Origin of the sequence: Rhodococcus globerulus, assembly GCF_019334125.1 — a bacterium.
Classification (GTDB): domain Bacteria; phylum Actinomycetota; class Actinomycetes; order Mycobacteriales; family Mycobacteriaceae; genus Rhodococcus_F; species Rhodococcus_F globerula.
Genome location: NZ_CP079698.1, coordinates 2,628,329 through 2,685,999 on the forward strand (window position 1 = coordinate 2,628,329; position 57,671 = coordinate 2,685,999).

At 58.7% G+C, this 57,671-nt stretch carries 39 protein-coding genes and 1 pseudogene (2 of these 40 running past the window's edge); 18 read left to right on the top strand and 22 right to left on the bottom strand.

The window, feature by feature from the left end; translation table 11 throughout:
• On the bottom strand, nt 1-12,830 hold the 5' portion of the coding sequence (locus KYT97_RS11930; protein ID WP_245006083.1) for a non-ribosomal peptide synthetase. It extends 3,160 nt beyond the left edge of the window; only the first 12,830 of its 15,990 coding nucleotides appear in the window; the start codon lies at nt 12,828-12,830; the stop codon falls past the left edge of the window.
• Between the two features lie 173 nt (nt 12,831-13,003).
• Here KYT97_RS11930 and KYT97_RS11935 point away from each other — a divergent pair, with 173 nt between their 5' ends.
• Together KYT97_RS11935 and rfbB are read left to right on the top strand one after the other, a co-directional pair.
• Nucleotides 13,004-14,854, top strand: a complete 1,851-nt coding sequence (locus tag KYT97_RS11935; protein WP_219112325.1) for a DUF4012 domain-containing protein — start codon at nt 13,004-13,006, stop codon at nt 14,852-14,854.
• A 169-nt stretch (nt 14,855-15,023) separates the two neighbouring features.
• Nucleotides 15,024-16,028 (top strand): dTDP-glucose 4,6-dehydratase, encoded by a 1,005-nt coding sequence (gene rfbB, locus KYT97_RS11940; protein ID WP_219112327.1) that lies wholly within the window; start codon nt 15,024-15,026, stop codon nt 16,026-16,028.
• A 730-nt stretch (nt 16,029-16,758) separates the two neighbouring features.
• Here rfbB and KYT97_RS11945 read toward each other — a convergent pair.
• The 9 genes from KYT97_RS11945 to KYT97_RS11985 all read right to left on the bottom strand — a co-directional run bounded on the left by KYT97_RS11945 (nt 16,759) and on the right by KYT97_RS11985 (nt 27,844).
• Nucleotides 16,759-17,370, bottom strand: coding sequence for a dTDP-4-dehydrorhamnose 3,5-epimerase family protein (locus tag KYT97_RS11945; protein ID WP_219112328.1), 612 nt, complete (start codon nt 17,368-17,370; stop codon nt 16,759-16,761).
• 1 nt (nt 17,371) lies between these two features.
• Nucleotides 17,372-18,244 carry a glucose-1-phosphate thymidylyltransferase RfbA gene (gene rfbA, locus KYT97_RS11950; RefSeq protein ID WP_219112330.1) on the bottom strand — a complete coding sequence of 291 codons (873 nt, stop codon included), beginning with the start codon at nt 18,242-18,244 and terminating at the stop codon, nt 17,372-17,374.
• A gap of 49 nt (nt 18,245-18,293) precedes the next feature.
• On the bottom strand, nt 18,294-19,391 hold the full coding sequence (locus KYT97_RS11955; protein ID WP_219112331.1) for a glycosyltransferase: 1,098 nt from the start codon (nt 19,389-19,391) through the stop codon (nt 18,294-18,296).
• A 43-nt stretch (nt 19,392-19,434) separates the two neighbouring features.
• A complete protein-coding gene (locus KYT97_RS11960; RefSeq protein ID WP_219112333.1) occupies nt 19,435-20,556 on the bottom strand; it encodes a glycosyltransferase in 1,122 nt (373 codons plus the stop codon).
• 2 nt (nt 20,557-20,558) lie between these two features.
• Nucleotides 20,559-21,710: a glycosyltransferase family protein gene (locus KYT97_RS11965; protein ID WP_219112334.1), complete on the bottom strand. Its 1,152-nt coding sequence runs from the start codon at nt 21,708-21,710 to the stop codon at nt 20,559-20,561.
• Between the two features lie 252 nt (nt 21,711-21,962).
• Entirely contained in the window at nt 21,963-23,492 is a 1,530-nt protein-coding gene (locus KYT97_RS11970) for a lipopolysaccharide biosynthesis protein (RefSeq protein ID WP_219112336.1), read from the bottom strand.
• A gap of 127 nt (nt 23,493-23,619) precedes the next feature.
• Nucleotides 23,620-24,822: a polysaccharide pyruvyl transferase family protein gene (locus tag KYT97_RS11975; RefSeq protein WP_219112337.1), complete on the bottom strand. Its 1,203-nt coding sequence runs from the start codon at nt 24,820-24,822 to the stop codon at nt 23,620-23,622.
• A 111-nt stretch (nt 24,823-24,933) separates the two neighbouring features.
• Nucleotides 24,934-26,253, bottom strand: coding sequence for a UDP-glucose dehydrogenase family protein (locus tag KYT97_RS11980; protein WP_219112339.1), 1,320 nt, complete (start codon nt 26,251-26,253; stop codon nt 24,934-24,936).
• A 100-nt stretch (nt 26,254-26,353) separates the two neighbouring features.
• The gene (locus KYT97_RS11985) at nt 26,354-27,844 is read right to left on the bottom strand and encodes a sugar transferase (protein ID WP_219112915.1); all 1,491 of its coding nucleotides are present in this window, start codon (nt 27,842-27,844) and stop codon (nt 26,354-26,356) included.
• Nucleotides 27,845-28,972: 1,128 nt separating this feature from the next.
• Between KYT97_RS11985 and KYT97_RS11990 the strand changes: the two genes are divergently transcribed.
• Nucleotides 28,973-30,454: a hypothetical protein gene (locus tag KYT97_RS11990; RefSeq protein WP_245006084.1), complete on the top strand. Its 1,482-nt coding sequence runs from the start codon at nt 28,973-28,975 to the stop codon at nt 30,452-30,454.
• Nucleotides 30,448-31,902, top strand: a complete 1,455-nt coding sequence (locus tag KYT97_RS11995) for a glycosyltransferase (protein WP_219112341.1) — start codon at nt 30,448-30,450, stop codon at nt 31,900-31,902. Before KYT97_RS11990 ends, KYT97_RS11995 begins: the two co-directional genes overlap by 7 nt.
• Nucleotides 31,903-31,967: 65 nt before the next feature.
• On the opposite strand, the gene KYT97_RS12000 is transcribed toward KYT97_RS11995, so the two are convergent.
• From KYT97_RS12000 to KYT97_RS12015, 4 genes are all read right to left on the bottom strand, one after another.
• Nucleotides 31,968-32,885, bottom strand: a complete 918-nt coding sequence (locus KYT97_RS12000) for a UTP--glucose-1-phosphate uridylyltransferase (RefSeq protein ID WP_095887964.1) — start codon at nt 32,883-32,885, stop codon at nt 31,968-31,970.
• 268 nt (nt 32,886-33,153) lie between these two features.
• Nucleotides 33,154-34,287 (bottom strand): cellulase family glycosylhydrolase, encoded by a 1,134-nt coding sequence (locus tag KYT97_RS12005; RefSeq protein WP_051730636.1) that lies wholly within the window; start codon nt 34,285-34,287, stop codon nt 33,154-33,156.
• Between the two features lie 83 nt (nt 34,288-34,370).
• Nucleotides 34,371-36,107, bottom strand: a complete 1,737-nt coding sequence (locus KYT97_RS12010; RefSeq protein ID WP_245006085.1) for an ABC transporter — start codon at nt 36,105-36,107, stop codon at nt 34,371-34,373.
• Nucleotides 36,104-38,068 carry a hypothetical protein gene (locus KYT97_RS12015; protein WP_219112343.1) on the bottom strand — a complete coding sequence of 655 codons (1,965 nt, stop codon included), beginning with the start codon at nt 38,066-38,068 and terminating at the stop codon, nt 36,104-36,106. The genes KYT97_RS12010 and KYT97_RS12015 overlap by 4 nt, the downstream gene beginning before the upstream one ends.
• Nucleotides 38,069-39,872: 1,804 nt before the next feature.
• Here KYT97_RS12015 and KYT97_RS12020 point away from each other — a divergent pair.
• A complete protein-coding gene (locus KYT97_RS12020) occupies nt 39,873-40,199 on the top strand; it encodes an SGNH/GDSL hydrolase family protein (protein ID WP_219112344.1) in 327 nt (108 codons plus the stop codon).
• Between the two features lie 18 nt (nt 40,200-40,217).
• Nucleotides 40,218-40,718: a hypothetical protein gene (locus KYT97_RS12025; protein WP_219112345.1), complete on the top strand. Its 501-nt coding sequence runs from the start codon at nt 40,218-40,220 to the stop codon at nt 40,716-40,718.
• Here the strand turns inward: KYT97_RS12025 and KYT97_RS12030 are convergent.
• On the bottom strand, nt 40,702-42,051 hold the full coding sequence (locus KYT97_RS12030; protein WP_219112347.1) for an O-antigen ligase family protein: 1,350 nt from the start codon (nt 42,049-42,051) through the stop codon (nt 40,702-40,704). The genes KYT97_RS12025 and KYT97_RS12030 overlap by 17 nt on opposite strands.
• A gap of 378 nt (nt 42,052-42,429) precedes the next feature.
• Here KYT97_RS12030 and KYT97_RS31170 point away from each other — a divergent pair, with 378 nt between their 5' ends.
• Both KYT97_RS31170 and KYT97_RS31260 read left to right on the top strand, forming a co-directional pair.
• Nucleotides 42,430-42,708, top strand: a complete 279-nt coding sequence (locus KYT97_RS31170; RefSeq protein WP_342393911.1) for a cyclic-phosphate processing receiver domain-containing protein — start codon at nt 42,430-42,432, stop codon at nt 42,706-42,708.
• A 27-nt stretch (nt 42,709-42,735) separates the two neighbouring features.
• Nucleotides 42,736-42,969: pseudogene (locus KYT97_RS31260) on the top strand (GntR family transcriptional regulator); the annotation flags it as partial.
• A 135-nt stretch (nt 42,970-43,104) separates the two neighbouring features.
• Here the strand turns inward: KYT97_RS31260 and KYT97_RS12040 are convergent.
• Nucleotides 43,105-43,917, bottom strand: a complete 813-nt coding sequence (locus KYT97_RS12040; protein ID WP_280639084.1) for a TIGR00266 family protein — start codon at nt 43,915-43,917, stop codon at nt 43,105-43,107.
• A gap of 1,083 nt (nt 43,918-45,000) precedes the next feature.
• Between KYT97_RS12040 and KYT97_RS12045 the strand changes: the two genes are divergently transcribed.
• Complete coding sequence (locus tag KYT97_RS12045) at nt 45,001-45,351, top strand: helix-turn-helix domain-containing protein (RefSeq protein ID WP_245006086.1); 351 nt, start codon at nt 45,001-45,003, stop codon at nt 45,349-45,351.
• A 192-nt stretch (nt 45,352-45,543) separates the two neighbouring features.
• On the opposite strand, the gene KYT97_RS12050 is transcribed toward KYT97_RS12045, so the two are convergent.
• The gene (locus KYT97_RS12050; RefSeq protein ID WP_219112353.1) at nt 45,544-46,557 is read right to left on the bottom strand and encodes a type I phosphomannose isomerase catalytic subunit; all 1,014 of its coding nucleotides are present in this window, start codon (nt 46,555-46,557) and stop codon (nt 45,544-45,546) included.
• 137 nt (nt 46,558-46,694) lie between these two features.
• Here KYT97_RS12050 and KYT97_RS31265 point away from each other — a divergent pair, with 137 nt between their 5' ends.
• From KYT97_RS31265 to KYT97_RS12065, 4 genes are all read left to right on the top strand, one after another.
• Complete coding sequence (locus KYT97_RS31265; RefSeq protein WP_425332406.1) at nt 46,695-47,051, top strand: ANTAR domain-containing protein; 357 nt, start codon at nt 46,695-46,697, stop codon at nt 47,049-47,051.
• A 64-nt stretch (nt 47,052-47,115) separates the two neighbouring features.
• Nucleotides 47,116-47,892 (top strand): GAF and ANTAR domain-containing protein, encoded by a 777-nt coding sequence (locus tag KYT97_RS12055; protein ID WP_219112355.1) that lies wholly within the window; start codon nt 47,116-47,118, stop codon nt 47,890-47,892.
• Nucleotides 47,893-48,051: 159 nt separating this feature from the next.
• A complete protein-coding gene (locus tag KYT97_RS12060) occupies nt 48,052-48,528 on the top strand; it encodes an ATP-binding protein (protein ID WP_051730638.1) in 477 nt (158 codons plus the stop codon).
• 289 nt (nt 48,529-48,817) lie between these two features.
• Nucleotides 48,818-49,021: a cold-shock protein gene (locus tag KYT97_RS12065; RefSeq protein WP_003943666.1), complete on the top strand. Its 204-nt coding sequence runs from the start codon at nt 48,818-48,820 to the stop codon at nt 49,019-49,021.
• A gap of 90 nt (nt 49,022-49,111) precedes the next feature.
• On the opposite strand, the gene KYT97_RS12070 is transcribed toward KYT97_RS12065, so the two are convergent.
• Nucleotides 49,112-49,759: a HemK2/MTQ2 family protein methyltransferase gene (locus tag KYT97_RS12070; RefSeq protein WP_219112357.1), complete on the bottom strand. Its 648-nt coding sequence runs from the start codon at nt 49,757-49,759 to the stop codon at nt 49,112-49,114.
• Nucleotides 49,760-50,043: 284 nt separating this feature from the next.
• Here KYT97_RS12070 and KYT97_RS12075 point away from each other — a divergent pair, with 284 nt between their 5' ends.
• From KYT97_RS12075 to KYT97_RS12090, 4 genes are read left to right on the top strand one after another with little or no spacing between them, the layout of a single operon-like run.
• Complete coding sequence (locus KYT97_RS12075; protein ID WP_095887966.1) at nt 50,044-50,742, top strand: glycosyltransferase family 2 protein; 699 nt, start codon at nt 50,044-50,046, stop codon at nt 50,740-50,742.
• Nucleotides 50,739-51,677: an acyl-CoA dehydrogenase family protein gene (locus tag KYT97_RS12080; protein ID WP_219112359.1), complete on the top strand. Its 939-nt coding sequence runs from the start codon at nt 50,739-50,741 to the stop codon at nt 51,675-51,677. Before KYT97_RS12075 ends, KYT97_RS12080 begins: the two co-directional genes overlap by 4 nt.
• A complete protein-coding gene (locus KYT97_RS12085) occupies nt 51,671-52,429 on the top strand; it encodes a PIG-L deacetylase family protein (RefSeq protein WP_219112360.1) in 759 nt (252 codons plus the stop codon). Before KYT97_RS12080 ends, KYT97_RS12085 begins: the two co-directional genes overlap by 7 nt.
• A complete protein-coding gene (locus tag KYT97_RS12090; protein ID WP_219112362.1) occupies nt 52,426-53,043 on the top strand; it encodes a class I SAM-dependent methyltransferase in 618 nt (205 codons plus the stop codon). Before KYT97_RS12085 ends, KYT97_RS12090 begins: the two co-directional genes overlap by 4 nt.
• Nucleotides 53,044-53,054: 11 nt before the next feature.
• Here the strand turns inward: KYT97_RS12090 and KYT97_RS12095 are convergent, their stop codons facing one another.
• Genes KYT97_RS12095 through KYT97_RS12110 form a run of 4 tightly spaced genes read right to left on the bottom strand, consistent with a single transcriptional unit; the run spans nt 53,055 to nt 56,435 of the window.
• A complete protein-coding gene (locus KYT97_RS12095) occupies nt 53,055-53,933 on the bottom strand; it encodes a DMT family transporter (protein ID WP_219112364.1) in 879 nt (292 codons plus the stop codon).
• A gap of 20 nt (nt 53,934-53,953) precedes the next feature.
• Entirely contained in the window at nt 53,954-54,148 is a 195-nt protein-coding gene (tatA, locus tag KYT97_RS12100) for a Sec-independent protein translocase subunit TatA (protein ID WP_033235751.1), read from the bottom strand.
• Nucleotides 54,148-54,819, bottom strand: a complete 672-nt coding sequence (locus tag KYT97_RS12105; protein WP_045064246.1) for a Rid family hydrolase — start codon at nt 54,817-54,819, stop codon at nt 54,148-54,150. The genes tatA and KYT97_RS12105 overlap by 1 nt, the downstream gene beginning before the upstream one ends.
• Before the next feature lie 35 nt (nt 54,820-54,854).
• Entirely contained in the window at nt 54,855-56,435 is a 1,581-nt protein-coding gene (locus KYT97_RS12110) for a flavin monoamine oxidase family protein (RefSeq protein WP_033235753.1), read from the bottom strand.
• Nucleotides 56,436-56,672: 237 nt separating this feature from the next.
• Between KYT97_RS12110 and KYT97_RS12115 the strand changes: the two genes are divergently transcribed.
• Nucleotides 56,673-57,671 carry the 5' portion of an APC family permease gene (locus KYT97_RS12115; RefSeq protein WP_219112366.1) on the top strand. Its footprint extends 507 nt past the window's final position, so the window shows 999 of its 1,506 coding nt (coding positions 1-999); its start codon is at nt 56,673-56,675; the stop codon falls past the right edge of the window.

The following is a 57,671-nucleotide window of genomic DNA, read 5'->3' on the forward strand; positions in this document are numbered from 1 at the left end:
GTCGGAGCAGCGGGCCGCGGGTGGTCTGTCGGCAGCGGCAAAACACCGTCGACACCGCGAAGAACTGTTGTCCAGTAGTCCAATTGGCGGTGAGCGAGTGAGGTCGGATCGTTCTTGTCACCGAGCACGCCGCGCATCCAGATGCTGTAGTCCTGGTAGTCGACGGGCAGCGGGCGCCAATCCGGTTGATGCCCCGCACCTCTCGCAGACAGTGCGGCGGCAAAATCCGTGAGCACGATGCCCGTCGAACCGCCGTCGAGCGCAATATGGTGCACCACAACAACCAAGGCCCGGGCGCCGGAGCCGTCAACGGTCAACTGCACGCGCATCGGCGGTTGGTGTTCCAACTGGAATGGCGCGGACGCAAAGAGCGCTGCGCCATCGTACAGATCGCCGACAAGCACGGGATCAAGATCGATTGCCGCGACATCCGCGACTACTTGGTGTGGCCCGACGGAATCAGCGGGAAAGACGGTGCGCAAAATACTGTGCCGGGCAACCACATCCGATATGGCTTCCGCCAAAGCGTCTGCCTCGATGTCCGGTCCGATGGCGACCGCGAATACCAAGTTGTATGCCGACGACGCCGGACCGAGCTGCGAGCTCAACCACATACGCTGCTGCGCGGGAGCCAACGGCACCCGGCTTTCGGCGGCACGACTGGTGAGCGGTGGCCGGACCACAACGTCTTCGGCCGCATCGATCCAGCAAGCCAACGCACGCGGCGACGGATTCTCGAAAACCGCACCAACGGATACGTCGCGCCCGAACACCGAAGCCAGTCGACCCGCGACCACCGTGGCAGACAGTGAATCTCCACCGGATTCGAAGAAGTTGTGGCTCACACCCACAGTGCTGCCCGCGTGGTGCGACATCACTGCCGTCACCAATTCTTCTGTGGCAGTGAGCGGCCAGGCGTGAGGTGTGGATTCGCCGAGGTGCGCGTGCAGTGCGCTCACATCCACCTTGCCGTTGCGGGTGAGCGGCAACGCATCGAGAATGACGATGCGTCCCGGCACGAGGTACCCGGGTAGCTGCGTCGCCAGTTCATGTCGGAGCGCGTCTTCGCTGGTTTCCGCGCCAACGACAAATGCGGTGATCACGTCGCCAATCAGGAGCACGGACACAGCACTCACTCCGGGGAGCAACCGCGCCGCAGTCTCGATCTCGGCCGGTTCGACACGCACACCACGCACTTTGACCTGGCGGTCCGCCCGACCGACGAATCCCATTGCACCGCTCGCTGTTCGGTGTACCAGGTCCCCGGTGCGGTAGCGTCGCCGCCCGCCCGCTGCCGCCACAAAGGATGTAGCCGTTGCGGCGGGATCGCCGAGATATCCCATCGCGAGACCGGGACCATTGACGTACAACTCCCCCACCCCGCCAAACGGGACGGGGCGCAGAGCGGCGTCGAGCACTTCGGCTCCGGTGCCGGTGATAGGTTCACCAATTCCGGTGTCCGAATCGATATCCGCAAGAGTTGCCACGACGCTGGTTTCCGTGGGGCCGTAGGCGTTGAGCATCTGCGCGCCGGTACTCCAGGCGTGTGCGGTCGCGGACGAGAGCACGTCGCCGCCCACGGCAACCACGTCGAGCAGCGGCAGTGCGGCCGGGTCCATCGTGTCGAGCACACCCGGGGTGGACAGTAGGTGTGTGATGCGGTGTTCTGCCACGAACTTTTCGAGGTCCCGGCCACCGTAAACGTCGGGTGGCGCCACAACCAATGCTGCTCCGCTGCCGAAGGCAAGCAACATCTCGAGCAGAGCGGCATCGAAGCTCGGGTTGTAGCCCTGCAGGACAACCGAATCCGGTGTGACGCGGTATCTCGCCACAGCTTCGTCCGTGAGCGGGCCGAGCCCGCGGTGGGTTACCGCAACTGCTTTGGGGTTACCGGTCGACCCGGAGGTATGGATGACATACGCCACGGCGTCCGGATTCTGCGTGCCGGGAACAGGGCTGACCGAGTGCAACACCGACCGCAACCGACGCAGACGGGCGTCGGGGAAATCAGGGTCGATCGGCGCAAAAGCAGCGCCGGTCTTGGTTATCGCCCACAGACGGATGACGTAGTCGATCGATCGCACCGCGCTGATCTCGATCACCGCGCCCGGACCGGCACCGGCAGCCACCAGCTCACGTGCCAATTCGTTCGACGCGTCGTCGAGTTCTCGATACGTGAGCATCACTGTGCCGTCGCGCAGTGCAACGTTGTCGGGAAACGCCGCTGCTGTACGGGTGAAGATCTCACTCAGAGTCCGGGACGAATCAACGGGTGCTGCCACCCAGTTGGGTGCTGAGATCGTTGATGCTTCCGACGCCACCACCGAGGGGTTGGCCAGCGCGCGATGCACAACGTCGACAAACAGGTCGGCCACCGATTGTGCAGTCGCGGCGTCGAAGAACTCTCGCGCGTACACAACCAGCCCGTCCGTGTGGCCGTCCGGCCGCTCGGTCAGCGATACCTGCATCTCGAACTTGGCTGCGCCTGTCTCGATTTCGGTAGCACTGACGGCCAGGCCGGCGATGTCGACGTCAGGAATGGTGAAGTTCTGCAGTGCCAACGCAACCTGCGGCATCCGGCCACCGAGCATCGAGGTCAGAGCTTCCACGGGCACATCGCTGTGCTCGAAGGCCGCAAGATCGCGCTCACGAACCTGTTCCACGAGTTGGAGCATCGTCGTGTCGCGATGAATCTGTGCCCGCAGCGGGACAGTGTCGACAAACATTCCGATCAGATTGTCGAGGGCCGGTGATCGGCGGCCGTCCACCGCGGTTGCGATCACCACGTCCGAGCTGCCACTCAACCTCGAGAGAACTGCTGCCAGTGCGGCGTGAAAGACCATGAAGGGTGTTGACTGGGCCCGGCCGGCCAAGTCCGCGATCGCCGACGTGGTGTGGGCGTCCAGGGAGAACTCCACACGATCTGCTGTCCACGGCGTAGACACGAGACGGCGATCCGGCGTCAGCGGCGCCACCGAGGTGACGTCCGCGAGTTCCGTCTGCCAGTGAGATACCGATTCGGTTTCCGAAGCCTGTTCCCACACTGCATAATCCGCGTACTGAACCGGCAGCGGCTGCCACTGCGGAGCCGAACCCGCGCGCCGGGACGAATAGGCAGCAAGCACGTCGTGAACGATCGGCACCAGCGAGCCACCGTCTGCGGCAATGTGGTGCACGTTTACCGCGAGCACATGATGCTCGGGCGCGAGTGTGAACAGTGCGGCGCGAATGGGGAGCTGAGTGCTCACGTCGAACCCTTGGGATGCAAAGGCATGCAGATCGGCATCCAGTGAGTCTTCGGTGGCAGAACGGGATTCGAGAGTCAGTTCCGCATCGGCCAGAATCTGCTGTACCGGTGGCCGCTGCGGGTAGACGGTTCGCAGGACCTCGTGCCGGTTCAGCACGTCACCGAGGGCGAGTTGCAAAGCCGCACCGTCGAGCTCACCGCGTAGGTCAACGGCAACCGGCAGGTTGTACGCGCTGCTGGCGGCGTCGAGAGTATTGAGCACCCACATACGTTGCTGATTGCGTGAGAGCGGAATTTCTACCGGACGGGGACCGGCAACTATGTCCGCGACACCGTGATCGGAATCCGGTTCTTGTTCCAGCGCCGCAGCAAGTTCCGCGACGGTCGGGTGTGCAAACAGCAGTCTCAGCGAGATGTTCCGTGCCAGGGTGTTTCCTACCTGCGACGTCACTCGGGTAGCGAGTAGCGAGTTTCCGCCATGATCGAAGAAGTGTGTGCCACGGCCGATGTGGTCGGTTCCGAGCACGCTGGCGAATACGTCGGCCACAGCACGCTCGGTGGCGGTGCGCGGAGGTTCGAAGGGCAAGGCGGAAACGCGGGGTGTCGGCAATGCGCGCACGTCGAGCTTGCCGTTCACCACGGGCGGATCGCCGTGGAAAACCACAACGGCACCCGGGACCATGTACGACGGGAGCGCATCGGCAAGCCTGCGGCGCAGGTCGTCACCGTCAAGCTGCGCACCACGTTTCGGGCGCACATACGTCACCAGCATCGGAGTGTCTGCGGTGCTGGTGCGCAGAACCGTTGCGCAGAAGTCGACTTCCGTGATCGCTGCGATGGCGGCCTCGATCTCGGCAGGCTCGATCCGCACACCGTTGACTTTCAACTGCGCGTCGTTGCGGCCCAGGTAGTGCAGCCGGTGGCCACTACCGGTGTTCTTCCACATCACCAGATCGCCGGTGCGGTACATCCTGGCGCCGCCTGCGGTGGCAACAAAGCGTTCGGCCGTCCATTCGGGGTGACCGGCGTATCCACGCGCAAGCGCAGCACCCGCAAGGTAGAGCTCGCCCGCGACGCCAGGTGGAACCGGCTCGAGGAAGTTGTCGAGAACAAAGGCGTCGACGCCGGCTACGGGATACCCGATCGGGATGTCGCGGCCGTTTGCGATAAGCGGTTCTGTCGCAACGGTGTACATGGTTGCCTCGGCCGGACCGTAGCCGTTCACTACGCGCCGTCCCGGTGACCATCGTTCGACAATGTCGGCGGTCAGGCGCTCACCACCGAGCATCACCATCTCGAGGTGCGGCAGATCGTTGTCCTCGACCGTCGCCATCACTGTCGGTGTGATGCACAGGTGCGTGATCTGTTCGCGGCGAAGCAGGTCGGTGAGCGCGGGACCGGCAAACTCGGCATCCGACGCGAGCACCAGCGTTGCGCCGCTCGAGCCGGCGATCAACACCTCCAGGAGCGTCATGTCGAACCCCGGTGCGCCGCGGTGAAGTACGCGCGAATCAGTGCTCGCGCGGTAACGCGCTGCCAGATCGGCGTCGAGCGCTCCCAGTCCCTCGTGAGTGACCACCACAGCTTTGGGCGCGCCTGAGGTACCCGAGGTGAACACGACGTAGGCGGCGCCGCCGCTGGGGATCGTCTCTGTCGCTGCGGCACCAAGATCTGGGGAAAGCACCGCGCTGAGCGCATCAAGGGTGCGCGACGCCGGTTGAGCGGGGTCGATCAAGGCGGGCGCCGCACCGGTCTTGGCGATGGCCCACAACCGGACGATGGAATCGACAGTGCGATCCGCCGTCCACGGGATCACCCGTTCGGGACCCGCACCGTCGGCGCGCAAGTCTGCCGCGGCAACGTCGGAGCGGCGATCGAGTTCGCGATAGGTCAGGCTATCGCCGTTGCCGGTTACTGCCAGCGCGTCCGGTGCGGTGCGCACGCCACGGGTGAGCATCGACGCCAATGTGGTTGTCGCGCTGGTGTCGACCCCGCTGGCCGGAACCAACGCTGCCCGCTCGCCCGAGTCCAGAAGATCGATCCGTCCGAGAATCACCGACGGATCAGCGGCTACCTGCTCGAGCAAGCGCACGTACCGTTCCGCGAACCGCGTGACTGTGTCTGCGTCGAATAGATCTGCGTTGTAGGCAAATTCCAGGCGCATCGGGTGATCGTCGGCAGCGTCCGTCACATTGAGCTGGAGATCGAAGTTGGCGTGTTCGAACTCGGCGACCATCGGGGTGAGAGTCAGACCCGGAAGTTCCCAGCTGGTCGGCCGCGGCGCCTGGAAGGACAGCGCGATCTGGAACAGCGGATGGTGCGACGGTGACCTGGCGGGATTCAGCTGTTCGACGAGCGTCTCGAAAGGCATGTCCGCGTGGGTGTATGCGGCCAGGTCCTGCTGGTGAACGTGGCCCAACAGCTCCGCGAAGGACGCGGTTCGATCGATCGTGGTTCGCAGAACCAACGTGCCCGCGAACATTCCCACCAGATCGTCCAGCTTGGGATCGGAGCGGCCGGCCACCACTGTTCCGATCGGCACATCGGCGCTGGCGCTGTACCGCGAGACGAGTGCGGCCAGCGCGGCATGCATCACCATGAACGTGGTGGCGTTGTGTGATCGCGCCAGAGTGTCGAGCAGCCCGCGCAAGGAATCACCGAGCTCGACCTGATGGGATCGGCCCAGGCCCGACGGCGTCAGCGGCCGTGGATGATCCAGCGGCAACGTCACCTGATCTGGCAAACCGGCCAGGTTCTCCAGCCAGTATTCGGCGACATGATCGGGTACTCCCGAATCGCGCTGCCACACGCTGTAATCGGTGTACCGAATCGGCAACGGCTGCCAGGACGGCGCGACGCCTTTCGCGTGGGCGGTGTATGCGGTGACGGTGTCTCGAATCAACGCGTCCATCGACCACGCGTCCGCAGCAATGTGGTGGATCACCAGTGCCAGAACGTGAGAGCCCTCGTCGAGGCAGAACAGTTCGCCGCGAACCGGTGGATCGACCGTGACGTCGAATCTTGATCCCACCAACTCGGCAACCCGGTCCATGACCGATTCAGAGCCGATTGTCACGGGTTCGAGTGCGGGAGTGACCAGTTCGGCCTCGAGCACCACCTGACGCACACCGTCGACTCCCACTGGGTAGATCGTCCGGAGCGTCGCGTGCCGCTCTACGACGTCAACCGCGGCTTTGCGCAGCGTCTTGGCGTCGACGTTTCCGTCGAGGCGCAGAATCACGGGAATGTTGTATCCGGCTGCGGTGGTGTCGAACTGGTTGAGAATCCACATGCGGTGCTGAGCCGGCGAGAGGATCAGTTCTGCATCACTGCCGGCAGGTTCGAGAGCGATGCGTCGACGGCCACTGCCGATCCGGGCGCTGATACCTGCGGCCAATTCGCTGACGGTGGGGCGCTCGAACACCTCGCGCACATCGATGTCGGTGTCGAAGACCGCGCTCAACCGGGTAGACAGACGGGTCGCTATAAGAGAGTTTCCGCCCTGGTCGAAAAAACTCCGTGTGACGTCCACGGTTTCGAGGTGCAGGAGTTCGGCGAATACTGATGCGACGGTTTCTTCCATCGGGTCGCGCGGTGGCCGCCCGTGGGTGGGGCGCGAGGCAGGCTCAGGCAATCCTGCTCGGTCGAGTTTGCCGTGCGCGGTGATCGGCAGTGCGGGCAGCGGCACAATCAGCGTGGGCACCAGATGAGCAGGCAGCTGATTCCGCAGATCCGATACAACGGCGTCCGCATCGTCGATGTCTGGCGCGATGTAGGCCACCAGCGCCGGTCCGGTGGGCAGCTCACGCAGAACTACTGCGGCCGCGCTGATCTCGGATCGACGCAACAGCGCCGCTTCGATCTCGCCCGGCTCGATGCGATAGCCGCGCAGCTCTACCTGACTGTCGGCCCGACCGATGTATCGCAGCGCGCCCCGGTACATCCGAACCCTGTCGCCGCTGCGGTACATCACCGATCCGGCAACGGAGGGTTCGGGAACAAACCTGGTTGCGCTCAGTGCGGGCTTACCGAAGTATCCGGCCGAGACCTGCGGGCCGGCAACATACAGTTCGCCGACGGTACCTTCCGGCACCGGCCGCAACGAGCTGTCCAATACATACGTACGGAGTCCGGGAAGCGTCGTGCCGATGACCGAATCGTCTTCACCGGCGCCCGAAAGATCGAATGCTGTGACGTGCACCGTGGTTTCGGTGATACCGAACATGTTCACGGCGCGAATCTCGCGATGGCTGTCGAGCCAGCCGCGAACCGAGCCCACATCCAGTGCTTCCCCGCCGAAGATCAACAGCCGCACCGACAGTTCGGTGGACTGCGTGATCGCGGCAAGCGCCTGGAACGCCGACGGAGTCTGATTGAGAACAGTGACTCCTTCGTCTACCAGCAACTGCGCAAACTGCGGAGTGGACCGGGCGACATAGGCGTCGACGGGAACCAACCGTCCACCGGTTGTCAACGCTCCCCACATCTCCCAGACCGAGAAGTCAAATGCGCCGGAGTGGAACATCGTCCACACGTCGCCTGCGCCTACATCGAGAATCTTCTCGGTTGCCGCCAGCAACGCGATGACGTTGGCATGTGACACCACAACGCCTTTGGGGGTGCCGGTGGAGCCGGAGGTGTAGATCAGATACGCGTCTTGTGCAGGCACCACCGCGCGGCGTCGGGCAAGGTCGGGATCACCCACTGCCGCAACGTCGATCAGTTCGTGGCCGAAGTTCGTCAGGCGTGGTACCGCAGATTCGGCGCAGAGCACGTGTGTCGGTGCGGCGTCGCCGAGTAGATACTCGACCCGCGCGTCGGGATAGTCGAGGTCGAGGGGAACGTACACACCGCCGGAGCGAACTACGGCCAGCACCGCAATCACGAACTCCGGAGAGCGCGGCAGCGCAACGGCAACCCGGTCTCCTACCCGAACACCGCGCTCGATCAAAGCGCCGGCCAGCACTGCAGACCGATGTTCGAGCTCGGAGTACGTGAGACTATCTCCGCCGACGCCTACAGCAACCTCATCACCGCGGGTAACCACCTGTGCCAGAAACAGTTCGGCCAATGAGTGTGCCGAGCCAGCAGGCGCCGCCGCAACTGGCGTCAGTGCATCATGTTCGTCGGCGCTCAGGACGTCGACGCCGCGAAGCGTGATATCCGGCGTGGCCGTGACGGCTTCGCAGATTCGCAGCAGCCGGTCCATCCAGCCGGACACGGTCTCCGCGTCGACGATATCGGCAGCGTAGGTGAGTGACCCAGCGATTCCTCCGGGCGAGCCGTCAGGAAGGCGTTCTTCACGGACGGCCATTTCGATGTCGAACCGAGCGTGATCGGGGGTGCGACCCACACCATGTGCCGTTGCCGAGCCGAGTGCCATATCGGCCTCCGTGCCAAACGCGTCGAGAGCTAGCACAACACGGAACAACGGATTCCGGTTCAGTCCGCGGTTGGGTGCAACCCGATCGACCACCCAATCGAACGGCACATCCGCGTGTGACATTGCGGCGAGATCGACATCGCGAACCTGTTCGAGGAAGGCGGCAAAGGTGTCCCCCGGCTTGGTTGCCGTTCGCAGTGCCACCGTGCCGGCAAACATGCCAACTGTGGAATCGAACGCCGGGTGTGCGCGTCCGGACGTGGGAGTCCCGATCGCAAAATCCTCTGCGCCGGTGATCTTGTGGAGCAGGATTGCGAGCACTGCGTGCAGCGCCATGAACGTGGTGGCGTTGTGCTCGCGGGCAATCGCCGTCAGCTGTACGTGAAGATCTGCCGGGATGTCGAACGCGATAGTGGCAGCGGGCGGCTCCGTGCCGATGACCCGTCGCCTGTCGGTGGGCAGATCCAATTGCGTCGGCAGCGACCCAAGCGTGTTCTCCCAGGACGCAAGTTGGTCATGAGCAAGGCTTCCCGGCTGATCGGGGTCACCGAGCGCTGCTCGCTGCCACACCGAATAGTCGCGGTAATCCAGCGCTTGCGCCGGCCAGTTCGGCTGTGCGCCGCGAACGCGATAGTCATACGCCCGGACCAGGTCACCTACCACCGCACCGAACGAGAGTCCGTCTACAGCAATGTGATGAGCAACGACGGTCAAGCGGTGGTCGTGTTCGCCGAACGACGCCAAGACCAAGCGCAGTGGCAGTTCGGCGGCGACGTCGAATCCGCGCCTGGCTGCATCTGCGGCCGCGGCGGCGTACTCGTCTGCGCCCACCTGCAGCAGGCTTGTCGTGGATTCCGACAGGACCTGCACTGCTGTGCCTGCAGCTCCGATCGGATACGTCGTCCGCAAGACGCGATGCCGCTGTTGGATGTCGGCAAACGCCAGCTCGAGCGCGTCGATGTCGAGCACTCCGCCGAGCGTCACCTCGAAAGAGACATTGTAGGCAGAAGATTCCGGGGCGAGACGCGAGAGCAGCCAGATACGTTGTTGCGCCAGTGACGGTTCCACCACGACATCGGCGGGGACCACAACAGGTTCCGGCAACGCCGATCCTGCGGCCGTTCGGCGAAGGTGCTGCGCGAGTCCCGTCGGTGTCGAGGCCTCGAACACGTCGCGGACACCTACGCGAATGCGAAGGGCCTCGGACAGCCTGTTCGCGACATACACCGCGGCAAGCGAGTTACCACCGGAGGCAAAGAAATCGGCATCCGTACCCAGCGATGCAACCCCGAGCACATCTGCCATCACGGCGGCAACAAGAGCTTCGTGGTGATCGACCGGTTGCAGCGCGACGTCCGCTTCGCGATGCGGCGCGGGTAGGGCATCACGGTCGATCTTGCCGTTTACGGTGGTCGGCCAGGTAGAGACCACGGTGACCGAGGACGGCATCATCGCAGCGGGTAGAACATTCGCCAGATGCTCAGTGACAAACGACGTCTCGGTGACAATCGGCGTGTCGGTGGACTCAGGCCCCTCATCGGCCGTGAGTACAACGTACGCAGCGATTTCGCCGTCGCGAGCGACAGCCAGCGCCGACGCCACACCTGAGACGGACGTCAGTGCCGCTTCCACCTCACCGAGTTCGACCCGGACACCACGAATCTTGACCTGATGGTCTGCGCGCCCGACAAATTCGAGCTGGCGCTCTGCCGTCCACCGCACGAGGTCGCCGGTTCGGTACATGCGACTCGACGGGTCTCCGTACGGCGCCGCAACAAACTTCTCAGCAGTGAGGCCCGCGCGACGCACGTATCCGCGTGCCAGTCCGGGGCCCATCACATACAGTTCGCCGGTTGCTCCAATTGCGCACGGCTGCAGACGTGCATCCAGCACAACGGCGGAGACGCCGTCGATGGGCCGGCCGATCGGTGCTCGCTGCGCCGGGTCCAGCGGTTCGCTCATAAACGCGGTCACACTCGCTTCGGTGGGACCGTACGAGTTGACGACGCCGACGTACGGCGACCACCGCTCGATCAGATCCGGCGATGGCGACTCGCCGCCGACGTTGAGCATGCGCAGGTCCGGCAAGCCACTCGGATCCATCGACGACGCCACCGCCGGCGTGGACAGGAAGTGCGTCACGCGTTCTGCGCGTAGGTAGTCGGCGAGATCAGCACCGCCGATCAAGCCGGGAGGCACCACTACCGCGGTTGCGCCGGTCCCCTGTGCAAGTAGGAGTTCCAGCACCGCAACGTCGAAAGCGGGTGAAACAAAGTGAGCGACCCGGGCCGACGCGTCGACAACAAGATTCCTGGCGTGGGCGCGCAGCAGCGAAGTCGCAGCGCGGTGTGTAACCGCAACACCTTTCGGCTGCCCGGTGGAGCCTGATGTGTAAACGATGTAGGCGACGTCATCGATCGCCGCAGCGCGCAGTACAGGTGTTTCGTGTAGATCGGCATCGTCGTAGTGGTCGGTGTTGATGTCCACGTGCGTGATTCCCGCAGGCGCCGACCACGATCGCGGCGCAACGACGACGCTCACGCCCGCGTCCGCCAACATGAATTCGATACGTTCGGCCGGGTAATCCGGATCTACGAACATGAAGGCTGCGCCTGATCGAATGACCGCGTGGAAAGCGATCACCGACCCCGCCGAACGCGCTGCGATGATCGCCACCACGTCACCGGCACCAACGCTACGATCAATCAGCTTGTTACACAGGAAGGCTGATCGAGAGCGGAACTCACCATAGGTGATCGTAGCGCCGCCCGCGCGGACAGCCGGCGTTCCGGCGCCGCCGGATCCCTCGGACAGAACTGCGTCGAGAGTCTGCGGCGAGATGGCCGGTAATCCCCTGCTGGGCACCAGCATCGCGTAATCATCGGCAGTCAGTACACCAAGCCTGCCCACTGGAAGATCCGCCGGCGCGTCGACAAGTTCGGTCAGAACCTGCACAAACTGCTGGTGGTGAAGCTCGAGGTCTTGCTCGCTGTAAACACCTGGGTTCGCCTCGAATCCCAACCGAATATCAGCGCCCGCAACCGCTGGGTAGATGCTGAAGAACAGATCGTCGATCGGGCCGGACGTGAGTACGTGAAATTCTCCGACAACGTCGCCGAGGCGAATAGTGTTGTGGAACATCATGATGTTCACGGCGGGCCCAGCCGAATCACGGGTTCCACCGCGGCTGCCGGGGCCGGCCATATCTTCGTAACGGAATCGTTGATGGCGCAGGGCGCCGGTCAACTGCGTCGAGAGCTGATTCACGAGTTGGGCCGCTGTCAATTCCGGATAAACAGACACGCGCATCGGGACGATGTTGGCGAGCATTCCGCCGGAGCGTCGCATCGCGGCCGTCGTTCGTCCTGAAATGGGAAGGCTCAGAGTAACTTCGGTAACTCCGGCCATGCGGGCCAGGTACACGGCGTAGGCGCCGGCGATAACCGGAACCTCGCTGGTTTCCCACAGTTTCGCAACTGTGGTGATACGCGTGGCGAGATCTGCGTCCATGGTGCGGGTGAGCATGCGTTGCGGCATCGACGGTGCGGCACGCCGTTCGGTCAACCGCACGGGTTCTGGCATGCCATCAACCAGCTGAGCCCAATATTGCCGGTCTGTTTCGAATCGGGAAGACGAACGATACGACGCATCCAACTGGTACAGCTCGTGCAATCCGAGCGCGCGTAAGGGCGGCACCTCAGTGTTTTCCACCAAATGTGTGTAACGCTCCGCAACTCGATTCATAAGCGTCATTGCGCCGTGTCCGTCGAGCACCAAATGGTGGGCGTGCGAATACCAGAAGTAATGATTTTCTGATACATGCAACAAAGTCGCGGTAATTAGCCGATCGACCGACATATCTATCGGGCGTGAATAGCTTTGTGTCATCCACTGACGTGCTGCTTCGATCGGATTCTTGCTGCCGCGTAGGTCGACATAGCCAAGCGCGTCGGGAATTGAAAGATCAACAACCTGGTGGGGTGCTGCATCCGTCTCGACCAGGCGGACCAGCGCAGATTCGATCTCGCGGCACCCACGATCCGTTGCTTCGATCAAAGCGGACACGTCGATGAGTCCCCGAAGTTCCACGTACTGGGCAACAACAAAAGGGGTTGAAGGATTGACTTGTTGCGCCAGCCACAGCGCCTGTTGGGCACGAGACAGCGGGAAAGAGTTCAAACCCGATACCTCCACCTTCATCAGCCCCGAATTATGTATTGGAAACGCCGGCTGATCAGGTCCATCTAATTACGCGCACAACAAGAACGGCCAGGCTGAAGTTTACGGTGCGACGCCCCCTCCCACCACTTCAGGGTCAATTCTGACACACCGCGGTAACCTCTGACGACCCCGAAAGTCAGGAGTAATTAGCAATGTCCAGCACCACATCGGGACCAAGGTCCGATGACGAATCCGAAGCAATAGATTCAACATCCACATCTACTACTCGGATTCGACGCCGCAGCCGCGTCAAGCCGTCAAATCGACGACGCAACATCGTTGCCGGATCCAGCGCATTTGTGCTGGTTGCCGTCGCTTTTGCAGCGTGGATGGGCTACTCCGCCATCGCGACAAAGGGTAATCTCGAATCGGCTCGAGATCACGCGCAGTCCACCAAGACGGCACTCCTCGCTGGCGACACGGAGGCCGCCGAGCGGTCTGCAGCCGATGCCGACAAATATGCGAGTTTGGCATATTCAGAGACGCAATCCTTCCCTTGGAGCATCGCGTCAGCAATCCCGGTCCTCGGCAGCCCCTTCGAAACAACGAAACAGATGACAGATGTGGTCCATGGATTGACCAACGACGTCCTCTTGCCTGCGGTCGATGCTGGAACCGCGCTTGCTCCTGGTGAATTGATTCAGTCGGGGGGCCAGATTGCACTCGAACCGTTGCGGGAAGCGGCACCAGTCCTCGAACAGACAGCAGCCTCCGCGGCGGAATTGTCGACCCGAGCGGCGGCCGTCCCGGAAGCCAACTTCATAGGCGCAGTTAACGATGCGCGCACCTCGTTAGTGGATCAAACTACTGAGCTGACTAACCTTCTGGAGAACACGGCGCTCGCGGCACGGCTCGCACCGACGATGCTCGGAGCCGACGGACCGCGCAATTACTTCATCGGATTCCAGACAAACGCCGAGGCACGCGGTACAGGCGGACTGCTGGGCGGCTACGGAATTGTCCGAGTCAACGACGGGGCCGCGCGAGTCGACACCTTGGGTCGCAACTCCGAGTTGGGAGTGGACAACAGTCCAATAGACCTAGGTCCTGACTTTGCCAACCTGTACGGAATGAGCCGTCCCACCACCGATTTCCGCAACAGCAACCTCAGTTCACACTTTCCCTACGCTGCGCAAATCTGGCAGTCGCTGTGGAAGCAGGAGTCAAACGGTGAGGTAGTCGACGGCGCTATCGCCGTCGATCCAATTGCGTTGAGCTACATACTCAAAGTTGTGGGACCGGTCACAATGCCCGACGGCGAAAAGGTTACAGCCGACAACGTTGTGGAACTCACCGAGTCAACGGCATATATCCGTTTTGCCGATGACAACAACGCGCGCAAGCAGTACCTGCAGACCGTCGCCGCGGTTGTGGTCGACAAGATGACCGGCAATATCAGCTCTGCCAGTGCACTTCTCGACGCTTTGGGTCGCGGTGTCTCCGAAGGACGCATCGCAGTGTGGAGTTCCCATCCCGATGAGCAGGAACTACTTGCCACAACACCTTTGGGGCACACCGTCCCCACGGATGAAGCACCTTTTGCGGCTGTGGTGATCAACAACCAGGCCGGCAACAAGCTCGACTACTACCTGACGCGCTCGATCACCTATTCCGCTGACAGCTGCGAGGGCGACACCCGGAGTTCGAAGGTGACCGTCAGCCTCACCAATAATACTCCGGCAGGTGATCTTCCGGACTACGTGGACGGCATCGTAGCGAACCCCCGAAACCTCCCTCAGGGCACCAACATGGCTGCTATTTCACTGCTTGCAACCCAAGGAGCGAAATTGGAAAACGTTGCAGTGGGCGGAAAGATCGCCTTCTCCGCGACAGGACAGGAACTTGGTCACCCTGTTTTCATGACTTTAGCCGAGATTCCGAAGGGCCAAACGGTGGATATTGTTTTCAACCTCAAGGAACCCACTGCGGCCGGCGCGGCACGAGTTCCCGTGCAGCCGTTGGTCGATGACCCGACCATCACAATCGACGTACCTACTTGCTAAATCAATGGATTTGACGGGCCGCGCAACCTACATGAGGCGGTGGCCCGTCAATCGCATTATGTGGAATTCATGCTGAAATCAGCTCTCGCAGAACCGAATCGAACGAGAGAATTGAAGGATCCGAGCTTCGGTCGTACGAAATTCAGACCATCCGGTAGAGTCAACACCTATGAAACTGCTTGTGACCGGGGGGGCCGGATTCATCGGCTCAAACTTTGTCCTGTCGACCGTCGCTCAACGCCCCGAAGTAGAGGTAACCGTACTTGACGCCCTCACCTACGCAGGCAACCGCGCGTCGCTGAATTCAGTTGCCGACAGGATAGACTTCGTCCACGGTGACATCGCTGATAGACCACTCGTTGACCGACTCGTCGGTGAGTCCGATCTCGTGGTCCACTTTGCCGCCGAATCGCACAACGACAACAGTCTGAATGATCCGTGGCCGTTCGTTCACACCAACGTCATTGGCACCACGACGCTGCTGCAAGCGGTTCGCGACCATGATGTGCGATACCACCATATCTCCACCGACGAAGTGTATGGCGATCTCGAACTCGATGACCCAGCCCGCTTTACAGAATCAACTCCGTATAACCCATCGAGCCCTTACTCGTCGACCAAAGCATCCAGTGATCTTCTGGTTCGAGCGTGGGCCCGGTCATTCGGGGTGCGGGCCACAATCTCGAACTGCTCCAACAACTACGGCCCGTTTCAGCACGTAGAGAAGTTCATTCCAAGACAGATCACCAATCTCCTCAGTGGTAAGCGCCCAAAACTCTATGGAGCAGGCCAGAATGTTCGCGACTGGATTCACGTTGACGACCACAACCATGCCGTGTGGACAATTATCGAAAAAGGTGTCTTGGGTGAGACCTACCTGATTGGCGCGGATGGCGAAAAGAACAACCGCGAGGTACTTGAGGAAATCCTCAAGGAGACCGGGAATCCTTCGGATGCTTTCGATTTCGTCACAGACCGCCCCGGCCACGATCTACGGTATGCGATCGACTCGACAAAGCTCCGGACCGAATTAGGTTGGACACCGCAGTACGTGGACTTCCGCAGCGGTTTGAAAGCGACGATCGACTGGTATCAAGAGAACGAGCAATGGTGGCGTCCACAAAAGGATGCAACGGAAAGTAGCTACGCTCTTACCGAGTCAGTAGTCTCCTAGGTGCTCATCTATTTATTCCTTCAATAGAGCTACTCGCCATGGGGTCCCGCGTCACGATATGCCTAACAAGGTGACCAGCCAATCCTTTACATAAAGGCCCAAAATGGAGGAACGGCTACTGCGCAGTCAGCACATTCACCACAATCTATTTTGGTGAAACGGACTGCCAACGTTGGCAGAATGCAATTACGCTGCCAGCAGCCATGAGGACGCGGCGTCGATTCATAAGATGTCCCAATGAATCGACGCCGCAAGTACCACATTTCCTGACGTGCGCGCCTGGTTCCGCGATAAGGTTCGGACCCTACTGCAATTCCGTGAGAACATTCAGGAATTTGTCGATAAAGAGCTTCCTCCCCGGACATGAATTATCACGGCGAACAGCAAATTAACGTCGCTAACTCCCTCCGGACCGCACAATTCTGCGACCTCGGCCTTCAATCCAGCACAGTGGAGGCCCTATCTATCCGTGTTTTTCCACATTGCTTGCTGGCATTCTCAATTGCAAATTAATACCGGCCTTCGTGGGCAACCGCGGGAATCATCCATCCTCCAGATGATCAAGTTTCGGGAACAAAAACCAAACCGACAACGAACTTCCACCGTCAATGTCAGCTTTACACGCGAACACTCTCAGCTTTACACACGAATCAGTCTGAAATGCCAGACCTGCTGAAACGCCGTCTCCGAATGCGTGCGACTAACGAGTTCTCTGAAAGCCGGCGTCGACTTATCCGACTGGGGAACCTGTGTACCGATTGTCGAATCTCGGCAAAAATCCAGCCTTGAGCGCATGAGCGAGCGTAGGCGCGGATTTGTCCTTATCTGAGAGCTGGTAGCTCAGGGCACTCCCATCTCGGGCATGGGTGGGCCAGTCGATTGCCAGCTCAGCATCTAGCGGATTCAGATCCCGATCGAGTGAGGGGGTGTATTCGATCGAGCACAGGTACATCACGGTCGAATTGTCTTCGAGCGACAGGATTGCATGCCCAAGCCCTTCACTCAAATACACCGCACGACGGTCTACGTCATCGATCAGCACGCTGTCCCACTGGCCGAATGTCGGGGATCCAACACGTAAGTCGACGATGACGTCGAGAAACGCACCCTTCGTGCAGGTGACATATTTTGCCTGCCCGGGTGGTGTGTCAGTGAAGTGAATCCCTCGTAGAACCCCAGCAGCGGAGACCGAGCAGTTCGCCTGCTGTAAGTCCAACGGACGTCCGGTCACCTCCTGAAAGGCAGAGGACTTGAACCATTCGAAGAAGACGCCGCGGTCATCGCCGAACTGACGGGGGGTGTACTCCCACGCGCCGGCAATCTTCAGCTCGCGAAAACTCATACTATTCACTATTCCCATCGAGGAGGTCGAGGAGGTACTGGCCGTACCCGGACTTGATCAGCTTCTCGGCTCGTTCGCGGAGCTCGTCGTCACTGATGAAACCGCGACGCCAGGAAACTTCCTCGGGTGCACCAATTTTCAGGCCCTGTCGCTGTTCGATGGTGCGCACGTAGTTAGAGGCATCAAGCAAGGAATCAAAGGTGCCAGTATCGAGCCAGGCGGTACCACGAGGCAGAACCTCGACCTGAAGCCGACCCGCCTCGAGGTAATGACGATTGACGTCGGTGATCTCGTACTCGCCACGCTCCGACGGTTGCAAGTCTCGGGCAATGGAAATGACATCGTTGTCGTAGAAGTACATCCCAGGGACCGCAAAGTTCGACTTTGGCACCTTCGGCTTCTCCTCGAGCGAGATAGCCTTACCTACAGCGTCGAATTCGATGACGCCGTACGCGGAGGGGTCCGATACCTGGTACGCAAAGACAGCTCCGCCAGCGATGTCGCCAAAACGGTTCAACTGCGCGCCCAGGCCCGGGCCGTAGAAGATGTTGTCGCCCAGGACAAGTGCTGCTCCCTCGTTGCCGATGTGGTCGGCACCCAGAACAAAGGCCTGCGCGAGTCCGTTTGGCTCCTGCTGAACGCGGTAGGTGAGGTTGATGCCGAACTGCGAGCCGTCGCCGAGCAGTCGCTCGAACTGATCCGCATCTTGTGGCGTCGTTATAATCAGGATATCGCGGATGTTCGCGAGGATCAGTGTCGACAGCGGGTAGTAGATCATAGGCTTGTCGTAGACAGGCACGAGCTGCTTACTGATACCCATCGTGATCGGATGAAGACGCGAACCCGTGCCCCCAGCTAGAATAATTCCCCGCATCGTCAACCTCTCAATCGTTTGTAGGAACCTAATCTAAAACTAAGATCGCCTAAGAGATAGCCTCTTTTAGCAAATCTTGATACCCGAGACAAACAGACTCCCAACTATAATATTTTGCAGCTCGCACCTTCGCCGCTGAACCCAATCTGGCCTGCAGTGTTTTGTCCGAGATAAGGGATCTGATTGAGTCCGTGATTTGTTCACTGTTGGGGGCAGCGAAAAGTGCACAGTCACCAAGCACTTCCCTATTGAATATCGTGTCGCGCGCGACGATTGGCGCGCCACAAGCCATCGCTTGAACCAAGGCGGGGTTCGTGCCGCCCACGCTGTGCCCATGAAAATATGCACCGGCATGCTGCCACAACGAGAACAGCAACCGATCATCGCTGACATGTCCATACCAATGAACACGATCGTTCGATCTCTGCAGTGATTCCGCTCGTTCATCAAATTCACCACCGTAGCCACTGCTGCCCACAATAACCACATCTACTTCATTCGCTAAGTTCTCCGCAGCATCAAAGAATTCTTCTACAGTATTTTCCGGAACGAACCTAGCGACCATCAGTACGTAGCGACCGGAATTAAGTCCATCAGGTGTCGGTAGTGGACCGGGGTCTTCGCCGCCGTAGGGAATCACTGTTCCGCTTCGCCCGAAGGAGGCTTCCCACCGACCGGCAATACCTTCTGCATCGTAGAGGAGATGGTCTGCGAATCTGGCGGTCAAAGACGCACCCATCCTAAACGCTGCCTTCGCTGACTTACCCCATTTCGCACGCTCCCATTCAATTCCATCAACGTTGACCACTGACGGGATTCCACGCGCTTTCAGCATCGGCAACCAATAGCCATTGGCCACATTCATAACAAGCGCCACGTCAGGCTTATTCTTGGCCGCAGAGATAGTCGAGGACAGACCGAACGACAACGTACTCAGCGACTTCGATTCAAGACCCCATGTGAGCACTGACTTGACGTCCAAGTCTCGCGCAGGGTCATCGGGCTTTACCGCGCCCCCCCTACCGTAGACGGTGACATCCCAGCCTTCTGAAACAAGGTACGGAGCCAATCGACGTACCAAAGTCTCAAAACCGCCATAATAACTCGGGTATCCCCTCGTCCCGATAATTGCTACCGACCTGCTCATCAGTTCCACTTTTCTCGAATTTTCGTTCTAAACTGGTTAGTTTTCATCTAATGGCGTCCAAGGAGCCAAGCAACTGAATCGCCTTGTCCTCCCAGGTATGCTCACTCGGTATGACTCCCGTTTTTCGAATAACCCGGTCTCCGTAGTCCGCGCACTGCCTCAACCAATCTGTATGTTCGCTCGAAGGTAGGACACAGACATGATCGAGACCTCGATCGCCCGCACCAATAAGTGGGGTCGACAGTACGGGCAGGTGAGCAGCCCTATACTCGTAAGTTTTAATGATGTCACCCCCAATCTCAAATTTCCCGACCCGATGCGGAACCCAGCCAATATCAAAACTAGTCAACAGATTCGGAACATCACGGTAGTGAACGTCACCGAGCAATTCAATGTTGTTCATCGACTTCAGCGGCGCAAGATATTCTCGGTCCAAAATCGGACCGGCGAAAATGAATCTAAAGCCCGGCAGAGACGATGCTGCTTCGATCACAAGATCGAGATCCACTCGCCTTCCGATCTTGCCGACATAACCGACCGTCGTCTTCCCCTCAGCCTTCGAATGTGTGATAAATCGATCTGGATCGCAGCCATTGGTCATTAGTACAGCATCAGAACGGCCGAATCGCTTAGCAAGCGCCAGAGTGCCCTCCGAGTTGGCAGTGACAATTGTCGCTTCTCCCAGAGATCTTCTATATGCTTCCTCCACAGAAGCCGCGATAGACTCAAATGCGTAGTGAATTGACCAGTCGTCGAGCAAGTCAACCACAACTCGACGACGCGAATTGAAAATCTCTGAACCAACATTTGACAGGCTTACCATCGGATTCCAGACAATCGCCGGCGTCGTGGGCGTGCCAGGCAAATTGGGGTACGAATTAAGTGACTGCAACCACCAAGATCGACGGTCTCGAAGGTTAGGGAAACGCCAAGAATAGCTATCGAACGCTTCGGTGTTGGCTGCTGATTGTGATGTTCCGGTACGCACAAGCGGTCGAAGAACCTGGGGTTCGGGGCGAGAAACGACAGCCACCGGACCCTCGGACTCTTTAAGCCGGCCGAACCACTCGATGAAATGGCCATCGCGAGTTCTATAACCCTCGCTAAGTAGCTTTTGTTGACCATGCATGGGGAAAGCGAGCACTGAAACAGATCGGTCGGTCACAACTAACCTTTCACCGACGAGAGGACGCTATCGCGCGACTCGTCGAATAGACGTTGCAGATTCTTTCCGGCAGAGACAGGCGTCAATTCAGACTCGTAGATCAGCCTAGCCTCACGCCCCAGACCACTCTTGTAAGCAGCCTTTACTAAGTTCACTAGGTCATCTACAGACGCATCGGATGGCAATTCTAGAAAAGACGACATCGCGTACTCGCGAACCGCACTCGTTCCCGTTGCCACTATAGCTACACCTGCCCTCATCGCATCGACAAGCTTTGCGGGGAACTGCATCTGCGCCGATTGATGAAGACTTGTTATTGCGATGACCGCCACGTCGATTTCTGCGTACGCTTTATCTAATGGTGTTGAAGGCGAGATCTCAGTCCAATTCACGTCAGCCACCAAGCGGTCTTCTAGGCCACAGTTTTCAAACGTGAAAAGATGTAACTCAGGATGGGAACGAATGGCTTCGAGGACGAGACTTCCACCCTTGTGAGCTCTTAGCGTTCCGTATACCCCGAATTTAATGGAACCCGAAACGCCAGGTTTAACGACAGAGTTCACCAAGTTATTGGGTGCAATACCCGTTGAATCCAATCTGACATGTGGAATCCGCGCGGAGGGGCCGCGGTTACTAGGGAACGCTGCCGCGACTGAATTACTGGCAAACGTAAAGCCATCTGCTAGATCAATTATCTTGCGTTGTGATCTTCGAATTACCCAAGGAAGCATGGATCTATTACGTAAAAGTCTAATCCGATTAAGTACCGTAGACTTAAAGAACTCATGAGCGAGGCCGGCATCATCATCATCGAAATCCGCAATCACTATATTTCCCGGATATCGGTCCTTGAGGTAGGCCACAACGCGTGCTAGCGGCGAAATCCCTTTGCATACCCACACTAAAGTCGTGTCCGCGGAGGCTGACATAACCGCGTCTATCTCACGTTTCCAATGCCGACCGATTCTATTAACGTCAAGGTCAAATTGACTTGCGCCCGGCCACAGCCTGCCGCTACCAAAAGCACAAACTTGGACTTCACCCAGTTCTTGCGCCACCAGAGCCATCGACAATGCCCGACCCAGCGCATTCGACGAAATATCATGGGACAAGACTATTGTCCTGATTGTATCCGGCCGACCGTTTACAGCCATTACGCGTTCCTCTTTTGATTGGAAGTCACTTCGGATTCACCCATGCAAACTTTTACCGACGCACCGATGAAAAGAAAAATTCATTTCTAATTCCAACGGCGACAATTCCCCTTCGCGGCTGACTCAAATAGACGCACCCGAGAACTACTGGGAAGGAAAAAACAACCGCTGGCGTCCCCAACATCCAAAAATTGTGAGGGTCATTGCTTGTCTTCCCCTTTACTGCACTGTCGGATTCCCTGACCATGATGCTCAAATTGCACCTCCTGAATCCGAATCGCTGACCGCTCCATTATTTAGACTGCGACGTTTCCGGAGTTTGAGGGCTGTTTCAAACTCACTTCCAATTGAACTTCGATGACAGGCCCAAAGAACAAGAACTGCACTCAATAAACACAGAATTAGTCCAGTTAGCAACGTTATGTACGGTCCAAAATTCGTGATCCAACCCAGCACTAGGTACGCGACGACCACCCAGAATGCGCAATGTAAGCCTGGTAACACGGCAGCCATTTGTCGTCGGTACGATAAACCAATTGTTCGCTTTTGTATTCGCATAATCAAAGGAGTTAGAATGAACCCAGCAGTCGTGTAGCAAACGGCAACGCCGTTAATTCCCCACTGCAGCCCGAATACAATGGCGGAAACCTGGACAGATGCGGCAAGCATACTGAATTTCAGTAAAATGTCAGTCCTGTCGATACCCATCAGGACTGGGGAATTCAATGTTGTTATTGTTTGCCTTGCACCCGCTATTGCGAATATGGCTAGAGTCAGAGCGGCTGAAGACCAGTCTGCTCCGAGCACGGCCTGAACCAAATCTTGCGCTGAAACTGCAATAAATGCCATGCTGGGTAACATTACGGATGATGTAATCAAGATAACTCGCCCAACAAGTCCATCGACCGGTTTGTTTTGATTGTGATATCTAGCGGTGACCGGAAACAATACTCGTGACACGATTTGCCCTACAAGCTGAACTGGAGTAGTCACCAGTCGGTAAGCGACCGAGTAATATGATAATTCAACCGGGCCTAGATAGCGGCCGACAAGTATATTGTCTACATTCTGCACACCATAAGAGAGAAGATTGCTAATTAGTACACGGCCGCCGTACATAAAGGAGCCACTGAGAAGGTTAAGTCGAAAATTCGGAAGTGGTGGCTTCACCGAGAGTATTAACCCTAAAGCCACACATGCATCAACAGCAATGACCTGATAGACAAACGACCAGTAGTTTCCCGTGGCCATTATGCTGATAATCAGTACGATTCCGCCAATGATCGACGATACCACATCGATTATTGCCTGAATTTTGAAGTTGACGGATCTCGCCAGAATAGCCCTCGGTGCAATTGACAGAGCTTTAAGTGGAAGGGCAACTGCGAACAAACATAGAACTGGTTCGAGCGCAGGAACCCCGAGTGCCCGTCCGGCGATCGGCGCCAGGGCAACAGTCAATAGTGCAATCGCGATTGCACTAAGAATATTCAAGGTCGTTGCGGCGCCGACAAAATTCCTGGTTATTTCTTTTTTGCTGATCAGTGGCGAGGTAAGGCCCTGATCCAACAGCAACGTGGCGAAAGCCGTATAAACGCCGGCAAGCGCAACAATCGCATAACTCTCGGGCCCCAGAATGCGAGCTAACAATATCGATGAAACTACAAGAAAGAACTGGCGCGTCAGAATTCCAATTGCATTCCAGAATACGCCTTTCTTTGCTACGTTAGATCCGTTAGATCCGTTAGATCCAGCTAAGTCAGCAACGCTATCCCGATTCATGAGAAAGGGCTCGATACTTGCACAGTATATAGTAAATTCTGTGCACAAAGATCTGATTGCTTATCATTAAGTTTGTCGCGATGATCGTCTCGAAATTCTTCAAATTGAACGATGCGCAAAATGCCAATCATCTTTTGATCTCAATTCGGCGTACCCTCGCTCCAACGCGCCCCGGTATCTGCTCCATAATATTCGACGCTGCTACTACCCGTGAGGGATACGGGATGTACCGAATGGCATCGCTCGTCACAGCACTTGGGCCGCTCAATACCGATGTGATTGATTGCCAATGCTCGCGGATATTAGTTCTACATCCTTCAATATTGACCGAATTCTTGAATATGTTGCTTTCCTGTTCCGCCGCGTTCGAACTGGAAATAACCTCCTCTAAGACCAAATCCCAGGAAGGAATTATTCTTCGTCGGGCAAATAGTTGACCAAGAAGACCGTCAAATTTGTGTTGCTGAGAATCGTCAGCGACGATGATAGCGGGGACCCCATACGAACACGCAGTGATAAATCCGTGCAGTGACGAACCCACGTATAAACTTGCACTGGCGATGATTTGTGCAACTTCTGTGACTGTTTCCGGATCTGCAGTGACACTGTGGTCCGTAGTCATATGAGAGGAGATAGACTTTGCGAGGTGATTGTCGCCATGACAAGCACCGATTCCGATCAAGTGCACCCTTAACTCAAGTGCATCAGATAATTTGTCTAACGTACTTGCGATCTGGGCAAGGTCACTCGAAGCGTATCGATCATTAACGTGAACTGCAATTTCTCTGGTATTACCCTTTTGAACCTTGGAGCCTAGCGCGTCGCGCAAGAGCAAAGCTGTGTCAGGGACTACTCGTGCCATTGATTTATTATCAGATAGATTCTGCAAACTCTGATTATCTCGTACTGACGCATACTGCGCCTGTCGAAATACCATTTGCATGATCGATCCAGTCAGAAGTCCCGTCTGCTTAGGGATACCGGGACTGTTGATAATTAGTGGGGCGTTATTTTGTGCAGCGACCTTTGCTGCGCCAGCCCATAGGCTTGCGTAGGCCGTCCGATGAACTGATTTGTAATCAGGCAGTGGCGTTCGACGTGCATGAAGAATGTTACCGCCAGCGACGATTACGGCATCGACTTTTCGCTGCTCATCTCGGAACTGCTTCACGCTAACGCTCGGCGGTACATCCTTGTAAGCTTGCCCTCCCACTGGTGAGACGTGGATTACTTCTGTAAATATCGGTCCGAGTTCATGGTCAACAATAATCGGAAAGAGGGAATCTCCATAGTTCTTTACGTCGAAGGTGCCGAAGCTAGCCAGTATCATTTTAGTCCCTCTCCTGAATTCCGATATCAGATGCCCGTGCCCCGGACTGACTCGCGCAGATCCAGTGCTCAAACCTCAAGCGCTAGCTTCTGTGTTGCGTCGGGTCGCAGATTACGGCCTACCAAGCCCGCGATAGGTCCAACCAGAGGCTCGCCAGAGCTTGGGGTCAAGACAGTTCCGCCCGTCTATCAGTGCTTTCGTCCGAACGACACCGGCAAGGTCTGATGGCTTGAGTGCCCTGAATTCTTTCCATTCTGTAAGTACCAACACCACATCGGCACCCTCACATGCTTCGAGCGCCGAGCTCGCGTAGCCAAGTGTGGGGAACAGTGCTCGTGAGTTGTCCATCGCTTTGGGGTCGTACACATTCACTGTCGCCCCCTGAAGCTGGATCTGGCCTGCAACGTTCAAAGCGGGCGAATCGCGGACGTCATCAGAATCAGGCTTGAAAGCAGCACCCAGGACTGCGACCCTGGCACCTAGGAGAGACCCACACGCTTCCCTAGCTAGTTCCACCATGCGCGTGCGACGCCGCATATTGATGTTGTCAACCTCGCGCAAGAATGTGAGAGCTTGATCAGCGCCGAGTTCACCGGCCCGAGCCATGAACGCCCGAATATCCTTCGGAAGACACCCGCCACCGAATCCAATGCCAGCATTGAGAAACTTACGGCCGATGCGCTCGTCGTGACCAATCGCGTCGGCTAGCACTGTGACATCTGCCCCTGCTGCTTCACAAACCTCAGCGATCGCGTTGATGAAAGAAATCTTGGTCGCCAAAAACGCATTCGCGGAGGCTTTGACCAGTTCTGCAGTAGCCAAATCAGTCACGACGAATGGGATCTTTTCCTCAAGCAAATCTGTATAGACCTCGCGCGCTACATCTTCGGCACGCCCCGGCCGCGTACGATCGACGCCCAGGACTAACCTGTCCGGGTGCAACGTGTCTTTGACTGCATATCCTTCTCGCAGAAACTCTGGATTCCACGCGACCTCAACACCGTCGCCTGCAGGCGCCAACGCACGCGCAGTGGCACCAAGTCGTGCAGCGGTGCCTACCGGCACCGTTGACTTACCGAGGATAACCGCGGGCTTTGTCAGCAGTGGTGCCAAAGTCTCGACCACAGCGTCCACATACTTCATGTCAGCGGCAAACTCACCCTTCTTCTGGGGCGTGCCGACACCAAGAAAATGAACATCGGCAAAATCTGCAGCCTCGGCGTAAGACGACGTGAAGCGCAGACGGCCAGCCGCTATATTGCGCTGCAGGATCTCTTCGAGACCGGGCTCCCAGAATGGGACCTCGCCTGCCTCAAGCTTCTTCAACTTCAGTTCGTCGACATCGACTCCGAGTACCTCATGGCCCAACTCAGCCATACACGCCGCATGCGTGGCCCCCAGATAGCCCGTACCGAAGACAGTGATTCGCATGCTCTCGCATTTCCTTTACGGTCAGCCAACAAAGAGTCGGCAAGATCTAAGAAGAGATTTCTTTGGGACAGCAGATTCCGCCTGGTCTTGGACGCCCAAATCAGTACGCACCATCGCTGGCAACTACCGCTTTCAGTGTCTTGGCGACAATCAGGACATCGCCCATCATCGACCAGTTGTCGACGTAGGAAAGATCGAGTCGCACAGTGTCTTCCCACGAGAGATCGGAGCGACCACTCACCTGCCACAGTCCTGTAATTCCGGGTTTGACGAGAAGACGCCGGCTCACTGTGCCGTCGTATGCCTCCACCTCGCGCCGCAGCGGAGGCCGGGGTCCAACAACGCTCATCTCACGTCGCAAAACATTCAGGAACTGCGGCAGTTCGTCGATGGAGAATTTCCGCATGAAGCGTCCCACCGCCGTGACCCGTGGGTCGTCACGCATCTTGAACAGAACGCCCGCACCCTCGTTGTTCTTCATCAGAGCGTCAACTTGCTTGTCTGCATTCTGAACCATCGAACGGAACTTAAGCATCGGGAATGGTTTACCGTCCAAACCCATTCGCTCCGACTTGTACAGGGCGGGACCAGGGCTGGTCAGTTTCACAGCCAGCGCCGCGGCGAGCAGCACCGGACTGATGAGGATCAAAATCATTGCGGCAAAGACGATGTCGAACGTTGTCTTCGTAAACTTCTGCGCGCTGTGATAGCGCGGCCGTTCGACATGGATCAACGGAAGTCCTGCAACGGGCCGCATCGAAAGCCTGGGGCCCGAGACATCTAGAATGCCCGGCGAGACAACAAGATCTACCCGCTTGGACTCGAGATCCCATGCAAGCTTGCGCATTCCGTCCAATCCCAGATGCTCGGTGGCGGTGACGGCGACGGTATCTGCACCGACCACATCAAGGGCACGGGTGACGTCGTGTTCGTCACCCAAAACCGGGATGCGCCTGCCTCCGACCATTATCGCATCGTTCATGTCGCTGTTGTGGCCTGGAGCGCAAACACCTACCACCCTGAATCCGTCAGCTGATCCACGCTCGAAGTTCTCTGCCAGGTTTACAACTGCGTGACGATTTCCCACAACGAGGACCGAGGTTCTGAATTCACCCCGTGCACGTCGACGGGCAATGATTCGGCGCCAGAACCAACGGTTGGCCATCAATGCGGTCATGCCGACTGGAAAAGCAAATGCCAGATAGAGCCGTGCGATGTCGATCTGTAGAAGCAGGCTGCCTATCGCGATCAAGCCGAAGAGCCGCACCGTGCTGACAAAGATCCGCCGATACTCTTCCGGTCCGCTCCCGATCACTCGGATCGACCTAGTCCGGAAGATGCTGAGCGTTGCAATCCACGCGACGATCAATACGAATGAGACGGCGGTGTAGCTGTAGTTTCCAACGCCACTGGTGCTTACCCCACCCGAATCTGCACCGAAACGGAACCACTGAGCAAGAAAGACCGCTGCGACAATGATAGCCGCGTCACTGACGGCCAACCGTCGAACGTAAGCCGCTTGCCATCGATGTCGCGAGGACACCTCCGACTGAGCGTCAGGCGCCACCGGTTGAACTTCCGGCACCACCACACGAGGGCTCGTGCGAGACCCTTCGCTTTCGTTGAGCGCTGTCACCGTGTCAGCTCTCCTTCCTGGTCAGGAAATTTCCGAATCAACTACTCTTCTGTAAAGTGCTCGAAACAATCCGAAATTGCCTGACCACCAGACCCGACTCGAGCAAGCGCCCCGCACATCGGTTTCACACTGTTTGATCGCATTCCGCGGCTGTCCGTTACGTACCATGCGGGATCTATTTCACCACCACCCCGCAGTTGGATCAAATTTACCAACAGCGCAGGTCGACAGCGGTGACTAACCTCAATCGCCCACTCCGCCCAAAACGGCAGATTGCCGAGCGCCCTTTTTCGTCTGTCAAGTCGTTCTTTTGCCCAACCGGCACATTTCCACTACCGATAGCAACTCCTTAGCAAATACCAGATCTTGCCCGCCTTGCCTACGTAGCAGCAGTGCGCCGACTAGTTGCCAGCCACACAAACAGCGGAGATACTCGCAGATCAAAGCCTTATCCGTCGAACAAACTGTAATCGCGACTGCACGAACGGAATACAGACCAAATCACCCGAGAAGTTTGCGACCTTTGTCCCGTTTCAGTTTTTGACCATTCGCGGGCGATAACTACGGCTATCCAGAAGCGAATGAACCGATAGCGCGAAGCCCAAACCGTGCGACACCGAAGATTCCTGCTGGACGATTGTCCACTTACGGTCGATATTATTTTGCTCACACGGGTGTCAAATCTCACGATGTGAAATGGCAGCGAATTCAAACCGATTTGTCGGCCCGCTGCCGGCAGTCACACCTACGTCCCACCAAGCCGCGAGATCGGACAAATCGCCTTTTATCGATACTCCAAGTTGGGGATACTGACCGAAAGTAACCACCATTCGGGACTTACGTCCCTAATGATGCATGCATTCGATAAGGGCGAATACACATCCGAGATATACATTCCGCTGTCGCGCTTGGACGCGGACTACAGCGTGTACAAACCTGATGTGAGGCAACAACCGGCCGGTGAAACGCCCATATCGTCCGATTCGTGCGTCGCACAAAATCGCGTAAGGTCAAAATTCGGACATACACCCGAAGACTCCCCAACGAGGTCCGCAATCCGGTTCGTTGACCAGTCACGCTCGAATGGGACTACACACCTTGAAGATCAGCACTATCCGCGCTGAGTCGGGAATTGTTCCGCGGCTCACGGTCCGTTGGTTGATGATCGCAGCAGCCACAATATTTGCGTTCTGGCCAACGTGGAACAACCTGTGGCGCAGCACAGTCGATGGCACCGCGATTGGGTTTGTATTTGTACTGCCCCTGCTGTGTGTTGTTGCGGCTGTGGGTACAGACCTCAGGCGGGGTCCCGAACTCCCGATCCATGATCGGGAAACGGACAAGATCGTTGGCGGCATCGGCTTACTCGTCGCGCTTGGTATGCAGGCTTTGCTGATGCCGCGATTCGGGGACAACTACGAGCTGATGCACATCGATGCGTTGGCGGCTTGGGTCTTTGTCTGGGGCGCAGCAGTTCTCATGTTCGGACTTCGCCCCGTCAATCGGTACTGGTTGATCTGGCTGACGCCCATGGTTTTGAGCCCGCTTTTCTACCGAACGTTGGCAATCGAATTGGGCGGTACTCGGTTCGACTACAGCGTCATCATGGTTGTTGTCGCCTCCACGGCCACCACCATTGCCGTCAGTCGAAACTGGCGACGAGGTTTGGTTGCCTTCTTGATCTCCATCGCCCTCGGCACTGCCTTGGTGTACTACTTGTCGAACCAGTTTCCGACGGTTCCGCTATTTCTGGTTCAACTATTTCCTGCAGTCGGAACTGCGCTGCTGGTCGGCGCTATCTTCTATCTGTATCAACGCCGCGGCAAGTCGCTAAAACCTTTCGATCGTCCGCTCCGCAAGCCGTCAACCAAAACCAGCGACTGGACCATCCTCTTCGTATTCGGCGTTGCAATACTGATCGCCCTCACACCGCTCCCCAATGCCGACGACATTCCGATTTCCCAAGGCCCGCCGGCCACTGCGGATCCTCGGTTGGTGGTGCCGGCGGGGTGGAGCCAAATCTCCACTGAAGAGTTCGATTGGCCGCAGCGGTACTTCGGGTCTACATCCACGCTGACGCGACAAACAATTCGCGCCGATACGCCAAATCCTGCGTGGGACGCTCTCATGCGCCAGCGCACTGTACAAATGGATGTTCTGCAGGTCCGTCGTGCAGCTACCCTCTCTGTTTACCCGAGCAGTGCAACGTACGAGTTGCAGAACGCGCGGGTCAGCCCCACTGTGCAGGTCGAACTGACGCGCGGTGTCGTGGCCGAGATGTACACCATCGTCGACGACGCCCTCCTTCTCACTTGGAGCAATCTCAACTTCATCTGGACCCGTGGCGACGGTGCCGCACAACGCGTCAGTCTCATCACCGTCGACAACCACGAACCGGACGCCTATTTCCCGGAGCCGAGTCCGTCGATGGCCTCGAATGGCGGCAATAGTCTCGCTCTGCTCTTGCGAGGGAAAAGCTCAACCGAGGACAACGAATCACAGTACAAAGAGCTCGGGATGCTTGAGGCATTGGGACGACACATCGTGGAGGCTCAACAATGGTGAATACCGATCTCCTGGTGCACGGAGACAAAGCCTCCGACGCATTCAAAGCTGCTGCCCTCCATGACGCAGTGAATGGTCTGCGTGAGCGCAAGCCGATTTCCTCTGCCTCGGTGGCGTTCTACCCCTGGCAGCGCAATGTCCTGTTCGCGCTTCTCGCGGTCGCAATCTTGTGCCTGATCTTTTTCCTCACTCCCAGTCTGATCACCCTCACTCTGCTGTGCACGCTCGGGTATGTCTGGACGATGGTTGATCGGCTCATCCTCTTCATGCGGGGCCTGGACGCATCGGCCATTATGACGATCAGTGACGAGGTGGCACTTGCCCTTACCGATGACGAACTGCCGCTCTATACGATCCTGGTGCCCGCCTACAACGAACCAGAGGTTGTCGGTGATCTGATCGCAGCTATGCGTGCCATCGACTACCCGAAGGAAAAACTCCAAGTTCTCCTCCTTCTCGAGGAAGACGACATGATCACCATCGAAGCCGCTGAATTGGCCGGCGTCGACAAAGTAGTCAGCATCTTGAAAGTCCCAGCGGCGGATCCACGCACCAAACCGAAGGCCTGTAACTACGGACTTCATTTTTCCACGGGCGAGATCATCACGATCTACGACGCTGAGGACTCGCCAGATCCACTTCAATTGCGCCGAGTAGTAGCAACTTTCGCTCAGTTGCCGGCAAATACCGCATGTGTCCAGGCAAAACTCGCCTTTCACAACGGCACACAAAATCTGCTGACGGCATGGTTCACCGCTGACTACGCCCTGTGGTTCAACTTCATCTTGCCCGGCCTCATGCGGAGCAACTCCCCTATTCCTCTGGGTGGGACATCAAATCACCTGCGACGCAGCGTGCTTGACGACATTGGCGCTTGGGACCCGTTCAACGTCACGGAGGATGCTGACCTCGGTGTGCGGATCGCTGAAAGCGGCTACCGCACTGCCGTCCTCAATTCGACAACACTCGAAGAGGCGAACAGCGACACCATAAACTGGATCCGTCAGCGATCCCGTTGGTACAAGGGCTACTTGCAGACTTGGCTAGTTCACATGCGCCAGCCGGTGAAGCTGTGGCGCGGGATCGGGACCGTCGGGTTCTTGCGATTCACCATCCTGATGGCGGGAACCCCCGTGGTTGCCGCTCTGAACACGATCTTCTGGCTTCTGAGCCTGGGCTGGATACTCGGTCAACCCGCGATAATCCAACAGATTTTCCCCAGCTACGTGTACTTCCCGGCCCTCGCGTCACTCGTCTTTGGAAACGCCGCTGTGATGTACATGAATCTTGTTGCGTGTCGCGAGACGCGGAATGCCGCCCTGTTGATTGCGTGCCTGACAGCGCCACTGTATTGGGTACTGATGAGCATCGCCGCGATCAAGGGCACCTACCAATTGATTATGAACCCGTCCTACTGGGAGAAGACGTTTCATGGTCTGAGCAACTGATTCTTCCGACCGCACGCACACAAACAACTCCGCCCGGGACGATGTCCCGGGCGAAGTTGTTTATCTCAGTAGGTAAGTTGCGGGTCTGGTTGGCGAAGACGCTCCTCCAGCCAGATTCGCAATTCCGGGCCGTATTCTTCGCGCCCCAGTGCATGGTCAAGTGAGGCTCGTAGGAATCCGCCCGGGTTTCCGAGATCGTGACGCGATCCCCGGTGCACCACGACGTGGACGGGATGCCCCTCACTGATCATCAAGGCAATCGCGTCGGTCAACTGCAACTCACCGCCCTTACCCGGTTTGATGGAGCGCAGGGCGTCAAAGATCTTGCGATCCAATAGATACCGGCCAACAGCAGCTAAAGTTGAGGGCGCACTGTGCGTATCCGGCTTCTCCACCATGCCAACGACCTTGAGAACGTCAGGGTTGTCGGAGTCTGGCTCCACGTCAAAAATTCCGTATGCACTGACTTCATGTCGCGGCACGTCGAATGCGCAGAGAACAGATCCTCCGCGCTCATCCCTGACCCTCGACATGGCCTCGAGCACCCCACCGGGATGCACTAGATCGTCCGGAAGCAGAACCGCGATGGCGTCCTCGTCGGCGCCGAGAACCGATTCCGCCAGGCCGACGGCGTGCCCCAAACCGAGAGGAGACTCCTGAACAACAGGTTCCACCGAGATCAACCCCGGCGCCTTTCGGACCCGCTCCAGGAGATGATGTTTTCCCGCATCCTGCAATCTGTTTTCGAGCACAACATCTTCCAGGAAATGCGCCATGACACCCGCTTTTCCGGGCGCCGTGACGATAACCAAACGTTCCACTCCCGCAGCAGCAGCCTCACTGGCGACCAATTCAATCCCCGGTGTATCTACCACCGGCAGAAGCTCTTTGGGAACCGTTTTGGTGGCCGGCAAGAAACGAGTGCCAAGCCCAGCTGCCGGCACCACCGCAGTCTTGATCGAGGATGATCGCACTGTAGTCATCATTTACCTTTCCTGATGCAGACTCATTCATCTACACGCCACTGATGTTTCATCTACACACCACTGATGCCGCGCGGATCTCTTCGATGAGTGCCTATCGGATTCTGAGCTGCACGTTGCAAACTACTGCGAAACATACGTCAGTTTTGCAATACATTACACCGGCTCCGCTTCATGAAGGAAGCTACACAATTCCCCAAAAAGCCGCCGAAAGAACTAGTGCCCCTGGGACCTTAGTCCCAGGGGCACTATTAGAATTCGGAGCTTCTCAGCCCCATTCGGCTTCAGCCGCGACAACTCCATATAGCGGGTCGTCGTAACCGATATCCATGGTGCATTCCGTCGGACGAGGATCCGGCACAAAGGCCCACAGCAACGCCCCGGCGGTGCCGGCTGTCTTCTGACCCGCAATCTTGTCGCCGATGTGTGTCGCCCGAGTTGCGAGAGGCTCACAGCTACCGGCCAATTCACCGATTTCGGCCACCAACAGCGGTTTTCCTGCCGCAGTGGCCTGGGTAATGCGACGCGCCAGTCCATTCCACTGGTCACCGGGAAGAGCAACACCATCAGCGCCGTAATCGTGGTACTGAACAACGTCGACGTAGGGCGACTCGCTGACGTACTGGTAATCGTCACCGCCGGTGCCACATTGGCCGCCGCCGAGAAGCCCAGCCGTAATCAAGGTCTTGGGATCGAGCGCCCGCACTTCTGCACCAGCCGCGTCGTAGAACGAGCGCAGAATCTGCGCTGTGTCGGACGGGCACGTCCTGGTCCACCAATTGCACGCCGTGTCGGTGCATAGGCTCGGTTCAGGTTCTCCCACCAATTCCCACGCCGCCAGCGACGGAGAGTCTTTCCACCTGGCAACTGCTATATGCATCCAGTCCTGAAAGCTGATCAGCGACTTCGCAGCGTTGGCGTCGAAGTCTTTCCAACCATCTACGTACCAGCTACGTTCCTTGAAATTTTCGTCTTCGCACGCTCCGTCCTGCGGCGAGAGGACGGGCAGGATCATCTGGTTGTGATCCTCAGCTGCGGCGAACACCGCGTCCATAGGTCCAAAATCCAGCTCACCCGTGAACTTGTTGATCGCCAAAGCCTGAAACAGATTGAAACGCGTCAGAGACTTTGCCGGCAGCGATCCAAAATAGTCGTCGAGATCGACCATCGCACCGCAACCCCAGTTCACCCCCCAATCTGTGGCGAGCTGATAGGCATTGAATCCTGTTGGCCACCAATCTTGTCCGTCGAGCTTCAATCCATCGACGGTGGCGGTAACGCGGGCTCCCGGTTGCGGGGCCGCATCCACCGTGCGTGCGGCCACGCCACTCACGGTGAGAACGGTAGCGGCACTGACAAGAACTGCGGCCACTCGACGCCACACAGACGTTGGAGGTTTCATTTTATTCACTCTCGGAGACATGTTTACCCATCGCTCGAACGCAGCATCCCCCCGCGTCCAAAGTGTCCCATAAATCCGGAGTTTTAGCCTCCCTCTTGCTTATTGCCCGTCAGCCGATACAGCCGCCAGTTTGGCGGTACCGTTCCCCCATCGTTCTCCACTTCGATGACCAACGCACCAATTCCACCGGAGCCTGTTTCGTACATGGTCGGATACCGTCGATTAACGGCGTCAGCCACTCCGCGCTCCTCGTTGGGAACGGTCAATATGTACTCAACTCCGGACTCCGACGGATTATTCAATATCTTCACGAAATCGGTGTCGGAGGTAATCACAAACTGTTTCGGATTATCAGACGCAGTGATGACACCGAAGGCCAAGACCGTATCGGTCAGCACCGATCCATCAGGCAGATCGAGGTCGTCGAGATAGTCGGCAATCCTGCGTTCTGCTCCGAAGGTCCGCAGAATCGCCTGTTCGGCGGCATCCTGGCGGCCTGGGATGACGACACTCGCAAGCGAGTGTTCCAAGGACGCCAGTCGCGGACTTCCCATTGCGACAAAGGTGACCGCAGTTGACCCGAGCAGTAGTACCAGCGCAACAACGAGCATGATCGACGGACCGGAGTATTTCGGCTGATCCCGGACCAACTCGGGACTGGCGGCACGCCCAGGCCTACGCGACACAACGGGCAGCTCGCGTGGTGAGATCAACACTGCCAACACAAAACACAGCGGGACGACAGCAAGATAGAAGCGCAGAAACGGAAACGTCGAGCCCATCATGTAGAGCAGGGTCTGTGCGCCGAGCACTGAGCCGAACAGCACAATCGGAACGATTACTTCGGGATCGCGCCGCCGCCACGCCAAGACAATTGCCGCGGCCGCTAGCACCGGGAACGCCGGCCCGAGTACCGCTATCTCCGTCAGCGAGAACATCATCCGGGTCAGCGGTGTATCGGCAGCTCCACCGGCCTGCTCGATAATCGCACTGTTGCCGTACACCGACGAAAACTGTTGAAACGCTTGCCCTGTGATCAACCAGCTCGAGGCAGACCAGGCAAGAAATGCGATGAGCCCCGGAAGCAACACAACGGTCGCGTCAATCGCAGCTGCCCACGACCGATGAAACTTATCGTCGGTGTCAGTCTTCGGAAATCTCAACCAACTGACCACGAACACGAGCACCACCGCAACGAACATAGGCGCAAGGGCGTCGTACCGGGTCAGATAGGCCAGTGCGAGCGCCAAACCGGCTGCGATCAGCTCATGCGCGTCGTCGTTGCGCATCCATCTGATGAGGCGGCGAACAGCCCAGATGACGAAGAAGAGATACAGCGCCTCACTCATGCCGTTGGCCGCGTACATGAGAATCATGGGATTGAGAGCAAACAACACAGTGACCACGATCGTCACCCATCGAGCGCACCCACGATCACGTGCAATACCTCGAATCTGCATGACCGCTCCGGCCATGAAAAGCGCCGACGTCACAGATGCAGTGATGTTCCAGCGCAACAACTCCGGAAACCAGTTCCCCAACAGACCCAGCGGAATCTGTGCAACTGCGGTTAATGGAGTGAAGACGAACCCGATTGCTGCAAAGTGCGGATCGCGACTCCACAACATTGCAGATACTGCAGCAACCCGACTCATTGCATCGGTGAAGATGAATTTGATCTCCGCGTTCAGCCACACGCCAAGGACGATGTACACCACGGCCACCGCGGTATAGACCCCCCACGGCAGTCGTTGACGTTCTTCCTCAATGGGACCAGCAGCGTCCAGCGTTCGTGATTCCGCTGGTGCGGCGACAATCATTGTGAACGGCGCCTGAAGAACAGCACGCCACCCACAGAAATAACTACCAGTGCTGCGGTGCCTGCTGCGATCAAACCGATTGTGGTGGAGCTGATGCCGCTATCGTCGTCGCTGGTTTTCGCCCCACTTACCGGTGCAAGTTTGACGCTGATGTCGAATGGATCGACGTCGCGAGGAGCAACAAGGACATCACCAGCCAGCCTTCCGAACCGTGCCGGATCACCTTCCAGCCAGTTCAGCATTTTGTCGACATCTACTGCGTCACCGTTAGAGGTAACAACAACGATTTCGTGGTTTGGAACCACCGCAACCTGCATGCTGCCGTATGGCGCATTGAACTGAAGACCGCGCAACCGCAGCAAGCCTTGATCGGCGGTTTCCATCGGCAGGTCGAGATCCACGCCATCCGGGAGCTTTCCGTCTGCAGCGACCAGCACCGCCGGCAACGGACTGGAAGCCGCATCGACAAACGACTGAACTCGCGGCTGCAACGGCAAGTAGCTCAGCCGCTGCATCTGAACCAGAACACGTTGCGCCCGAACAGTATCGGCAAAATCTCCGCGCGTGGTCCCCACTTCTACGATCGGCAGCATCGACTGTGGCAATGACTGGAAGCCCCCGGGATTTGCCGGTTCAGCGACGTTTGAGCTGATCGTGCTTTCCGGATCAATCGTCAGCGTCGATCCGTTGCTGCTCCCACATTGAAAATCGCCGGACACATCCAGCGCTGCCGTCACGTTCATCTCCCGCGTCACCAACTCGTCAGGGATCGTGAATTCGATGTCGAAGCGACCACTGTTATCCACTGCCCGACTGTCGAGACGCTGATCCCCCACGCTGAACGACAACTGAGCGCTTCGTGTACTCGGCATCGGAACATAGGTACCGATCATGCGCACGGTCACGTTCTTCATTGCTCGGCCCAATTGAGACTGGGTGAACGGCACCTCAACCTGGACGTGCTCGAGCCCTGACGACGTCAAAGAACCGAGTCGTAAGTCGCCGACAGGAACAACGTCGCGAGAGATTTCCGCGACGGCCTTGGCCGATGCCGTCAGTGCCTGGCTTGCGGCCCAGAAACCATTGAAGTTTGCCGCGAGCAGATTAACCTGCGGGACAAGCGATCTGTCGTCACCGGCCAAACGCAGGACAGGGTATCCACTGGGTCCGGCGACGAGGTCAATTCCGCCCTCACCCTCGGCACCAACCAGAATGTTCCGCTCGAACAGACCGGGAACGCTGCCTGGGAGCGACTGCCCGGCAGGTAGCTCGGCGAGAACCACTGCGTCTGGTTGACTGCCATAGCGATTCACAATCGATGTGCTGAGAAGCAGTGCGGCGGTCTGTTGTGCCTGTGACGTATTGTTCGCGAGATAGATCGTGGCTTTACGCAGAATCGGCGGAAAGAAGTTCGAGACCGTCGACGGCTGCGCTTCGGTGCCGTCGTAGACGATCGACGTGTTTCGCAGCGCGAGTGGTTGGTAGTTGCTTCTGTCGTAGCAACGATCGTCGACGGGAACGAGATGCCCGATCATCGAAACGGCGATGCTTCGATCGATAACATTCAGACCGGCAAGCGGTATCGAAATCGGCAGTCCTTGGCCAACTTGAGCAGCATCAAATTCCACCCGCGAGACTGGGCGGCCATCAGCACTCACTTCGATCCACCCTCGGCTGAAATCGATAGGTGCCGTGACGGTCCCGATGAGAGCAGTTGCAGTGAGGCCGTCGGGTACCGGTAGCGAAACAGTCAGCGGCTCGTCATTCGCCGCGAACACTACATCAGTTCCCCGGCCAAGCTCCTTGAGAGAGATCGCGCCGACGTTCGCCGCGGCATTGGACTCAGCAGCATTCTCGACCACCTGTGCCCCGGCAATTGTGTTGGACGCAAAGACCATGCAGATAGCAACCGCCGTCGTCATCATCAGATTGCCTCGCAGCCCGGTGAAACTGGGGACCATCTACAACTCTCCTCGGGATCGATCTCACGAAACATGAACGATGCTTCAAGGCAGAAGAGTTACGACCGTCCCACCCCAACGATCACATGATCGGATTAATTTCAACAAACAGACCATAACCGCCAATTGGTACGGTGGCTAATTATCCCGGACAATGAGATTTACCTAACTGCGCCGACTAGGCGCTAGGTCACGAAGGGATATGCCAAACGTCCCAGCAACCTGGACGGCATGTAGATTCACAGCGAGTTCACTGACGCTGCACAGGAATTGCGTTATTGCTATCCTTTCGCAATCCCTCGATACCAATCCCGACTGGCACCAGACGCTACAATCGTCACCTTGGCCCGAGCACAACTCCGCCCCGAATTCATGGCCGCGACTTACAGTCCAAGACAACTATCAAGAGCTTGCCTATACCTCGTATATGCGTCAGTTCCGATTCGAGCGCACGGCACAACGCGCCAGTCTCGCAATCGCACGCCTTCTTCGCGTTACACGACCGCCCAGATGTCGGAATTCACTAAAAATGTTCGGGCACCGCACTATTCGACTAGCTCACGATCCAAGGGCAAGCGAAGTGGCCACGCTTCGGAGAGGCAAGGCACTCTTCACCTTCGAGACTTCAACCGCCGCGTAGCCAGAGGCAATTCCGCCCCACACTGTGTCGAGTTCTCGATTCGATACTCTCGAACACAAACTCTCGTACAAGTGTCCAAGTAGCGACTTACGACGCATCCGCGAAAGGCTTGTGGCTCAATCAGTTTCCAGATAGCCGATAACCGTTGCATTGCCTTGCAGCGCTCGGATCCGCCGCCTCGCGTTCAGTATCGTCCTCAGTTACCTTGCAGCCAGAGCGGATTCACTACATTCCATGGCGTACCGACTGCAACAACATGCATCATGATCACGAGTGAAGTGACGCAATCCACCTTCGCCCGCCTGCCCAACCACGCAGTGCGCACCAAGGACGAACTCACTGTTCAATACGCTAGGACGGTTTGCGCGGCACATCGCCTGTGCAGCTATTGCGCCTAGTGGCGCTGATCAGACTCGCTCACTGCGAGGCCGTTGTGTTCTGCCAATTCGGCGTGATTGATGGCACGACCGAGCCAAACCGCTAGAAACGCGCCAGCTGTAATCCATCCAGCGACAATTTCGGTAATCCACCACATACCCGCAAGTGTGGCATGAGTTGGACAGAAGCAATGGTATTTGGTCCCGTTTTATGCAGGAGGAAGGTTCCCGGTTATCATACGATCCTCTCCGGGATGCCCACATTTTCGAATCGGGATCGCACCACTTCGAGTAGAGGTGTGTCTCAAGTAATCGCTGAACGATAAGGCGCGGATCGACTCAAAAGCCCGAGCAACCACCTTGGCGACGAGCAAGGGCACAACGCTGGTCGACGGCTGGGGATCTGGACAGTCAGGTGCGCACATCTTGCGCGCTTGGGATCTCGCCATTTGAAGACGGGCGGCTTTGTCACGATCCCGGCATCGGGGACAATCGTGGTCTCGTCATCGAACATGTCATCGCTGACCTATGCGTCGGTTAGCTACCACGGGCATTTCGCTGGCCACCCGGAACGCCCCGGAGTCTTGTCGAAGACCAACGCTGGCCGCTGGATACACATTCACCCCGGACGCAACCGGGACAGCTTTCTCGCTGGCAGTCGGCACAGAGTTCATTCCGACATACTCGATCTACCGCTACAGCCCACTGGTGGGGAACTTCTGCAAAAACAACAAGGCAATTCAGTGGACGATTGACGCTGCGAATTTCTTGCGGTCCTATGGTCATCATGGGGCACTATGCGGATGTTGGCGCAGGACCCGACGTGGTCGCGAAGATCAAGAAGTACAACGCCGCGATAAAGGCGGCACTGGGATGGCGGTACGTCGATCTGCATTCGGTATTCTCGCCGAATGGCTCACTTCTGCCCGAATATGTGGCGAGCGACGGGTTGCATCTCAACACTGCCGGAAACAACCTGTTGGACACCATCATCAAGGCGGCTATCGCGTCGATGAACTGGTTCCCAGGTAGGCCGAATCTGGCTGCCTCGCTGGTGGCTTCGTTCCGGGGTGACGACATTGCCGGTACCGAGGGCGCTGCGGTGAACACGTGAGTGAGTCGTGCGGGGTCCGTGGCTGGACTCACGTTCACGCCGACACCGATCACGCCGGATCTGCACGTCAACGGATTTCAGGGGCACAAGACAGTGGTCTTCGATTCGGCCACCACGAAATCAATGTCGAACGTCTGCGGATTCCCTCGCGCTGACCGCAGCGACCCGCGTGACGATCTTCAGTTCCTGTCCACCACCGGCACAGGGCAGAACATCATCTCGGGCCATTCAACGACGTATCACCGCATCTACACATCAACCAGCGCGACTGTGATGAACGCGTCGGGGCTCTCTTCGAACGAGCTGGACACTGGCGTGTTCGGCGCGATCGGCGACTGTTTGATTGTGGCGGCTCGCTTCGCAGGGGCAGATGGTTCGCTCGCCACCAATGGCACTACGGCAGTGGGACAGTTGACAGCGTCGGCTCAGCCACGGCTTCGGTTGGGCGTCAACGCGAGTGACACCTCCGACCGGGCGAACGCCGAGATTGCCGCTGTTGACGTTACGGAAGGCCCATAGCGACGACGAGGTCACCGCCGCCGTGGACGCTATGGTTGCGAGCCTTCTTCTTATCTGATTTCGCCTGGCGCTTCTCGATCAACCCAAGGCCGAGGAGCACCATCGCGAAGTAGGTAATCGGCAGCATGTCGATTGACGAGATGGTGAGACCCATTCCGATGATGACCATCGCGGATACGGCACCTAGTCGGGCCTGGTCCGAGGTGCGGTCAATGCGACGGACCACAGCACCAACAAGCCCTGCAATGAGAAGTAGCCCGATAAGCCCGCCCTCGACAGCGAACTTCAACAACATGTTGTGTGGAGTGACGTGGACGCCGCCAACAAACGCATCGCTCATCGTGTCGCCGGCAGATCCAGCGCCCCACCCATAGAAGATCGAGTCATTGAATAGCGTGAATGCTTCTTCCCACGAGGGGATGCGATCGAGGAATCGATTGTCTGTGGAGAACTCGCTGATGGATCCCACAGTGCCGAGCACTGCCTCGTCACCGCTCCATACGAGGGCGACATACCCGACGAGCGCGATCATTCCGGCCCAGGCGAATCGCCTCGTCACTACCTTCAAGTGCGGTGCCATCAGCAAGGCAACGAGGATCATCAGGCCGAGCGTGACGTAAGCGCTACGGACGTAGGTGAAGTACATGCACACCATGCCGAGCGTGCCCACGATGATCGCGGTTCGGCGATGCAGATTCCAACGAACAATCGCCCAGCCGACCAGTAGTAGGCCAGCGGCTGCGGCGTGGAACGGTCCAGCATAGATCCCCTGCAACCGGTCCTGGCCCTCGTAGACGGCGGTGTAGCGCCCGGCAGCTCGGAGAATCGAAGACGAGAGTGCGGGGAAGAAGAAGTTTGACGCAATGGAAACAGCTACGGCGGCAGCCGTAAATCGGATGATGAGAATTTCCAGCTTCGGAATCCACTGAGGGCGCATGGCACAGCCGAGTGCGAGGCCAGCGAAAGCCAGCACGGTTTTACGGAATCCGAGTAGCGCAGTGTTGAAGTCGGGAACGTTCGGATGGAACATCAGCAGCGCCCAGAATCCGATGACTGCGGCAGCCCAGCCAACAACAACACCGCCACGGCGCAACGCTTTGGGAGTGGCGATCCATTCAGCGAATGCGCCGACCAGTGCGAGGATCTGAATGATTAAGCCGAAGTTTGTGCCGATGAGCGAGCCGAACGTGAACGCCCCGATGAAGAGAACAATCCGACGAGGGAGTGCGTCCGCTTTGCGTGGCAGCGTGAACCACACAAACAGTGCAGCGGCGGCGGTCATCAATATCGCGCCGCGGGTACTGCTCAGCAGCTCAAGTGTTTCCTTACCCATGAGGGCTCCTAATTTCTGGCAGTCAGAGCCAACTACATGATTGAGTCTTCTTGGTCCGCGACCGCATGCTCGGCGGAGCAGAAGCACATGCCGGCTTCGCGGTACCCCTGATTCGGCGGAACCACGATGAGGCATCGGTCCTCCGCCGGGTGGTCGTGCTGGCACTGATACTCACGGTCGACGGGGATTCCATACACCGCATCGGCCGAGTCGCCTACCAGGCGTTCAAATGCAGCGCCTATCCGTTTCCACATTCTCGGAATCATCTCATGCTGTCCGGTTTGTTCGCGAGGTACGCAGCCGAGACTAAGGTCTCTGGTCTCGGTGACCATCCGCCCAGAATGTTCACAAGTAAATCAAGTCGACGGCCACGGAGGGATGCGCAATGAACCTCTGGGTCGGCGATTTGCGCACACGCCGGATAGATCGGAGTGGGCCAAGACGAGCGCCGAGGCTATCGCTCGCCTTGAACAGGGCGGGGTGGAGAAACTCTCTTTGGATCAAGACATTGGCGGGGATGACACCACCCGCCCGGCCGTTCTCTGGATGTGCGAAAACGAGGTGTGGCCGCGAGAGATTCGCGTGACTGCGCCGGCCAATACTATTCGCACCGTTGTCCGGCCGACCTGCATGCGCGCCGTTGCCCGGCCGACCTGACCTGGTGGCGGGCTATCCCTACCAAAGGAAACTGAACTAGGCACCTTCCTCGGTGCCAGCCGCACTGTGGTGCGCGAGGCGCAAATGCGTCTGGAGGAAGGCAATTTGATCGTCACCCGCCGTGGCGTCGGAAGATTCGTTACGCAGTCACTGCCGCACGTCGGTCGGGAGGAGTTTCAACCCCTTCGAGCGCCTACTCGCGGAACCTCGACGGAGCGTCGTTGTTCGTCCGTTGGAGTTCAGCATCCAGCACACCACTGACTTCATCTCCAATGGACTATCAATTGATTTCGAAGCCAACACGTGGTTTCCGATATGTGTGCTTAATGTGGACGGGGAACCGATCACCCCTGTTCAGGAGCATCTGTTGGCGGGTAGGCACCTCAGTGACATCAGTCAGTCAATAAGCGACAATTTGCAAGCCACTGGTGGAGTATCGGGAACATTGTTGTCTGGCCTCATCGAGCGTTGCGGCTCAATTTTCAGCTCAGAAATCTGCCGGGTTTCAACTGCGCACTCGGTTGTCATGCGTCTGGTAGTAGCAGTAACCGGTGGTCGCGTCGCGCTCAGCTGTTGTTGGTGTTTTGTGTTGGTGCTGGTCGACGGCAGTCGTGTACGAAGCCAGTCGACGAGATCTGTTGCGCTGCGGGTTTGCATCCAGACTCGGCCTGGTCCGGTGAATTCGGTGACTATGCCCTCGCCGCCGGGGATCATCGACTTCCAACCGCCGGCCTTGCGGATGCGGTATTGGACGGATTCGTCGAACGCGACGACGTGACCGGAGTCGAGTGTCATGGTTTCCTCCACGGTGAGTGTCACCGGCCGGATGGCACCGTAACTGGAGAGCAGGATCTCGCCTGTTCCGCTGCACCGCAACAGAACAAGGCCGGCTCCGCTGAAGAATCCCTTGCTGCCGCCCCATTTCGAGTCGACGTCGATGGTTGCATCGGATGCCAGCCAGCAGCCGGATTGGACGAGGAGCGCGGTCCCTTCGTCGATAGTAGTTTCGACTATGTCGCCCGGCAGTGCGCCGGCGACGCCGACGACACCACCGCGCTCGCTGCTGAAGTCGTTGACGAAGAAGCTTGACCCACCGAGCGAGCGGCGGAGACCTTTCAAGAAGCCTCCTCGGGTCGACGTGGTGATGGAGACGTCGCCTCGCATCATCTGCCATTGCTCCTGCTTCGACGCGGACTGATCCGCCCGCAGGGATACTGATCTCGGCTAATGCGAATGCAGGCCCACAACTAATTTCTGTTTTCATGGGTTCCCGCGATGAGAGTCTTTCTCGGGGTCGACATTGAGCATCACGTTTGATTGGAACTATGTCCAATACAGGTTATTCGACTTCGACCACGCTCGCGGTCTCCCGGCGTGAGGCCAATGCACATCTGGCCCACCCTCGATTTCGTCACCTCGCAGAACAATTTCAGATGCCCCGCGCATTGCGGCTCTACGACCTCGAACACAAGACCAGATATGCGCTTGATCAGCACGGTGCAGGTTCCATGCCAGCCAGCTGGTCAGCTGTGATTCCGCATCAGCCGTTTATACAACGAATATCTACGTCCAGGCAGAACGGGGGACGTAAGTCACGCGATGGCAACCGGCAGCGAAGTGATGCCCGAACCTACAGGCCCGACCATGCGACCTTTGTCGTAGAGGATTCCCCAGATAACTGCAAACACGGTGAAGATACACAGAGCAATGACCAGTCGATTCGTCAGTTGATCTACAGGATCTACACGTCTAACCCGGCGCTTAACCTTCTGTCTCTGGTGTTTCGACATTGAAGAATAGTTTCATATGCCATTTCTTAGGTCCGCGAAGCGTAGGCCTTTCGTCCCGACGACGGTCAGTCCGCCTGCACGAGCTCAGCCCCAACGACTTTGGTCGTAGAGAAGACCGCATGCGACCGCAACTACGGCAAAGATGCACAGTCCGCTAACAAGCAGAGTTTCCAACCGGCCAGTGGGATCAATGCGGGGATCGATGCGCAAGAATTTTCGTCCAGATCGAGAGCTTTTCGTCACCCAGGAATCGTCTCACTCCAACTACCGCGTCGGGTGGTCCAAAAGGCTCGAAACCCGCACGACCAACCGCCCCAGAAACACTCACTATGTACCCCGCATTGGAGCTCGAGCCAAAGGTCTCCGGACTTGCGGTTTTGTAACTAGCCGAATGCGCAGTCGGCCCGAAAATGTTGCCGAGCTGTCGCGCAACCGACTATGTCACACAAACAATCGCAACACCCACTGGTGCACGGACCCACACTCAGGCAATATGTCCGATATGAGCGGTTTCTCTCGATGGGTCGAGCGTCAACTAGAACTTCGCCCTGACCAAGACATCTCCGATGCTGCGCGTGCGCTACAGATCCGACCGTCCGAGTTGAAACGGTGGCTCGGATCGAAGCGCCCGCCCACCCAGGAGACGATGCGCCTGGCTAGTCGCGTCTTCAATGCACCCATCCGGGAGATCCTGATCGCGGCGGAGTACTTGACAGTCGAAGAGGCCTCGCCCGACGGGCTACCAACGTCGGAGCTCAGCACGCAAGAACTATTGGCGGAGCTTTCCCGACGCGAAGACTCCACGATAAAGATCCTGAGCCGCACTGCCGACACTGCAAGTAATGGCTGGTGAGATACCTCTAACCGGGTGTCGACCCGGCGAATACTTGCGCCGGCCCACGATCTGCGGCTGTCATCGTGACCGCGTCACCCGCCCGCAGCCACGCTGCCTCACCACCTGAGATGTCAATCTGGTGATCGCCAGCCCGGATCTTCACCCGACCCGATGGACACAACACCACCGCAGGACCATCTCCGCCGAGCGTCACTTCGTGGTTCCCGTCCAGTTCCCATTGCCGAAGAACGAACTCTGGGACGGGGGCCGGGTAGACGTATTCACTTCCTCGATCGCACGGCTGCGGGTCGAGAACATCCACCGGGATCGGAGTGAAGTCGAGGATCCTCGCAATTCGTCCACATCGATGTGCTTGTTCGTCGGTCCACCGCGGAGAACGTTGTCTGAATTGGCCATGATCTCGACAGCGCTTCCGCCGAGATACGCGTGGAGGTTCCCGTACGCGTGGAGGTTCCCGGCTGGCAGAAAAAGACCTTCCCCCGGTGCCAAGGACACCCGCTTGAGTAAGAGCGACATCAGCACTCCCGGGTCTCCGGGATAGCGGCGAGCCAAGTCGAGTGCGGTCGACAACTCTGCCTCGAACCGGTCGACAATCCGTCCACCCGAGTCCAGCAGCACGGTTGCCCGCTCGATCACCTCGAGCGCCAACCGATCGTGATGTGCGCGCGAGCTACGCATCCAGCGAAGCGCCACCGCCTTCAATTCCGCTGGGCAAGGATTTGCCGCCAGCGATGCGACGTCGTCAGCCACACCGGACAGGTCCAGCGCAATCAGCAGGTTCACCGTCGACACAATGTCGCGAAATCCTGCCAATGCTTCGAATTTTTCCAGTGCAACAACAAGTTCCGGCTTATGCCGGTTATCGCGATAGTTACGATAGCTGGCCGAAAGATCAATTCCGGCAGCATTTTCGCGTGCGAATCCCGTCTTGGCTTGTGCACTGGTGGGATGAGCTTGGAGAGACAACGGCATATGTTGTGCCGCAATGGTTGCCGCTCCAGACCGTTCGTCGACGTCGGACATCGACAGTGCAATTGCAGCCAGATCAGCCAGCGACTGGCCAAACGCGTTATCCCGGGGCGAGAATTCCACGGATCGGCCGTGACCAACAGCAAGTGCACCAAGAGGCCGTTCGGCAAGCCTCAGCGGGGTATCCGCGGCAGGCGCCGAGTCCGGAGCGCGCCGAGGATTGCGCAAACGCATGCCATCTAGGGCTGGCAATCTCGAAGTCGTCGATCATGACCACCGACCCCGTCAATGCGCTCAGCACCACCGGGTTGCGGTGCACCAGATTGCGGTGCGGTTCAAACCCCTCCTCGACGGATTCGCAGACGATCTCGATGCCGATTCAATCCGTGGCCCGCACTCCCCCAAGCGGATTTTTCAATCGCTTTCGCCTCCCCCGTCCGAGAGTCGGAGTCGGCGATGAACCACGCCACCTGGCACCTCCAAAATCGGCTGCAGTACCACTTTTGCCGGACAATCACCGGTGGGTTCGCTCAAGTGCTCTCGAAGCTGCGGCTCGCGATGACAAGCGTGGCAGAGCGGCCGGCGCTCTGCGCGACGCAATCGGGGCGCGAGTCGACGTCGAACGTGCGGTGGGCGTCGTTATGAACCAAAACGATTGTGACGCTTCGGTTGCATTTCGTGAATTGGAAACCCGATCCGCCACAAATTCGGACAATATACTGATGTAGTCCGTCAGATACACGCGTCCATTGATGACGGGCCGGCCTGAGTAACCAGTTGAGCGGGGTAGGCATGAAGGAGCGCTCTGAAGACAACGTCCTCGACAGAGCACTGGGCGAGGACATCGATCCCGGCGAGCTCATCGAGAAACTCGACGCGCTCGTCACCGCATTGTCCGATGTCGCCGCACGCGTAGGTCCAGGCAGCGCAACCGATGCTCTCTTGGAACGCGTATGCGTACGCACTGTGGAGACTATTTCCGGAGCCGACATGGCCGGGGTGACTCTTCTCTCCGAATCCGGGGTCCCCCGGACCGCAGCGAGCACCAACAAAGCCGTCCTGGATGTCGACTTCGAACAGTACGTATCCGGGGAAGGTCCGTGTCTCGAGGCCGCGCGGACGCGATCGGTCGTGCGCGCTACCGTCGCGGATTCCGAACTGCGATGGCCGACCTTCACAGCAAATCTTCGCGGAGCGGGAGTACAGAGTTTCCTGTCCGCCCCCATCTGGATCTACGACCGACACGCTGGAGCACTCAACATCTACAGCCTTGGCGCCCACGGATTCAGCGAAGTGGACGCGTTGATCCTGCGTGTGTACACAACCTCGATCGAGGGGTTACTGCGCGTGTCGAAGGAAATCGAGTTCGCGAAACACGAAATCGCGGGTCTCAACACAGCGATGAAGTCCCGGGCAACCATCGAACAGGCCAAAGGAATCCTGATGGCAATACACGGGTTCGGTTCCGAAAGGGCGTTCGACGTCCTCGTCAAGGAGTCGCAGCGAAAGCAGCAGAAGCTGCATGTCATTGCCGAGGAGATTGTCGAGCGTGCCAAAGCCACAGGGTGAATTTGGACAAAACAAACCAAGGGTACGACTTGCGTCACTTTGCCGAACCATTGGTTTATAACGAATTACACCTGGGTATGCCTCTGTCTGTGGAGCGAAGTAACTATAACCTCGCTTACCCGATTTCAGACCCTACGACACGACCCAGGAGCATAGCCAGTGACAACCTTGCCGACTGATCTGCACGCGGGATCGACAATCCCCACACTCGCCTGTATTCGAGTGCGCGCCGCAGCCGACCAACTCAGCACCCTACGTGGAATGACCTGCAACATCGCCTACAACCACGGGTTCGACGTCGACGGCGTGGCCGACCTCGAACTGGCCATCGACGAAGCAGCCAGCATGCTGATCGCGCTGGCAGCACCAGGTACCGACATCACCTGCACTTTCACAGCCCCGGAGAACGCGCTCCGTATCGCAGTGTCGGCAATCTCGACCGCAGAACAGCCCGCCGGCAAAAGCTCGTTCAGCTGGTTTGTACTCGAGTCGCTCACCGACCACGCTGAACTCGACGTTGTGCGCCAAGGCGCAATTGCCTACATAGGGACCGACGACGCTCCCCGGCGTGATGCAACTAACGCCGCTACCGTGACGGTAACCCTGCAAAAGAACCTTCTTCAGCGCCCCGAGTAACACGTATCGGATGGGTTCTCCACCCGACATCCCGCCTTCGATAACACGCCGAGCGTAAAAAAATCCGCAACATCGCCTATGACGCGCAAACCCCTCAGACACAACTCCACAGCAGGTCAGAGCCACTATTAGGTGAATCGCACCCGTGAGTCGATGTCCTGATTGTCGATACTCGTCAAGGTTTTGTGGAAGTTATCGAAGACAGAAAAAGAAGAGCATGGCAGGATCAAGGGTGAGACCGAACTCTCGATGGGAGGGCTCGGCTCGATGGATCCAGGAGAATTTGGTTATGGCTCAGGGCAGTGTCAAGTGGTTCAACGGTGAAAAGGGCTTCGGATTCATCGAGCAGGAAGGTGGCGGACCGGATGTGTTCGTTCACTACTCGGAGATCCAGGGCAGCGGCTACAAGTCCCTCGACGAGGGCCAGAAGGTCGAGTTCGAGATCGGACAGGGCCAGAAGGGCCCCCAGGCTCAGAACGTTCGCGCCATCTGAGTTCGATCCCCGTCTGACTTCAGACTGAAAAGGCTGGAAGCCCGCACAAGCTGCAGGCATCCAGCCTTTTCTCATGTGTAATCCCGGTCGTCATTTTGTTGCGCGAATGATCACCAGTTGCTCGGTATCCTGATCGGCCGTGATCAACCCGCGCGATTCCAGCATCATCCGGCGCCCAGTCATCACCGGGCCGAACGGAACCGACGCACGCGCCGACACTTCGACAAGCATCCCGAATTCCTCCAGTATCGCCGCGGTTTTGTCGACTCCACAGAGCGCAGACTGGAGCAACAGCAGCGTCCCGCCCGGAGCCACGTGATCGGGCGCGTTCGCCGCGATTCGGTCCAGCACGCTACGTCCGTCTTTTCCCGCGTCCCAGGCACGCGCGATGCCCGCCGTCGGCAGCGCGTCGTCCCACGCTGGGACATACGGCGGATTCGAGATAATCAGATCGAACAACTCGCTGCCCACCGCATCCGTCAGGTCACCGCGGCGTGCGTCGACGCGTTTTCTGCTGACCACAGCATTGAGCCATGTGTTGACCTGCGCGCGCCGGGAGATATCAACCGCTACGACGTGCCCCGCACCGGCGCGCCTCGCGGCAACGGACAGAGCGCCGGTTCCGCAGCACAGATCAAGCACTCTGCTGCCTGCCGTCAACGGCTCGAACAGCAGCGCGTCGCTCAGCAGGGATGTGTCGTGCTGCGGTGGATACACGCCTGGTAACCGCACGATCATGATCGACTCCTCAGTGGGATGGTCAGCGTGAAGTCTTCAATTCGTCGCTGAAGTCGGCTACCCGACGAGGCACATTTTCACACCACCGAAGGACGCGCCAGGCGAGGTGGTTTACCCACTTCCTCGATTCTCCAAACTCGATCGAGACATGTTTCACACAAACATCTTTCGCCTCGCGGGCGGATCGTGGGAAGGGCGCGGATAATTGCGGCCATATGGTTTCCTTGAAAGTCCGCGCCGGAAGAAACACGGCGTGATGCATGGGTGAGGAAAGGATCGTCGCTATGACCATCGACCAGGTTCTTGTAGTAGTCCCCGCCCACAACGAAGCGGTCGACCTCCCGCACTGCATCGACGCGCTGCTCGAGGCCACGCGTCGGATCGATGTTCCCGTTCGGATTGTCACGGTCCTGGACAGCTGCTCCGACCGATCGGGTGAAGTGATCCCGAGCGGCATCGACGTCATTCGAGCACAGCACCACAACGTCGGAAAATCTCGTGCCACCGGATTCTCGACGTTCGGCACCGACAGTCGCACTGCGTCCGCATCGACGTGGTTTGCCACCACCGACGCGGATTCGGTTGTCGGCCCGACATGGCTTGCGCGGCAACTCGAGTACGCGCAGAGCGCGGACGTTGTTGCCGGAACAGTGCGCATCGCCGACTGGGATGATCAACCGTCGTCCGTCCAGCAGCTTTACGAACAGCGGTATCACGCGCATCCGATAGGTCGCCACGGGCACATCCACGGCGCAAACCTCGGCATCCGAGCCGACAAGTATTGGAGCGTAGGAGGATTCTCCCATCTCGAGGAAGGTGAGGACGTCGATCTGGTTCGCCGTCTCAGCGAGGACGGTGCCAGGATCGCGTGGGCACAGGACATTGCAGTCACAACCTCGGCACGCACGGATGGACGCACCCCAGGCGGTTTTGCCGGGCACATACGAGAACTCGGCACCGAGACAGTGGATGTGGCGCGATGACACGACTACAAACGCGTCTGAAAGAAACCGACCTCTACCTGCCCCTGCCGGGCAGCGGCGCAACGGCAGCACGATGGAATGCCCTCGCCGAACTCGCCCGCGAAAATGTCGTGCTCGGCCGAATGGCGGAGGCGCACACCGACGCGGTTGCGATACTGGCGGAACTGGACGGACCGGAACCCGAACCTGGGCAACTGTGGGGCGTGTGGGCAGCTGAGCCACCGCAGCCCGTGGTGAATGCCTCGGAGCACGTGGGTATCTGGACGCTCACCGGACGTAAGTTGTGGTGCTCGGGAGCAAGTATCTGCACGCACGCTCTGGTCACCGCACTGATCGACGGCACACCCTCGCTGTTTGCCGTCGAACTCGGGTTGCCCGGCGTACATCCGGTCCCCGGTTCGTGGAAAGCAGTCGGCATGGCCGAAAGTGATTCCAGTGCAGTGGACTTCGACGGCGTCCCGGCAATTCCCGTCGGCAACATCGGAGATTATCTGACCCGGCCGGGTTTCTGGCACGGGGCAATCGGGGTGGCGGCATGTTGGTACGGCGCCGCCTGCGGTGTCGCCGACGCGTTGAGGAACAAGGCAGCGCATTCCGAAGACCCTTACATCCTGGCCCATTTCGGGGCTGTTGATGCCGCGTTGACGGCCGCTCGCTACACCCTCGACGCCGCCGCAGCCGAAATCGACGACGATCCTCTCGACAAGAACGGAAGGGCACAAAAGCGAGCACTGGCAGCCCGATCGATCGTGGAACGGGCTGCTACCGAAACCCTCGATCGAGTCGGGCGGGCTCTGGGAGCCGCACCCCTATGCCTGGACGGCGACCATGCTGCCCGCGTTGCCGATCTCACCGTCTACCTTCGGCAAAGTCATGCCGAGAAGGATCTCGCTCAGCTCGGCCGCCTGACGGCACAAGGATCATCGACATGGTGAACTCGAAACTGTTCGCGCAGAAGCCCGTCGACGACGGCGGCACACCGGAATCCGTGTGGCAGCAGTGGCAGCGCCCTTTCCCAGAGCTCGATCTCTCGGCGTGTAAGCGTCTGGTCATCGTGGCACCTCATCCGGATGACGAGATTCTGGGCCTCGGCGGAACAGCGCTGATGGCGACGCGTTCGGGCATCGACGTTCAGATCGTCTCGGTCACCGACGGCGGCGCTTCACACCCCGGTTCTCCCACCCTCACGAGAACTGAACTCGAACAGCGTCGACGGGTCGAGTCTGTCCGAGCGGCAGAGGAACTCGGTACCCCCGTCCCGGTCCGGTTGATGCTGCCTGACGGAGACATCCGCACGCACAGCAACGAGCTAGCCGAGCGACTCCACGAGATTCTCGCCGAAGCACCGGACGGAACCTGGTGCGCCTCGACCTGGCGCGGCGACGGCCATCCCGACCACGAGGCAACGGGAACTGCGGCAGCGCAGGCGTGCGCCGACACCGGTGCTCGCCTGATCGAGTACCCCGTCTGGACGTGGCATTGGGCAACTCCGGAACACCCGAGCGTTCCGTGGGATCGCCTGCACACCATCACCCTGCCTGCCGATGTGCGTCAAGCAAAAACCTCTGCGGTGCAACAGTTCACCACCCAGATTTTGCCGCTCTCCGATCATCCCGCCGACCAACCGATACTCCCGCCACACGCCCTCGCCCGGCTGCTGCGCACCTATGAGACCGTATTCGTATGAGTGATCCGCAACTTCCACCCGACTACTTCGACAAGATGTACGCAGCTCAGTCGGATCCGTGGGACTTCGAAACACGCTGGTACGAAAAAAGAAAATACGCACTCACCACCGCAATGCTGCCCAAGCCCCGATACCGCTCCGCCTTCGAACCCGGATGTTCCATCGGGGTCCTCACCAAAATGTTGGCGGATCGTTGCGACGCGGTGATCGCCACCGACATCGTGCCGTCAGCGCTCGAAACTGCCCGTCGACGACTCTCCGGGCACAACGTCGAGTTCAGGGAATGGGCCCTGGGCGACGACACCTGGCCGGACGCCACCTTCGACCTCATCGTGCTCAGCGAGATCGGCTACTACCTCAGCGTCGAGAAGCTCACCGAGGCGATGGGTCGTACCGTCGAACACCTCGAACCCGGTGGCACGCTGGTGTGCGCCCATTGGCGTCACATCGTGCCCGAGTATCCGCAGGCCGGCGACGGCGTTCACTCGCTGGTGCGGCAGACTCCCGGCCTCGCGCAGCTGGCGACGTATCAGGACGAAGATGTCGTGATCGACGTACTCGTCAAGGACTCACGGCCTCCGCAGTCTGTGGCCAGGGCAGAGGGCCTCGTCTGACGCCGGAGCTTTCAACGAACCTTCTGCGGCACCGAAACCGCGCTGTCAGCCGCATTGCGGGCCAAAGCAACGGTCGCCGCAACCATGGCAACAACGGCGAGTGCAAGAACCGCGGCCACCTTACGATCCGCATCGAGGTATTCGCCGAGAACCACAAACCCGAGCAGCGACGCGATTACCGGCTCCATGATTGTTGTCGCCGGCAGCGACGCTTGTAGATCCCCCGCTTGAAAAGCTGACTGCTGCACCGAAGTCGCGACCGCTGCAACCGCGACAAGTGCATAGAACTCGAAGGACGTAAGAACGGCTGAAGGTCCGAGCGTCACAAGGTGCACAACACCTTTGGTGAGCACTGCAGCAACTCCGAACAGTGAGCCGCCTGCAATTCCGAGGAGCAATGCCCTCGCCGATCCCGTGCGTCGATGTGCTCCGAAAAGACACAGCGCGACAAACGGCAGCCCGATCAGCGTGATCATGACCCAATGGTGCGTTTCCGCTCGCGGTTGCCCCGGCCGCGGATCACCGACGATGATCAGCACCGCCACCGACGTGGTGAGCGCCGCCGCCCACAACCACTCCCGCGCGCTGATCGTGCGCCCACTGAATCTTGCGCCGAGTGGGAGCGCGAACAGCAGGGACAACACCAGAAGCGGCTGCACCAGCAGCAGCGATCCCAAGCCGAGCGCGGCAGCTTGAAGTGCGTAACCCACCATCCCGACGATCGTGCCCAGCCACCAGATCGGACTGTGCACGAGCGTCGTGATCGGTCCGAGTGCGCCGATTGAATCATCCGGGACCACTGCTGCGGTGCGCTGGCGAACTACTGTGCCGATCGCGATACAGATCGCTGCACCGATGGCAAACAACACTGCGAGGAAAGTGTGGGACACCTCGTCAGCCTCGCACAGGATCAGTACTTTTTGCTCGGCGCCAACTCGGAATCGAGTGCAAGATCGGTATCGGCCTGCAGTTCACCGACCTCGGACTTGAGAATCCTCATCGACCGCCCCAGCCCGCGGGCCGCGTCCGGCAGCTTCTTGGAACCGAACAACACCAGCAGCACTACCGCGACGATGGCCCAGTGGGTCGGGCTGAGCGCGCCCATCAGGCGGGTTCCTTACCCTCGGGGTACACCGCGTCGACCTCTACCTCGACCAGCCAGCCGGCAACCGGCAGTCCGGCAACTTCAAGCGCGAAGCGAGTGGGGCGAGCGCTGTTTCGTTCGATCGGAGCGATGGGTGCCGCAGTTCCCATCGGAACCAACTCCGTCTCACCGGAGTCGAGGTTCGTGTTGGCAAAGAACTGACGGTAAGCGCGGTTCCAGCCGGTGTAATCGGCCTTGTCCGAGCCCGGAGCGTTGTCGAGGAAGACGCGCATCGTGACTACGTCTTCGAGTGTCAGTCCCTGAGCTTCGAGGTTGTCACGAATCTTCTTGAGCACGTTGATGCCCTGAGCCTCGGTGACTGTCACCCCGGCCGGCAGCACGCCGCCGGAGAACTGTGAGTCGATGTACGACTCGGGAGATCCTTCTGGTGCGGCTTTGTTTCCGGCCGACGGTCCGATGCCACTGGTCTTGTAGACCGCTGTATCAGCGCCGATGGCCACACCCTGTGCGATCATCGGATTGGCCTGTCCGGCTTCGAGAACCGACCTCGAGATGAAGGAACTGGTGGCGGTTTCCGCCTCGGCCGTTTCGGACGAGCACGCGGTCGCGGTGCCGAGCAGCACGGACGCGGCAAACGCTGCGGCAACAACTTTGGTGGTACGAGATTTCATGGTGACTCCTCGGAAGTGGTGATGGGTAGTTGGTGCTAGGCGCCCTGCGCGACGCGCTGGTGCAGGTGGGTGACAACGTCCTGCGCCGACGTGAAAGCGCCGTGCTGCCAGGCAATTGCGTTGGAGAGGTGATCACCGGCGAAGTAGATGCGGTCGACGGGCTCGAGCAGTTTCGTGTATTCGGGAGTTGCCATGCCGCCGTGCGAATCTCCCGCTCCGGCCCATGATGCCCAGGCCGACTCCGAGTACTTGGTACGACGCCAGCTGCCCGAGAAGGAGGACGAGATATCGCGGGTGTACTTCTCGCCGTGGATCTCCGAGCCTTCGGCGATGGCCTTGGCGAGGCGCTGCTTGTGCGTCAGGGATTCGAAAGCCTGCTGACGCTTACCCGAACTGTAGTACGCGACAACAATTCCGCGGTCGGAGTTGTAGTGGTCGTACGGGAACATGATCTGCGAGATATCGCGGTCTGTGTTGGATGCGCCGCCGTAGATCCGGTCTTCGGTCTCCCACCAACGACGCGAGTACTCGATGCCGAGCTTGCCGGACGACGACGGCTTTGCTCCCTCGAGAGCGAGGAGGATGTCGGAGGGCAGGTTGTTGTTCAGGCGCTTGATCAGGTGCGGCGGAATGGTGCAGATGGCGTAGTCGGCGGTGATCGACTTGGCCTTGCCGTCCACGACGTAGTCGACGGTGACTCCTTCGGGAACGTTCTTCATTCCGCTGACCTCGGCACCGAACTCGATGTTCTCCATGCCGATCTTGTCCTGGAACTTGTAGTAGATCCGGTCCATCCCGCCGACGGGGGTCATCATGGTCATGGCCTGGTCGTAGCCGAACTCGAAGGAGAACGCGCGTCCGATACCGCCCTGGATGACATCGCTCATCCCGAAGGGTTCGATCTCGGTGCCGAAGTTCAAACCGGCACCCGGTTCGACGGAGTGCCCGCGGCGCGACGACCCCACGTAGCGTCCGTCACTGCCCAGATCGCCGAAGTCCTTGAGGAACGACGACAGCGCTTCCTTGTCTTCCTTCGTGAGAACCTCGTCGAGAGCGCCCTGGTTGGTTGCCTTCTGCAGCAACTCGGACATGTAGCCGTAGGTGTCAGCCTTTGCGGCGCGGTACGTGATCGACTGATTGGCAAGGGGCTTGCTGCCGGTGTAGTTCACGAGCGTGTTGGCATTCTGGTTGCCGAACATCTGCAGCTCGACCCCCAACTCGCGGCAGTAGTCGATGGTGTTGTGATTCTGCGGGATTCGAGTGGCACCCAGGTTGTAGAAGTGGCCCTCGGAGAACGTGCAGGTCTGGGTCTCGCCGTTGAGATCCGTCTCCTCCGTCCCGTTACGAATCGACCACACTCGTCCACCCGGACGGGTGCGGGCTTCGAGGACGGTGACCTTGTATCCGGCCTTCTGCAGCTCGTACGCCGAGCACAGACCGGCGGGGCCACCGCCCAGGATGACAACAGAATGACTGCCCTTGACCTGTCCGATCAGGTCACCCGCTGCCGGTGCCTGAAAACGTCGCGGCGACGCCGATGCTGCCGGCGCCAAACCGATGGACCCCATGGCTCCCAGCGCCAGGCCCGCGCCGCCGGTGAGTCCCAGACTGCGCATGAAAGATCTACGTGTGTACGACATTCAAGCTCCCAAGTGTGCGCCCGGCGACCCGGGTTGTTGGTGTGGAAACAACAATGGCTCGGCGATGGGTCGAGAACTTGTCGCGCAGGAAACAGTCCGTGGGAATCGAGTGAGAATCAACCGCCGCACCGACAGGTGCTCTCTCAGCCGGGTGCGATCAGGGGACTCACGTAGGAAACTTCTCCGTTACAGAAGTGCATTAGCGTCCCGCGCATGTCCGCACTCACCGAGGCCATCGCGCGATCGTTCACCACGCGCGAGAAGCAACCACCCGCGCGCTCACCGCTGCGCGCACTCGGGCGTCGCCAACTCTCGGGCGCCGAAGTACTGGCACAGTCGGTGGCAACCACAGCACCGGCTGTCTCGATGGTTGTGCTGCCGGTCACCATGCTGACACACGGCCACCTTCTGAGCGGGATGATCACGATCATTGTCGCGACCGTGCTGGTCACCTTGATCGCGTTCTGCATCTCCCAATTCACCAGACGGATGGCAGCATCGGGCGGACTTCACAGTTTTGCCTTTCGCGGGCTCGGCACCCGGGCCGCTATCACCACGGGCATAGCCATACTCGTCAAATATGTCGGCAGCGCGGTGATGACCCTGTATCACGGTGGGCTGGCGGTCATTACGCTGCTCGGGTTCGCCGGCATACGCGTCCACGGCACATTTCAGCTGATCGCCCTGTACACCGTGCTCGCCGCACTCATCCTTGCGTGCCTGCTCCGGAGCGTCAGATTTGCAGCACTCGCAATCCTCGTGGCCGAAAGCTGTTCCCTGCTCTTCATAGTCGCGCTCATGCTGATCGGCGGAGATCAGCACGCACAGATCATTCCGTCCACGTCCGGCCACGGACTACTGATCACCGCACTCGCCGCACTCTTTGCGCTCGCCGGATTCGAGAGCGCCGCCTTCTTCGGACCCGAAGCCCGTCGCCCACTGGTAACCGTGACGCGCACAGTCCTTTTCACTCCGATGATCTGCGGTGGCCTCTTCATCTTTGCCGGCTGGGCCGCCTGGACCGGACGCAGCGACACCCTCGTCAACGCCTATCTGCACGGAACTTCGACCGGCGTCAGCCCAGCCGTGGTGATCGCGCTCAACATCGGAATGGGCTGCTCGTGGCTGGCGTCGTCGATGGCGTCGTCGAACGCCGCGTCGCGCCTGCTCTACTCATTTGGTGTGGAGCGACTCCTCCCCCGCGCTTTTGCG

Bases quoted from the DNA above. Each gene is read 5' to 3' on its own strand.
- KYT97_RS11935 (WP_219112325.1), top strand. From the start codon at position 13,004: ATGTCCAGCACCACATCGGGACCAAGGTCCGATGACGAATCCGAAGCA.
- rfbB (WP_219112327.1), top strand. From the start codon at position 15,024: ATGAAACTGCTTGTGACCGGGGGGGCCGGATTCATCGGCTCAAACTTT.
- KYT97_RS11945 (WP_219112328.1), bottom strand. From the start codon at position 17,370: ATGAGTTTTCGCGAGCTGAAGATTGCCGGCGCGTGGGAGTACACCCCC.
- rfbA (WP_219112330.1), bottom strand. From the start codon at position 18,244: ATGCGGGGAATTATTCTAGCTGGGGGCACGGGTTCGCGTCTTCATCCG.
- KYT97_RS11955 (WP_219112331.1), bottom strand. From the start codon at position 19,391: ATGAGCAGGTCGGTAGCAATTATCGGGACGAGGGGATACCCGAGTTAT.
- KYT97_RS11965 (WP_219112334.1), bottom strand. From the start codon at position 21,710: ATGGCTGTAAACGGTCGGCCGGATACAATCAGGACAATAGTCTTGTCC.
- KYT97_RS11970 (WP_219112336.1), bottom strand. From the start codon at position 23,492: ATGAATCGGGATAGCGTTGCTGACTTAGCTGGATCTAACGGATCTAAC.
- KYT97_RS11975 (WP_219112337.1), bottom strand. From the start codon at position 24,822: ATGATACTGGCTAGCTTCGGCACCTTCGACGTAAAGAACTATGGAGAT.
- KYT97_RS11980 (WP_219112339.1), bottom strand. From the start codon at position 26,253: ATGCGAATCACTGTCTTCGGTACGGGCTATCTGGGGGCCACGCATGCG.
- KYT97_RS11990 (WP_245006084.1), top strand. From the start codon at position 28,973: ATGGGACTACACACCTTGAAGATCAGCACTATCCGCGCTGAGTCGGGA.
- KYT97_RS11995 (WP_219112341.1), top strand. From the start codon at position 30,448: ATGGTGAATACCGATCTCCTGGTGCACGGAGACAAAGCCTCCGACGCA.
- KYT97_RS12000 (WP_095887964.1), bottom strand. From the start codon at position 32,885: ATGACTACAGTGCGATCATCCTCGATCAAGACTGCGGTGGTGCCGGCA.
- KYT97_RS12005 (WP_051730636.1), bottom strand. From the start codon at position 34,287: ATGAAACCTCCAACGTCTGTGTGGCGTCGAGTGGCCGCAGTTCTTGTC.
- KYT97_RS12010 (WP_245006085.1), bottom strand. From the start codon at position 36,107: ATGATTGTCGCCGCACCAGCGGAATCACGAACGCTGGACGCTGCTGGT.
- KYT97_RS12015 (WP_219112343.1), bottom strand. From the start codon at position 38,068: ATGGTCCCCAGTTTCACCGGGCTGCGAGGCAATCTGATGATGACGACG.
- KYT97_RS12020 (WP_219112344.1), top strand. From the start codon at position 39,873: ATGGGGCACTATGCGGATGTTGGCGCAGGACCCGACGTGGTCGCGAAG.
- KYT97_RS12030 (WP_219112347.1), bottom strand. From the start codon at position 42,051: ATGGGTAAGGAAACACTTGAGCTGCTGAGCAGTACCCGCGGCGCGATA.
- KYT97_RS31170 (WP_342393911.1), top strand. From the start codon at position 42,430: ATGCGCAATGAACCTCTGGGTCGGCGATTTGCGCACACGCCGGATAGA.
- KYT97_RS12045 (WP_245006086.1), top strand. From the start codon at position 45,001: ATGAGCGGTTTCTCTCGATGGGTCGAGCGTCAACTAGAACTTCGCCCT.
- KYT97_RS12050 (WP_219112353.1), bottom strand. From the start codon at position 46,557: ATGCGTTTGCGCAATCCTCGGCGCGCTCCGGACTCGGCGCCTGCCGCG.
- KYT97_RS31265 (WP_425332406.1), top strand. From the start codon at position 46,695: ATGCCGATTCAATCCGTGGCCCGCACTCCCCCAAGCGGATTTTTCAAT.
- KYT97_RS12055 (WP_219112355.1), top strand. From the start codon at position 47,116: ATGAAGGAGCGCTCTGAAGACAACGTCCTCGACAGAGCACTGGGCGAG.
- KYT97_RS12065 (WP_003943666.1), top strand. From the start codon at position 48,818: ATGGCTCAGGGCAGTGTCAAGTGGTTCAACGGTGAAAAGGGCTTCGGA.
- KYT97_RS12070 (WP_219112357.1), bottom strand. From the start codon at position 49,759: ATGATCGTGCGGTTACCAGGCGTGTATCCACCGCAGCACGACACATCC.
- KYT97_RS12075 (WP_095887966.1), top strand. From the start codon at position 50,044: ATGACCATCGACCAGGTTCTTGTAGTAGTCCCCGCCCACAACGAAGCG.
- KYT97_RS12080 (WP_219112359.1), top strand. From the start codon at position 50,739: ATGACACGACTACAAACGCGTCTGAAAGAAACCGACCTCTACCTGCCC.
- KYT97_RS12085 (WP_219112360.1), top strand. From the start codon at position 51,671: ATGGTGAACTCGAAACTGTTCGCGCAGAAGCCCGTCGACGACGGCGGC.
- KYT97_RS12090 (WP_219112362.1), top strand. From the start codon at position 52,426: ATGAGTGATCCGCAACTTCCACCCGACTACTTCGACAAGATGTACGCA.
- tatA (WP_033235751.1), bottom strand. From the start codon at position 54,148: ATGGGCGCGCTCAGCCCGACCCACTGGGCCATCGTCGCGGTAGTGCTG.
- KYT97_RS12105 (WP_045064246.1), bottom strand. From the start codon at position 54,819: ATGAAATCTCGTACCACCAAAGTTGTTGCCGCAGCGTTTGCCGCGTCC.
- KYT97_RS12110 (WP_033235753.1), bottom strand. From the start codon at position 56,435: ATGCGCAGTCTGGGACTCACCGGCGGCGCGGGCCTGGCGCTGGGAGCC.